Origin of the sequence: Tellurirhabdus bombi, assembly GCF_021484805.1 — a bacterium.
GTDB classification, from domain to species: Bacteria; Bacteroidota; Bacteroidia; order Cytophagales; family Spirosomataceae; genus Tellurirhabdus; species Tellurirhabdus bombi.
This window is the reverse complement of the sequence record NZ_CP090557.1, coordinates 2,768,215-2,824,975: the sequence shown is the minus strand read 5'-3', so window position 1 is coordinate 2,824,975 and position 56,761 is coordinate 2,768,215. Positions and strand designations below refer to the sequence as shown.

Here is a 56,761-nt window from a genome sequence, read left to right as displayed (position 1 = left end):
CTCCCATTTTCCAATACGGACGCACGGAAGGTGTTTCGATCACGGGGGGCACGGTTTACTGGGGCCGCCGTCAGGCTACTTCGCTGAAAGGAAAATACATTTACGGCGATTTCGGCTCTGGAAAAATCTGGGCCTTGACTTTTAGTGGAAACAAGGTAATCAGTAACGAGGTGATTGTCGATGATGCCGGTTCGATTTCTGCCTTCGGCGAAGATGCCAACCGGGAATTATATATTCTTGATTTCGGAACAGGCACGATTAAACGCATGGCTGTTCAGTAAAACGCATCTTTGCTGTCTGTTCTAAAAAAGGAGTAAGACCTAAGGGTTTTGCTCCTTTTTTAACTAGTAACCTTTGTTTCACGAAATTGCGCTTGGAATTTTGTATTTTGAAGGGCTTTTTCGCCTTCTTATTTCAGCCATAAGCACAGACATGACCCGAATTTGTCGGTCCTGTACGCGCTTACTTGATTTATGCCGCTTCAAACTGCTTATTTCACTAGCCCACTCGGGTCCGTCCGAATTGTGGGTGATGAATCTGGGATTCACGCCATTTCTTGTCTGGACGAGCCAACGCCAATTTCCTCCGATCCGGATTTAGCCGCCCCGATTCAGGCTTGCCTACAGCAATTGACGGACTATTTTGCCGGAACGCGTCGCAGCTTTGACTTACCACTTACTCCCGCGGGAACTGCTTTTCAACAGACTGTATGGCAGGCGCTGCTGGAAGTACCCTATGGCAAAACACTTTCTTACCTGACGCTGGCCCGCCGTCTGGGTGACGAAAAAGCCATTCGGGCAGTGGCGGCGGCCAACGGACGTAATCCGCTGTGGATCGTGGTTCCCTGCCACCGCATAATTGGTTCCAACGGCAGCCTGACGGGTTATGCCGGTGGACTGTGGCGTAAAAAATGGTTACTGGAACATGAACGCGGGGAACAACAACTTAGCCTCAATCTGGGTTTTTAAGTATTGACGTACTATTTGAGCCGATTTTTGGTTATTCTAATAAAATAAATTGTTGATCCGCTGGATGTACAGCACAGTCAGAAGCGCATGAAATACCTTCTGTTTTTACTTCTTCCGATTCTTTTTTCGAGTTGTTTCCGGCGTTGGAGCATGAACGAACGGCAGATTCGGGCGCATTATACCGACCGCGCCGTTAAACCCACGTTCTATACCATCGACAACGACAGCATTCATCTTCATTGCGCCAGCATTGGTTACGACACTCTTCCTCCACTATTGCTTGTTCACGGAGCGCCGGGAGCCTGGTACGGTTACCTGCGCATGCTTGATGATACGCTGCTGCAACGCAACTTTCACATTATCTCGGTAGATCGACCGGGTTACGCCAAATCCCGCAAAGGCCGGAAGGCCATCACGTCTATTGACCAGCAGGCCAACGCCATCGTGAAAGCGCTGCGGCTGAACCATTCGGGTCAGCCAGCCCTGGTGCTGGGGCGTTCTTTCGGTGCCCCCATTGCCGCCCGAATCGCAATGCTCTACCCGGAAAAAGTGCAGCATTTATTCATGGTGGCCGCGCCGATCGATCCTGAAAAAGAAAAATTCTGGTGGTTCTCCAAATGGGGGCGCTTTCCGCTGGTTAAGTTGTTTTTGCCCCGCTCCCTTAACACAGCTACCGCCGAAAAGTATTCACACGTGTCTGAATTAAAGCGCCTTGTTCCTTTCTGGCAGTCGTTACAGGTGCCCGTGACGTTCATGCAAGGCGGTAAAGACTGGATTGTTGATCCTTCTAACCTGGATTTTGCGCGACGAAGCCTGGCGGGTAAAGACGCGGAGTTTTTGTTTCTGCCGGATGCGGGTCATTTGATCACCAATTCCCACGCGGCTCTGGTTCGGGAATTGATCATGCGTTGCACATCCTGCTACGCTCCGGCTCCTTCCGACACAACTCGGCCCCCGGCTTTGCAGCTACCCAGTAAAACCTTTCACTGACCCATTGGCTGCTTCCTAAGTCTTGTGTACTTTGCATTTTCTCCGTGAATTTGCGGCAAAAATCATCATGGTAAATTTTAATGACATTCGCGACGCCCACGAGCGCATCCAAAATTACATTCATCGGACCCCGGTTATGACCAACCAGACCATTAATGATCTGGCCGGAGCCCATATTTATTTTAAGTGCGAAAATTTCCAGAAAATTGGTGCGTTCAAAGCGCGTGGCGGCCTGAATGCCGTGCTTCAACTGACGGAGGAGCAATTAGCCAAAGGAGTTACAACGCATTCATCCGGTAACCACGCGCAGGCCATTGCCTACGCGGCCCGGCAAGTAGGCACAAAGGCGTACATTGTGATGCCACGCACAGCCCCGCAGGTCAAAAAAGATGCCGTTCGGGGTTATGGGGCGGAAGTCATCGAGTGCGAACCAACGCTGGAAGCACGCGAAGAAGGCGTGCGGGAAATCATGGAACGTATTGGCGCCGAGCTGGTTCACCCGTTCGACGATAACCGGGTAATTGCGGGCCAGGCGACCGCCGCCAAAGAGTTGATGGAAGAAATGAGCCAACCCTTACAGACCATCATGGCCCCCGTGGGCGGTGGCGGCCTCCTCAGCGGAACGGCTTTGAGTACGCATTTTTTGAGTCCGGAAACCGAAGTGATTGCCGGTGAACCCGAAGGAGCTGCGGATGCCATCTTGTCGTTTCAAAGCGGGCAGATCGAGAAAGCACCTTACATCAACACCATTGCCGACGGCCTGCTGACCAACCTCAGCGAGCGAACCCTGAGCATTATTCAGCGGCATGTGACGGCTATTCTAACCGTTTCGGACCCGGAAATTATTGCCGCCATGCGACTCGTTTGGGAACGCATGAAAATTGTTATTGAACCTTCGGCGGCCGTACCACTCGCTGCTTTGCTGAAAAACAAAGAGCAATTTGCCGGGCAGCGTGTTGGCATCATCATAACCGGTGGCAACGTCGATTTGGGGAAATTACCTTTTTAAGCCAGCCCCGCCTCTTTCAGCATTTTTCGCAAGGTTTCCAGGTCAGTCCGCATGGCCTGGTAAACCTGCTCACGCGGAATGGTCAGCGTGCGGTTACCCTGATCAGCCCCGCCGAGTGGGTACTCAAAATGCAGGGAAATAGGCACCTGGATACCGCCCTGTTTCAATGCCGCGAAAAAGGCTGGGAAGTTAACCATCCCTTGTCCCAACGGCACGTTTACGACCTTCCAACGCCCGTCTTTTTTCTCCCAGACAAAATCTTTAATGGCCAGAAAGCGAACGTGCGGCGCAATGGCCCGCAATCCATTCGCCCAGCTCATCCCACCTTCAATCGTCGCGTGACGAATGTCGTACTGACAACCCATGAACGGACTTTTAACGGCGTGCAATACCTGTGCTAAATCCCAGACAGCCGCCCCAAAGTTCGTTCCCGCGTGGTTTTGGTACCCACCCGCAATGCCATACGATTCGTTGAGCCGGGCAAGTTCAGTCAGTTGCTGCTGGTATTGCCAGAGCGCCACTGGAATGGACTGGTCAGCCGGGTAGGGAAACCAGCCGGTGCGGTAATACCGAATGCCTACTTTGGCAGCTGTTTCTAAAATTGGCTTGGTCGTCGGATGATCGGCCCGACTGATGGCCGTGGTCATCATCAGAGCAGCCACGTTTTTTTTCTGGAGGGCTTCCACCGCGCGTGGTAGTGTTTCTTTAGCCAGCTCCGGTTCCACGTGTCCTCCCGGTCGAACGCTCAAATCCACCCCGTCGAAACCCATGTCAGCCACGGCCGCCGCCATTTCCGGAAAATTCAGGAAATGCAGGTGTTTGGAGAAAACATGAATACTAAATGGCTTATCGTTCGGATTGGGCTGCGCCAACAACGCACCCGGCAGGGCCGCCGTTGCGCCAACGGCTAATAAACCTTTCAATGCATCACGACGAGGAATAGGTATGTCCATAGGGGTTGCTTTTTTGAGAAACGAACAGAGTGGGTTTACTGATAAAGAAATTTCCCTAAAAAGCACGGAGAAAACGGAGTATACTGATTTTCTGCTATTCGGCTTCGCTCTCCCGCTGTATGAACCGGATAATTTCTTACGTTTGTTTCAGAACAGTAAGCCTCTATGAAACTCTTCCGCTACTTCCTTTATACGTTCTTGAGCTTGTTTATTCTGCTGAATATCCTGCTTGCTTTTCATGCCTATCGGTTCACTTATTTCTACGACAATCCAGAGCGCCAGCGCCCCAAAAAACCCGAAGAATACACATCTGCCGAACGACTACAAGGGGCGTTGTTTGGCCTGAAATTCAAGAAGGCCGTGGTCGACTCCTTCCCTACTGTTCCTTTCCAGACGGTTCAACTCAAAACCACCGATGGCGAAACGCTGGAAGGCTGGTATGTGCCCGCCCAGGCGGCTTTAGGAACGGTTATTTTAAGTCATGGTCACGCCAATAGCAAAGCAAGGGTGTTGGCCGAAGCGCAGTATTTTCACGAACTAGGGTTTAACACACTCGCTTACGATTTCCGGGCGCACGGCAACAGCTCAGGCAACATTTGCACCATTGGCTACAACGAAGTACAGGACGTAAAAGCAGCCTACGATTTTGTAGCTCGTAAAGGCGAGAAAAATATTGTTCTCTGGGGCATATCGATGGGCGCTGCCGCCATCACCAAAGCCCTGGTTGACTACAGCGACCTGAAACCCACGCGGGTTATTCTGGAATGTCCCTTTGCCTCACTTTACGAAGCGGTGCAGGGCCGCCTTCGGACGATGCACCTGCCAACTAGTCCGGCCTCAGAGCTTTTGCTTACCTGGGGCAGTTTAGAGCGGGGCATGTGGTCGTTTGGGTATAGCCCCGCCGACTATGCCCACCAGCTTCACATGCCCGTATTGCTTAACTGGGGTGCAAATGACAAGCGGGTAACCCGCCACGAAACCGACGAGATTTTTGCCAACATTGGCTCTACCCGCAAACAGCTGATTGTATTTGAGCAATCGGGCCATCAATCATTCTGCAAAAGCGAAGGACCAAAATGGAAAGCCGCCATCAATCGCTTTCTGGATGCCGAGCCGCGTCCCATTGCCCATTTGGCCCAGTCCAAAGCTCTTACGCCCTGAGTAATACCGCTGGAATGCACGGTTGATCCGGGTCGTTCATCCGTTTACAAACTGGCTTGATTTTTACCGGCATTTGGAAGCTTTCTAAAGATCTACTTGGTTTAAACAAAGGCGCGCATGGGTGGTTATTACACTAAAGTTACTGCATCACCCATTCAAACATTCTTTGTATCATGCAACTCAATATTGGTCTAGAAAAAGATACCCTCAAGCAAGTCTGCGATCTCCTCAATAGTTTTCTCGCTGATCAGCATGTGCTTTATATCAAGACCCGGAAATACCACTGGAATGTCAGCGGACCCAGCTTCCTGGAATACCACGAATTTTTTGAAAAACAGTATAAAGCCATTGAGGCAGCCATTGACGAAGTAGCCGAGCGCATTCGTACGCTAGGTGGCCGTCCACTGGCGACTCTGGAAGATTTTCTGGCTAACACCAGCCTTCAGGAAGACAAGAGCGCTGAAGTTAAAACGGCGGATATGTTCAAGCGGCTGTTGGACGATCACGAACAGTCCATCCGGGAACTCCGGGTTGACATTGCCAAGTGTGAAGAACTCGAAGATGCCGGCACCGCCGACTTCCTGACTCAACTCATGGAGGCACACGAAAAAATGGCCTGGATGCTGCGGAAATACCTTTCGTAGGCATTAATCGATTATCACTAGTAAAACAGCTCATCTTGTTGAAAGATGGGCTGTTTTTGTATTAACAAAGTAGCTGTTAAGCAGTTATTAGTAAAGAGAAAAGTTCAACAACCAACCATGATTAAATCAACGTTAATAAAGTTTGTTACGATGGGGGTTGCGGCGGGAATGATCGCCTGCGGCCAGTCTAACAAATCAGAGAAAGAGGCTGAATCAGCGGATACGTTAGCCAGTCAGGACCCGTCAGGGACCGTAGATCTGCCCGCTCCTTCTGAGTCAAAAAATCATTACAGCAATGTCGTTGGCTGGGAAGCCGGCCAGAAACCAACCGCGCCCGAAGGCTTCGAAGTAACCGAATTTGCCCGCGATCTAAAAAATCCACGCTGGATTTATATTGCACCCAACGGCGATATTCTGGTTGCTGAATCCCAGACGGAACGGAAAGGCGTCAAAAAAGTAACTGCTGAAGTAACAGGACGGGCCAATTCGGAAGCAGACGGCAAGAGCGCCAACCGCATTACGCTATTTCGGGATACCAACAAGGACGGTAAATTCGACGTCCGCGAAACGTTTCTGCAAGGCCTGAACCAGCCTTTTGGGATGTTGATCCTCGACAATTCATTTTACGTAGCCAACACCGATGGGCTGCTAAAATATCCTTACAAAGAGGGACAAACGAAGATCACCGCGCCGGGAACCAAAGTCATGGAACTTCCCGCCGGGGGATATAACAACCACTGGACCCGTAACCTGCTTGCTAACGCGGATGGATCTAAAATTTATGTATCGGTCGGCTCGGGAAGTAACGTGGGCGAAAACGGCATGGAGCACGAGGTAAAACGCGCCAATATTCTGGAAATCAATCCTGATGGCACTGGGGAGCGTGTTTTCGCCAGCGGCTTGCGCAATCCGGTGGGTATGGATTGGAACCCTAAAACAAACGCACTCTGGACCGCTGTGAATGAGCGCGATGAGTTGGGTGATGATCTGGTTCCCGATTATATCACCAGCGTTAAGGAAGGTGCTTTCTACGGATGGCCTTATTCTTATTATGGCCAAACTGAAGATCCACGCCGCAAAGGAGAACAACCCGAAATGGTAAAAAAAGCCATTGCGCCGGATGTTCCTGTAGGTTCGCACACTGCTTCACTGGGGCTAGCCTTTTACGACCAGACTGCCTTTCCGGAAAAATACCGCAATGGTGCTTTCGTTGGTCAACGTGGCTCCTGGAATCGCTCGGCTTTGTCGGGTTACAAAGTTATTTTTGTTCCTTTCCAGGACGGCAAGCCCAGCGGTAAACCCGAAGACTTCCTGACAGGATTCATTATTAATGACAAAGACGTACACGGTCGGCCAGTTGGCGTGATGGTTCATCCGGACGGATCACTGCTAGTTGCCGACGACGCGGGCAACCGAATCTGGCGGGTAAGTGCGAAGCGCTAATCCTGCTCTTTTACTTCTTGAGATATAGCTCATTTTATCTGAACGTATGAAAAATATGCAGATAAAATGAGCTATACTTTTGTTAATCAGGCATCTATTTTTTATATTTACCTGAATCCTAATTCCAATTAATGATCAATTCGCTCCTCATCAGGCTATTTGGCTTGCTCCTTACTACTTCTCTATTCACTCTTTCAGTGGACAAAAGGGAAGCGTATGGGCATGACAATGAGGCACTCTTGGAGCAGATACAGTCGCAGCTGGATGTCCAAACCGACTCGCTGACATCGGGATTTAAAAAGATCAATACTGCGCAGGCAGTTACAACGCATACCTGCCATTTTCAATTTTTCCAGCCGGGCTGGTTTCCAGACCACAGCTTTCGGCTGGTTTTCAGATTGCCTAAATTATTGCGGCTTTCGGAAACTCCTTATTTCTTCTTTTCGTATTTCCGACGGATTTTTGGCCACCACATTGCCATCAATGCTCCGTGAGGCTTGCTCATCTCCTGCTTAATTAACTTCTTTCTTGCCGTAATTCCCGCAGAATTACGCATCCTCTTATTTTACTAGTTTCCTGTCCTACAGTTAACTCAACATTTTATTTTCTCATGCAAGCATCAATCATCGATACTCAACCAACAAAAAGTCAAACACTTATTCGCCAGATTAAAGATGCGGCCTTTCTTATTGCCGGCGTCCTGAGCGCCGGTATGGGTCTGAAAGGATTCTTACTACCCAATGATTTTCTGGACGGAGGCGCCATCGGTATTTCACTACTTCTCCAGATTCAAACGGGTGTTGATCTAGCCATTTTGGTTATTTTAGTCAATATTCCATTTATCTGGCTGGGCTACCGCCAGATTTCAGCGGGTTTTGCCCTTAAAACGCTCATTGCCATTGGGCTGCTCGCCCTGTGTCTGGTAGCGGTACCTTATCCCGTTGTCACAACGGATAAATTACTCATCGCCGTTTTCGGCGGTTTTTTCCTCGGGGCCGGTATTGGGCTAGCCATGCGGGGTGGTGGCGTTCTGGACGGAACGGAGGTGTTAGCCATCTACATCAGCCGTAAGTCGGCCCTGACTGTTGGTGACGTTATCATGGTTATCAATATTCTCATTTTTGGTTCGGCAGCTTGGTTAATCAACATTGAAACAGCGCTTTATGCCATGCTCACCTACCTGGCAGCTTCCAAGACGATTGACTTTATCATTCACGGTATTGAGGAATATACCGCCCTGCTTATTGTTTCCGACCAGCACGAAAAAATCCGGGTTATGCTTACGGAAGAGCTAAAACGTGGGGTTACAATTATGAAGGGCGAAAAAGGCTACGGTAAACGAGGCTTGCGGGATAACGATGTCAACGTTCTGTATATCGTAGTAACCCGTCTGGAAACTACCCGCGTGAAAGACCGAATCGAGCAAATTGACGAAAAAGCCTTTATCATTCAACATGCCATCGATGATGCCAAAGGAGGCATGGTCAAGGGGCGTCCGCTGCATTAATTCGTCTCTTTTACTTCATAAAAAAGCCCGGTGTTACCGGGCTTTTTTTATGATTAATTCACAGATTCCTCGTAAGGCAGTATTTTTTCTTTTGGTTGTGGCTTGGGTTCGTCCTCGTACATGGATGTGTCAACGTCTTTGTACCGCGACATAAACGAATACATAGCCGGAATGACAAACAGCGTCAACACCAACGAGAACATAATTCCACCGACAATAACAATACCCAAGGGAATACGGCTTTTTGCGGCGGCCCCAAGACCCAGAGCGATGGGCAATGCTCCAAAAGCTGTCACCAAACTTGTCATTAGAATCGGACGCAGACGCAGCGCCGACGCTTCAATCGCTGCTTCGATCTTATTCAGACCTTCTTTGCGTTTTTCATTGGCAAATTCTACGATCAAGATACCGTTCTTCGTTACCAGACCGACCAGCATAATCACACCAATCTGGGAAAAAATGTTCAGGGTCTGGTTAAATGCCCAGAGCGACAGCACTGCTCCCGCCACGGCTAGTGGCACGGTAATCATGATGATAAACGGATCCGTAAAGCTCTCAAACTGAGCCGCTAGAATCAGGTAAATCAACACCAGAGCCAGGAAAAACGCGAATAGTGTGTTGGATGAGCTTTCTGCAAAGTCGCGGGAAGAGCCGGAAAGAGCCGTTTGGAACGTATCATCCAGCGTCCGGGCGGCAATGGCTTGCATGGCTTCGACTCCATCCCCAATTGTTTTACCGGGGGCCAGACCTGCCGAAACAGTCGCTGACTTAAAGCGGTTGTAGTGGTACACCTGCGGCGGACTTGACACCTCGGCAAACCTCACCAAATTATCCAACTGAATTAGTTCTCCCAGGTTATTGCGCACGTAGAATGAGGCTAAGTCAACAGGCTCGTCCCGGTTTTCACGCTCTACCTGACCAATCACCTGATACTGTTTCCCGTTCATCAGAAAGTACGCCAGACGCCGGTTACTTAAAGCCAATTGAAGCGTTTGGGCAACATCCTGCACCGAAACGCCCAGACTTGTTGCTTTTTCCCGATCAATGGTAATGTTAAGTTCCGGTTTGTTGAACTTCAAGTCCACATCGAAACCTTGGAAAGTTGGATCTTTCTGGACTTCATCCATGAACTTAGGCAACCGCTCCTGTAACTTCTGGAAGTTCAGGTTCTGAATAACAAACTGAACGGGTAGTCCACCACCGCCCCGGCCAACCTGAATGGTTTGCTCCTGCGTGGCGTTCATCCGAGCGTCGGAAAAGCCTTTTAGTTTCCGGCTAAGGTAGTCGGCAATTTCCTGCTGCGACCGCTCGCGATCTTTGGTTTCAGTTAAGTTTAAGGACACAAAACCTGAATTGACGGCCCCGCCTGAGCTTCCGCCCGCAATGACGCTAAACGTAAAATTGATTTCTGGAATTGAATCCAGTACGAACTGGTTCACGCGGTCCGTAATCCGGCTCATGGCCTCGAAACTGGTTCCTTCCGGTGCCGTAATCGGAATCCGTACCCGTCCCCGGTCTTCCAGCGGTGCCAGCTCTGATTTCAGCGTCGAACCTAATCCAAAGATTAGGGCCAGACAGCCAGCGATCAGCGCAAAAGCCCAATAACGATTCCGCATAAACGATGTCAGGCCCGAGCGGTATGATCGATCAAGCCATTGGTAAAACGGCTCTGTTTTCTGGTAGAACCAGGATCCTTTCCCGTGATCTTTGCTAACCAGCATCACACTTAGAACAGGCGTCAAGGTCAGCGATACAAAGGCCGAAATAAGAACCGACCCAGCAACAACGACCCCAAACTCCCGGAATAACCGACCCGTAAAACCTTCCAGGAAAATAACCGGAAGAAATACGATAGCTAACGTAAGCGAGGTAGCGACAACGGCAAAGAAAATCTCTTCGGAACCCTCCTTAGCAGCCCGCTTCGGGTCCATTCCTTCTTCAATCTTCTTGAAAATATTCTCCGTGACCACAATCCCGTCATCCACCACCAGACCAGTTGCCAGAACAATCCCCAACAAGGTCAAGACGTTGATACTGAAATCAGCCACGTACATAATAAAGAACGCCCCGATCAGCGAAACCGGAATATCAATCAGCGGTCGGATGGAAATTAGCCAGTCGCGGAAGAAAAGGTAAATAACGATGACAACCAGAATAAAGGCGATAAAGATTGTTTCCGTTACTTCCTCGATGGAATTTCGAATGAAAATGGTACGGTCAATCCCTTTTCTGATCTGAATATCCGGCGGTAAGTCGCGCTTGACTTCTTCAAGCCGTTTGTTAAACTCGTTGGCAATATCCACATAATTGGCCCCTGGTTGTGGCACCAATACCAGAATTGCGCCGGCTGCCCCGTTCTGTTTAGCCGCCGTTTCTTCGTTTTCCGGACCTAGAATTGCGTAGCCTATGTCTTTAAAACGGATAATCTGATTGGAGGTCTGCCTCAGGATCAGGTTGTTGAAATCCTCTTCGCTAACCAGACGCCCCGCTGCTTTAACGGTCAACTCGGTATTGTTTCCGTAGATTTTACCACTAGGCAACTCTACGTTTTGCCGATTAAGCGCATCCTGAATATCCTGCGTAGTAAGGCGATAGGCCGATAATTTCAGCGGGTCAATCCAGAGCCGCATGGCATACCGCTTCAAGCCAAAGATCATAACCTGGCTAACGCCCGGAATGGTTTGCAACCGCTCCTGCAACACGTTTTCCGCGTAATCAGACAACTGCATCGGATTACGCGTCGTGCTTTGAATCGGCATGAAAATGATTGGGTCTGCGTTGGCATCCGCCTTGGTCACCACCGGGGGCGCATCAATATCCTGCGGAAGCTGCCGCTGGGCCTGCGCCACTTTATCCCGCACGTCGTTCGCCGCGCGTTCCAAATCGGCACCTAGTTCAAATTCAATGGTGATGTTGCTGCTTCCCAGGGCACTGTTGGACGAGATCGTCCGAATCCCTTCAATGCTGTTCAGCGATTTTTCAATGGGTTCTGTAATCTGTGATTCGATGATATCCGGGTTCGCACCAGTATAGCTGGTCCTGACCGAAATAATCGGCGGATCAATAGCCGGAAACTCCCGAACCCCCAGAAACGTGTAGCCAATCACCCCGAACAAGACGATGACGATTGACATCACGATGGCGAATACAGGTCGCCGGAGACTTAAGGATGGTAAGCTCATAGGATTTATCTCATGGTCACATTTGTCGTATCAGAAGCAGCCTTAACGGGTTGGCTCTTCCCTGATAACTTGTCAATCTTAGCGACTTTCACGGGCGCATCTGGCCGCAAGAAAATCAACCCTGTTGTTGCAACGGTATCGCCCTGCTGCAATCCTGCAGTGATTTGGACAATACTTGCATTCCGAATTCCGATTTTTACGTCCTGGAATGCTGCCTTGCCATTTTTGATCACAACCACCTGACTCCCACGCGTCTGCGGAATAACCGATTGCGTTGGAACCACCAAAGCGCGGTCGTTTCTGATAACCAGATTAACTTTAGCAAAGGCACCGGGTCGGAGCGCCGACGTACTGTTATTTACCCTTGCCCGAATCCGTAAGTTGCGCGTTGCTTCTTCTACCCCCGGTTCAATGGCATAAACAGCACCCTGAAACGTTTTATCAGATCCACCAACCTGAAAATCAACCTTACTACCAACATTAACCGCTAAGCCGTATTTTTCCGGAATCGAAAAGTCCAGCTTCATGGACGAAGTCTGTTGCAAACGGGCAATGAGCGTATTCGGCGTAACAACCGCCCCCATACTCACGTTGCGCAATCCGATTGTCCCTGAAAATGGAGCCCGGATTTCAGTTCGCCGGATGGCTGCTCTGGTTATTTCAATGTCTGCCAGCGCCCCTTTCAGGTTCGTAACAATAATATCGTATTCCTGTTGACTAATTCCGCCCCGTTCGAGCAACCGTTTGTTTCGTTCTTCGATCCGCCGGTTATTCTCTTCTACCACCTGCAACTTTTGCAACTGCGCTTGTAAGTCACCATCGTAGAGCTTGAGCAACAGCGTCCCCTTTGAAACAGGTTGTCCTTCCCGAATGTTTAGCTGTACGATTCGCCCGGAAACTTCCGGATAAATATCAACCTGCTCGGCGGCTACCAGCGAACCGCTGGCGACTACTTCGTCTTTCAGATTTTGGAAAACGACCACAAAAGCATTCACGGCTGTCGGACCACCAGGACCACGTCCACCCGCTGCCGGACCGGCTGCTCCGCCTCGTCCACCTACTCCGCCGGGTTCGCCCGGTTTTGATTTAAAAAATTTATTATAGGCAATGACGCCGCCTAATACAAGAACTATCAGGCTGATAGAAACCCACCTTTTCACAATAATTGACTAATTTTTACCAGCTAACTTACCACCCAAAACGCTCGCTTCCAAAAGTTGGATCCATCGCAGTAGCTACTAATCGACAAACACCCTAAAATCTCCGTCTGTTGTGCCAATTACACCGATCAAACCGACCCTACCGCCCACAGATGCGCCGGTAGTCACACCACTCGCATACTTTCTTGTCTTCTGTTCGCGTAAAGGCTTTGGTCTGATCAAAAATCTCCGCAATGCGCTGCTTCAGGTGCTGTTCCGTTATGGCGACATAATCGGCGGCGTGGCCTAGCTTCAGGGAGTTTTCAATAAAATCTTCTTTCAGGTTTCGGAAGGAATAAAAGCCCGCCACCACTTCCGTATCGATTCCGGTTGCCCAGCCATTGCTAAACTGCAAGCCGTTTTCCTCAAGCATTTTTTTATAAACCAGGTATTGATAGAGCCACAACTGCCGGACTTTCTCGTATTTGGTTTCGGTCAGCCATTCCTCGCCGTTGATTCGGGTTTCGGTCTTTTCTACCTTCCCGGTTTTATAGTCTGCTACGCGCAGTTTTACGCTTCCGTCGGGGCTGGTCAGTTTTTCAACCCGGTCAATTTTCCCGGCAATTCGAACCGGAATGGTGCCAATTGACGTTGGCACTTCCAGCACCGTGCTCCACTCCTCTTCGGTTTGCAACACTTCCAGGCTCCCGCTGTATTTTTCCTGCTGCTGGTTGTTGAATTTAACCATCAAATCTTCGGCAATTCGGTACAGCAAAAAATTCATTCCTGAATCCACGACCCGGTTCCCAAACTGCGTCTGGTACTGTTCCCGCAATACTTCTTTTACCGTCTGCTCTTCCACAACCCGATTCTTCATGCGGTATTCCTGATCGAGACGTTCCAGCGTGTTGTGCACCCACTCGCCGAATTCATCCGCGCCCAGTTGCTCCTCCACTTCATCGTCCTCTTTGATACGAATAACCCGGCTGAAATAATATCGTAATGAACAACTTAGGTAATGGTTCAGGTGCGTTGGATACAGCCCGCCGATCACTTTTCCACCCGGATTGAGCTGGGGAGCAAGCTGCGCCCGAAGGGTATCCAAAATGTTGGCCGTTTTCGGGATAGTCAGTTCTTCCAGGGCAACCGCCTTTTCGACTGTTGAGTTGCCAAAGCGTACAACTGGGTATTCCAACGTGAGGTTATCGCCCGCCGCTTTCTTAAGTTCGTGCTCAATTTGCAGGATGAATCGGCTTTTCTCGCCCTTACTGGTTCCGTAGGCGTCCGGTGAGGTAACGTGCAGCAGCACCACTTCTTTCGCCCGTTGCAACAGGCGGTAAAAGTGATACGCCATGACCGACTCCTGGTCCTGATAGGTGGGCAAACCCACTTCGCGGCAGGCATCGAACGGAATTAAGGAATTTAAACGCCGTGACTGCGGCAACACGCCCTCATTCACAGACAGAATAATCAGCTTATCGAAGTCCAAGGCGCGGGTTTCCAACATACCCATGACCTGCAAAGCGCTTGTGCCTTCGCTCTCGAATGGAATGCTGGTCTGGCGAATCAACTCATACAGAAATTGCTTCAGGCTCCGTAAATCGACTAGTTCTTTCCGCTCCTCGCGCTCAAGCGTAGTTTCGAGCTGGCGCAACAGGTTGTGAAATAAATAAAGGTATTCCGTTTCGATGGCGTCTTGCTTATAGGCATAGACATCCCGCAGCAAATCAATTAGTTCGTAAAAATGCTGAATGACGGCCAGTGGCTTTTCGACGGGCCAGCGCCGGAATAGCACCTTGAACAAACTCGACGATTCGCCCAGTTCGATCAGTTGGTTCTCGCCTAGATAAACCAGATTTTCGGTCGTGATTTTATTGATTACGCGACGCAGCAAAGGCGGCGTTTCGGGCGGTGGCGGCGGCAAACAAACCTGTTCATATTGCCGGATAAACGGGTGACTCAGCACTTTCACCACGTGCCGGTGGTTGAATTTCGGAATGCGCACCGTGCTGCCATCTTTGATTCGAAACTCCGCCATGGTTCGCTGCATTTCGAACAGTCCGTCGATGAGCGTAAACAACAGCGAATTTCGGAGCGAAAGCCCCATGGTTACGTTCAGATCGCTAACGGATTCGCCCAGCGAATACAGCACTGGCAAAAGCAAGGTTTCATCCCCTAACACAAGCGCTGTTCGCTCGTCCTTATTTTCTGTGGTTTCGCCGACCTGCTCACTGGCCCCGTTCTGCGCATAAAGGTGTCCAGCTACTTTGGCCTGCATGCTGGCATTGGGCACACCAATGATTTGTATTTTTTTGGGTGTTCCGGTCAGGTAGTCTTCTTCCCATTTCCACGCGCCACTCCAACCTTCCTGTTTATAACCCCGCAGTAATTTCCCCGCTTCCTGACGCGGCGAATCCATGTAATACGCATCCGTGTCCCAAAGCACCTCTGCTTTTTGCGCCTTCACCAGGATTTTGATGACGGTTTCTTCGGAGCGGCTAAGGGCATTGAAACCAACAAAATACAGCTTCCCGTAAGTCGGGTTATCGCGTACCAATGCTTTTGTTTCTTCGGCCAGAAGTCGGTAAGCCATTCCCCGGTAGGCCAGTCCTTTGGCCCGCAGCCGTTCCCGAAGCGCTTCGTAAGCCGCCTGGAGGTTGTCAAAGAGTTTGAAGTAACGCTGCGTTCCGGCGGTTTCCAGGGTAGCGGCCTTTCCAGTGGGTAGTTCTAGTTGCCAACGCTCAATGGATTTAGCCGCCGTCAGGTAGCTAAACAGTTCGGAAGGATTGATGAGGTATTGGTCAATCCGGTCAAGGTCACTGAGAAGTACGGTGGCCCAGTTGAGAAATTTACCAAATTCCAGCTTCTCGTCCAGTCCCTTGAATACTTCGTATAGTTCAAAAAGAAGGCTTACCGAGTCAATCAACTGCACCCCGGCGGCTTGCGTAATGAAGTCATCAACGGCCAGCACGTGCGGCGAAAGAAACGGCTTATCGGACTGCTTGGCCAGCTCTTGCTGGAAAAAAGACACGGCCCGTCGCGTTGGCAGCACCACCCACACATCGTCCATGTGCGTGCCGTGTTGCCCGAAAATATGCGCTGCCGATCGATTGAGGAAACTTTGCATTGTTTTTAAAACGCTTCATTCCAAGATAAAGGCATCGTGCCCGAAATCAGCGTTGTCTTTCTGCTAAGTTCCCGCTTATATCTGCGTTTTCAAAACATATTAATGAAACCAATCCCCCCACCCGCATGATTTATGCCTTGATCTCGGGCAATTCTTTCCGGTGCTGTTCCAGCCAAGCCTGGTAAGCAACCTGCTTCGATTTACAAATGGATTAATTTCTGCTGTTCGTTATCCCAGCGGTACGGCGAATTGCTGGTTTGTTCGTATCCACCCAGCCAACGGTGCACCGTATGATACTGCTGCCGTCCGGTAGCAATGTCGGTGCCTTCCGGTGTCAGTTCGACCTTGTTATCGATGCGGTGAAGCAGGTTCGGCTGTAGGTCAATGATGTATTGTTCGACGCCCCATTCTGTCAGTCCGTAGACCTGATCCTGGTGCAGAAAGCGCCGGATAAATTCCTCTTCCCGCATCGGGCCTTCTACCAGAATAGTCAGCAGTTGAAGTTCAATCAGATTCAGGTGATTGCCGACAAAGGGGAAACGCTGCAAATGAGCCTGTAACGCATCTTTCAAAAAAGTCAGCCCTCCAAACGGCTCGTTCAACAGCTCCTGAATAGCCATTGGATCAGGCCCGGCGTAAGCCTTCCACACTGCTGCCGCTTTCGCCACGTCATCTGCCGTTATCGGCTGCCGTTGCAAAAACAAGGTGGCCAGTTGCGCACTGCTTAGCTGTCCTAAACCCTTGAAATCTGGCAAATCCGGGTGATGATCGATGGATATTAAGCTCACCGTTTGATTCTGAGCCTTCCCGGCCAGTTGCGCCAGTAGAAATACCAGATTGATCTGACAAAATAAGTCGTGCTCAAACCAGAATACGACCTCATCGTACGCCTGGGTATTTATCGCCAAAGCGAATTTTTCGTATTCCTGAACGACCATTTCCCGGTAACCACCAGGTCCTTTCTGCTTAATATCCTGATCAATCCACGTGCAACGTAAATCCCACAGTTCCGACAGGTTATCCGTATCTTTTACCGGACCTTCCGAGAGCATCTCCCGCCAAACGATGATATCGGCGTTTTCAGCCAGATTAGCCGCAGAAAATGGGTGCAACGTAGCGTCGCCATTCAGAATGTGGAGCGTTTTCATAAGTCTTAATCAAACAGTAACCAGTGTACCCCAAAGGAAAGGGCCCGACGCATACCCAGGTAATAAGGAGCCGTGTAGTAACCATCGTTCGGCCATCCCTGATTGGCGTGCGAAAGCTTGACGAACAAACGCACCCGGTTTAGTCGAGCATTGGCAAATACGTCGGCAACTAGCGCCTCTGGTACTTCAAAACGGTTTTGGAGGAAAAACTGTTGCGTCAGCGGCATGTAACTATCGGCAAAATAAGCAGATTTGTAGTGCAGGTCGATCCCGATTTGTGTATACAACTTCTTGGCATACAGGAACTCATATTCAATCCGAAGGTTGGCAAATAACTTTGGAATTCGCATCACGTCTGAACGGGATACCAACGTCGAATAACCCTGCCCCAGGGCCGTGAACTTACCCGCTTTGAATTGAAAACCAACTCCCGTTCGCAGCACACTAAAGGCGCTACTCAGCTGTTGGGGTCGCGCCAGCGTATCAAAATAGATGTAATTGTTCAGCAGGAAATAATCCATGCTAGGCTGCAACGTAAACCCTTTTAGAGGCAGGTTGATGCGTCCGTAAATGTGCTGGGTTCCCCGAAGGCTAAAATCGTTGTTCCACTTCATGACGTTGCTTTCGAAGCGGTCCTGCACAAAGGTTGGCGATGCAAAAACGCTTTCGTATCCCGCCGTGATGAGCTTGGTTTCAAACTGGCCCTTAAGTCGCACATCCCGCCCAAGAGAATAATCGGCCTCTACCGTCACCCGGCTTAAACTATCCGGAAAGTAATAACCCAGCCAGCCGCTGAGCATGTTCTCTGCCCGGGTCTGGGTGTAGTCCTGCGTTTGGAGGCGGTTCAGGTTGTATTCGCCCGCAAAACGGGAAAGGCGTTGGCGAAACCAGGTGAGGCGATAACTAAAAGCCGATTCCTTGTTCCGGTTCAGCAGGTTGGTATAAAAGATACCTTTCACCCCAATCCGGTTCTCAATCAGTCGGTAGCTCATTCTCTGCTCAATGAACGAACTGTCGGAAATAGCCTGTCCCGGTGCGATGCGGTAAAAGTTGAACTCCCGGTCGCGGAGTGTCTGCCGGAGCGTATCGTCGGTAAACCGGTACCGCATGGTCTTTAGGTCGGCGACATGATACAGCTGAAAGCCTTTACCCAGGGCGTATTCGTGGTACAGGTGAACGTCGTTGCGCTTTTCGCTGGAGTTAACGTCCGGCGGCAAAATTGAAAGTCCATCATAAATATACCGTAGGGTATCCGCCTGTCCGCCCTGTTCCACCACGCGGTGGTTCAGGTTATTGTAATGCCCCAGCAGGGTATAGCGGTCATTTTTGGAGCGATAATTCGTGTGGAAAACAAAACCCCAGTTTTCGGTCAGGCGCTGGTTGCTGCTGCTCCGGGTGGTTGCCCCCCCGAATTGAACATCGGACGTAAACCGCTGAATGTTAAAACCGGCATTCCAACGCGGCGTAATGTTTTGGGTAAAATCGAAACGCAATATGTTCTGTCCTCGCCCCCCTGCCACGTAATACATGCTGGTGTACGGCGATTTAGTATCGTAATAACGAATGTCCTGGGTCTGGTAGCCATAAGGCGTGTAGGCATTCAAACCGGTCTGGGCCCCAATTTCGGGCGTCTGGTAGAAAATCGACCGCAAAGCCGTCCCCTGATTTCCCAAATCAATTAACAGGTTGTCGGTACGTTGCACAAAGCTGAACCGATGGACGCCTTCAATCAAGGTATCGATCAGGTACAGGTTTTTGCGGTTGTTTAAAACGTCGCTTTCCAGAAAATAGCGACTTGTTTTGGGGCCGTAAATCTGCTTCGTTGAATCATCAATAACAGGGCCACCTTTGGCTCCCCCGCCCCCCGTGCGTCCCCCGCCGCCTTGCGGTAGTCGGGGCAATCCTGCCGGAAGCTGTGCCTGTGCGTGTTCGCCAATAAAAACTAGTATCAGTAAAATCCAGACTATTCGATTCATTACGCCAAAAATAACCGAAAAACACGGGATCACCTTACCCAATTAATCGGCGCTTCACGCTTTAAGTTTTGTTAACACATTTCCTTGTCTAACAAGGCTAAAAATTCCGGCTCGCCCGTTAAAAAGGCTACGTCGATGGGCAGGTAATAAAAACGAGAAACATCACCGCCTATTTTGGCCAGTAAGGGCTGGAGCTTGACAAAATCCTTTTCAGTGGTTAGCACCACGCCATCCGGTGGCAATGCCGCCTGAATGGTTTCTAGGTCTTTTGCTACATAGCGATGATGATCCGCGAAACGCAGATGCCTAACCCTGTTGAAATGCTGTTGGACGTAGTGTTCAAGCGGTTCGGGCCGGGCAATTCCAGACACGAGTACCAGCTCATTCGGCAATGCGTCAATGCTTATTCCGGCAAAAGATACGGGCTTTCCGTAGCGCAGCCCCGTGAAAAATACCGGAATGTTACCCCGAACAAAGGGTTTCAGCGACTCACTGATACGGACCATTTCGCTAGTGCTCAAGTTATCTGGACATTTGGTAACAATCAGGGCATCAGCTCGTTTTGCTCCATTCCGCCGCTCCCGAAGCCGCCCCGCCGGAAAGGGATGATCTTTGTAAAAAAGACGGTTGTAATCGGTCAGTAAAATATTCAGGTGCGGCTGAACGGGGCGGTGCTGAAAAGCATCATCCAGAATGATCGTGTGAATTTTCGCGCTCGGTGGGTTAGCCAAAGCCAATAGCTGCGGAATGGCTTCGGCCCGCTTTTCGCCAACAGCTACCACCACCCCAGGCCCATGCTTGCGATACAACAAAAGCGGCTCGTCGCCAATGGTATCCGCCGTGTCGCTGGGCGTTGCGACCCGAAAACCTTTTGTTTGCCGACCGTACCCCCGGCTTAGTGTAGCAACCGGATAGCTCCTTTTTAGACGGCGTAGAAGGTAATCAACGTGGGGTGTTTTTCCGGTTCCGCCAACGGTAAGATTTCCAACACTTATTGTTCGTACCGGAGGAATATAAACCTGCTTAACTCCTTTGTCATACAGTCGGTTACGCACATCCGTAATCCCACCATACAGCCAGCTAAAAGGTCGAAGCAGCCAATTCAACACAAGGGTATTGGTTAATAATTTTAGTAACAAATAATTAATAAACAGGCAAATTTACTATTTTTAGTTCTTTGTTAGACCCCGTGACCGTTTCTGAATCGTATGGGCCTGAAGGCAGATTTTCTTAAACATACCTTGCAATTCAACTTCGAAGCCGGTACATCGCGGGGTGTTCTGACCGAAAAAGATACCTATATAATTCGTATTCGCAATCACGAAAGTCCGCTCGTATACGGCCTCGGCGAGTGCGGACCGCTCAAAGGGCTCAGCATTGACGACCGGCCTGATTTTGAAGATTACCTCCGCAATATCTGCGAAACCTTCAACGAGCTTGACCTGCAACTTTTCAAATGGAACATTCCCATTGTTTTGTCGCAGCTCATCAGCAACCAGTTTCCATCCATTCAGTTCGGCTTTGAAACGGCCATGCTCGACTACATTAACGGGGGCCGCCGCGTTGTTGTCGAGAATGATTTTTCAAAAGGCACACGCAGTATTCCCATTAATGGCCTGGTCTGGATGGGCAATCGTGACTTCATGCTCCGGCAAATCAACGAAAAGCTAAATGCCGGTTATAACACCATCAAACTCAAAATCGGCGCGATTGATTTTGCGCAGGAATGCGAACTTCTGGCTTACCTCCGCACCAACGCACCCGAGCAGTTGGTCATTCGTGTGGATGCCAACGGCGCTTTTCAGCCCGACGAGGCACTGGATAAGCTAACGCAACTGGCGAAATACGGAATTCATTCCATCGAGCAACCCATCCGACAAGGCCAGCACGAGTTGATGGCAGAACTTTGCCGCCAAACGCCCATCCCCATTGCGCTGGATGAAGAACTCATCGGCCATATGGAATACGTGGATAAATTCCGGCTTCTCAAAAAGCTCCAACCGCAGTTTATTATCCTTAAACCCAGCCTGTTGGGTGGCATGCACCACTGCGACGAATGGATTGAAACGGCCAACCGCCTGGGTATTGGCTGGTGGATAACCTCGGCTCTGGAATCGAACATTGGCCTTAACGCCATCGCCCAGTATACTGCCCGCTTTCCGAATCCGCTTCCACAAGGTCTGGGAACAGGCCAGCTTTATCAAAACAACATCAGCAGCCCACTCACCATTGAGCACGGTTTTTTGCGGTATAACACCAGCAGCGACTGGGATTTACAGGTTTTATTAGACGCCAAAGAAACCGTTAAAAATGTCATTCCTTCTCCGGATAAAGCCGGCGGATAACCCGTTCCATGGTTAGTCCCTGGCCAATTACGGAGAATAGCACAACGGCGTAGGTGATGGCTACTATAATGTCTTTGTGCACGACGGAATCATCAATCGACAGAGCCATAGCCACGGAAATACCGCCGCGTAGGCCGCCCCAGGTGAGCATAATCGGCGCTTTGTTGTCAAGACCCAGCCAATTACCGGCTAGCAGATAGGGAATATAAATAGCCAGAAAACGCGACGCCAGCACGATTACAATAGCCGCCAAACACATCAGCCAGTAAGAGTGCTCGAAGTGCACGATCAGCAATTCAATACCGATTAGGACAAAAAGCAGAGCGTTCAGGATAACATCGACCAATTCCCAGAATTTGTCCAGATAGTCTTCCGTAACCGGGCTCATCACTTCCTTCCGCGCCCGATTTCCCACTAATAAACCGGCAATAACCATCGCCAAGGGCCCTGACACGTGCACCCAGCGAGCAATTAGATAGCCCCCCATTACGCCCGCAATGGTCAATAATACTTCGGTCTGATAATGATTTACTTTCATTAGCAGTCGGTACATGGTATAGCCAATGGCCGCACCCAGCAAAATACCACCGCCTGCTTCTTTCAGAAAGAAAACAAAAGTTGGTCCAGGCTCCAGCGTCGAGTGGCCGTCTCCGACCAACTGGTAAATGGTTGCAAAAACGACTACGGCCATCCCATCGTTAAAAAGTGACTCGCCTACAATGTTGGTTTTAATCTGTTCGGGCAGGTCAAAACGCGCCAAAATTCCTAGTACTGCAATTGGGTCCGTTGGAGATATAAGTCCACCAAAAAGCAGACAAACGGTGTAGGGCAGCTTAAATCCGAGCCAATCCGCCACAAGATAAAGCATCGTACCAACCAGCATCGTACACAACACGACCCCAATAAAGGCAAACACAATAATGGGTCGCCGCTCAACCTTTAGTTTGGAAGCATCCGTATGAAAAGCCGCCGCAAACAAGAGGAAGCTAAGCATAAAATTGAACAGAACCTTGTAGAAATCAATCTGAGCCACAGCCGCCCGAACCTGATCGAACCAAACCGGCTGGATGTAGTTCATGGCGATGATCAAGATCGAAAAAATAACCGCTATGATCATAATCCCGATTGCTTCGGGCATTTTCAAAAAGCGGGTATTCAGATAAGCACAGCTGGCAGAAATAACAATCAGGATGGTAAACAGGTCAAATAGATCCATATTGAAGGGCGCGTTTTAACAGGATACTACCCGCAGGCAAAACCCTGTTAAAAACTAACCCGTAGAAATCAGAAAAGTTTGGGAGACTCCCAGGCAGGAGCTACGGACCAAAAGCTGGATTCACTATACCCAACTAATGCTTTTTTGTAAGCTTTGCAGGGTCTTTTCTTCCCGGCTACCGGGTTCAGGTTGAAAATCGTAAACCCAGTTGGCCTGCGGCGGCATACTCATCAGAATTGACTCCGTCCGGCCATTGGACTCCAGACCGAATTTCGTACCCCGGTCCCAAACCAGGTTAAATTCTACGTAGCGTCCCCGGCGCAGCATCTGCCACTTTTTCTCCTGCTCCCCGTAAGCCAAATCGCGGTTTTTGGCCATAAAATGGGTATAAATGGGCGCAAAAGAGTTGCCAACTTCCTGCACGTAGGCGAAAATAGCCTCTTTCGAAAAGGCATCGGATGGCTTTTGGTAATCGAAGAAAATACCTCCGACCCCACGCGTTTCGTGGCGGTGTTTAAGGAAAAAGTAGTCATCCGCCCAGGCTTTATACTTGGGATAAAAATCGGGATGGTGCCGGTCGCAGGCGTTTTTTAGCTGCTGGTGAAACCAACGCGCATCGGCTTCGTCGACGTAGTGCGGCGTCAGGTCAATGCCGCCGCCAAACCAGTTAATGCCGTTGCTTAGCTCAAAATACCGAACGTTCATGTGAATAATCGGCATCATCGGGCTATGCGGGTGCAGGACGATGGAGACGCCGGTTGCGTAGAAATCAACGGGTTCGGTTTGGTTCATTTGCCGGAGGGTAGCTTCCGAAGCCGGACCGTGAACCGCCGAAAACAACACGCCGCCTTTTTCAATCACGGCCCCGTTTTCGATAATTCGCGTGCGACCGCCACCGCCCTCGCTTCGTTCCCAACGGTCTTCCCGAAAGCGGGCTCCGCCATCAGCGTCTTCAAGCGCCGCGCAAATACGGTCTTGTAAATCAGTAAAATAAGTTGTTATAAGTTGTTTATCAGGAGTCATAAGACAAATTCGCGTAATGTCCAAATACAAGCGTAGCAGGTCGGCGTTGGCGCAAAGATACGCGAAACTTTACTCCGATACTTTCAGGGAAAATTGCACGGGCCGCTGACGATCCAGCAGAATTAATAACCCTTGTTGCGCAAGTTGTTGCAGAAGCTTTGAGGCTCTGTACTCCGAAATATTAATTAGCTGCGCGTATTTTTTCACTGTAATAGCCTCATTTTTCCGAAGATACTGCACCAAATTACGAACGTTAGGCGATTGAAGTAACTGACTATCCAGCTTGTCGGCTCCCAGAATCAGCTTATTGGTGGGCACTGATTTATCCTTTGAACGAACATAAATGGTCCGGTGGCCCTGCTCGTCAATGGCGTGATGCGGTTTGTCTTCACTTTCTTCGACGACAATAAAGAGGACCTTTTTTCCCTCAACGATCTGGGTTTCGTAACTAACGGCGATAACAGGATCTACGAAAAAATCAGTGGCTCGTTCCAATTTCTGAATTTCGCGGTATTCCGATTCAACGCCAACAATGCGGCCATCATCCGAAATCCCGACGACCAGCAAGCCTCCCCCGGTATTCGAGAAAGCTGTTAGTGTCCGGGCAATTCGGTTTGGCGAGTGGATTGTTGCTTTGAACTCTAGCTGGACTCCCTCGCCTTGTTTGATTAAGGCCGCTACATCATGTATCATACTCCTTAAACGACCATTTTATTGGGATGTTTTTCTTTTTTAGCTGGAAATAAACAGGCACTCCACGAAAACTCAGGCTACTTTTAGACAATCCAACATACAGCGAGATGTAACTTAAGGCAGACTTTACTAGACTATCCTAAGAATCAATTTACAGACAGGTAAGTTATTGTAATTTTTTGCTTTAGATTCTTGTATCGGATTAAATAAGGGGGTTTTAATTGCAATTAACCGACAAAAATTTCATTCTATTTTGATTCATTTTATTTGTTTTTTTTAATAGCTAAATTTAATTTTACCAAAATTGAAAAATGGTAACATAAGAACTTACCATCCGATACTTACCGTACTCAACGTTATAAAATTGGCTCTCTGAGTCTGACCGCGTAGATTCCGACGCGGTCTTTTTTTGTCTGGCAACTTGGCAGCCAGCCGTTTTAGTTCTCGTTATTTTCGCAGGGCAAGCTGCCGACTTAAGGACAGAAAACCACCTACCGAGTTAGGATACAGTTTCCCCTGATCGACAGCCACCGCCGCTTTGACGCGCACACCACCTAACCAGGCTAAATCTGTATAACCCATTAGCAATAAAGAAACCTGGTTAATGGCCGAAACCGGTGCTTCAAAAGTTCCGAAATGGCGTTGCTGCGTAAAACGGGCTGTCCAGCCGACGGCCCCCGCCACGCCGTTCAGAGCAACCGACACCCCTTGCAGGCGGTTACTGGGGAAAAACTCCCAATTCTGGCGCAAACCGCCGCTCCCGGCTAGTTCAAGCTGCGAAGGAATCAGGGGCGTTCCGATACCACGGCCAAAATAAGCCCAGCCTTCGCGGTATTGCCGGTGATTGAAATAATTGTCTGCTCCTTTAAAACGCGTTCCATCCACATCGAATGACGCGCCGCTTTGGTTCATCGTGCTGATGTATTCCACCACGGCAGCCTGAAGCTGAAACCCCCGGTTTGCCATTGGTGCCTGATTGCGCCAGCTTAGCCCCGACAGTCCGTCTGGCACATTCGCCAGCACCAGACCAGAGGCATCTTCATACGGATGTTGGTGGTAAAGCATAAATTGCTGGCGCGCGCCCTTCCAGGTTAAGGCCAAATCCATGCTGCCGAGGTGATTACCAATTCGGTTATAGCCGTCAAAATTGGTATAGCGATCATTTTCCAGGTCTTTTGGTATCACGCCAACAACCGCGTCTACATAATCTTTAAAAGATGAGGGCAACTTTCCATTAACTGCAAAAGGCGTTCCAACCAGGTAATCGGCATAACCGCCCCATTGAATCTGGTGATTTAGTCCCAAATACAGATTAAAATGACTCGCTGGCTTCCCAAATCGGGCGTACAGGTATTTTTGGTGCAGATAAGCCTTCTCGATGTATGGCGCGTTGAACCAGGCGTGTACATACCCAAAATTAAACGCCAGCCAACCTTTCAGAAAGCCAACAGGCAGGTAGTCGGGCGTTGAAATCTGGACCCGGGGCAAAGGCAGCGCATTTCCCGACCAGATATAAAAACCCGACGAGAGGGTTGTATCACCTAAGCCGATTACTTCCCGCCGCCGACCGGCCAACAGCTCAAGCCCCCAAATTTTACCCTTAAGGTATGCTTCCGGCAAAAGAACCTGATTGACTTTACCTACGTTGCCCACCACGCCGATGCCATAGCCCCAATCAAACCGGTTCCGGCGCAGGCTTGAGTCAGCCGAGGCAGGGCGGTAGTCGGCTCGAATGCCTGCCCGTATGGTCGCCACGGGCACCGACAAAGGCACCGTTCCCTGTTGGTTGGCCCGCAGCCAAAAGGGCGTTCGCGCCGAGTCGGCAGCGATAGCACCCACTTCAAGGCTTAACGACATAGGCTTGCTTACCGATTGCGCTTTCACCAGCGAGACACTAAACAGAGCCAGTGCTACAAACAGGTGCAAAAAAACAGCGTTTCTATGATTAAGGGTAAAGGAATTAGTCATCGATCAGGGTAATAGAAGTAGTCCTGTTGGAACGGAAGTACATAGTTGCAAAAAAAGCCCTTCCGCTTGGTTAAACAGAAGGGCTTTTTTACAAAAAATTAATCGAATTAGCCAATAACGAAAAGCGTTAGGCTTTTCATTTGTCTGACTAGAACCCTAATCCCACAGCAAAGCCACGTACGGCCAGCGGGAATGGAGACATTAAGGTTGCAGCACCGGTGCTTAGGTTGATGCGGTAAATGCCGGTCGAACCATTAGCCGATAGAATGGCATAAGCCGTTCCTGACGTGCCACCAATATCAAAGCCATTGGCTCCGCTTACATCAATTCCGAGCGAACCTACAACGGTCAAAACACCGTCATTTGGTGGCGCCTGGATCAGTAACTGGTCTGTGTTGCTATCAATATCGTACAGCGTTGTCGTTGTTGCCGCCGCAAAGTTATTGGTGTAAGCTGCACCCGAAACCGTTGGCGTTCCTGGTTTTAATGTGCCATCTATGTTTCCTACAGCGCCCGTTTCTGGATTCAAACGCAGGTTTTGGCCCATGCTGCTTACTAAACGGATACGGTCAACTGTTGGGTTAAAGTCGAAGCCATAATCACCGCCGGATAATGCCGGTGTAAAGGGCCCTGAACCAACCTGAGTTGCTGCTCCTGACGACGTGTTGATGGTGTAAAGTCGGCTCGTGCTACCCAAAGCATACAGCTGGCCATTGGCTGGCCGGAAGTCAAGACCAACAATGATTTCACCGGTTTGTAACCCCGTCAGTGTTTTCGCAACTGGCGCCGGATTCATTGGGTTGAAGATGTGCAGGCTATTGCCACCATCAACCGCGTAAGCTACCGGCTCTGTTGGAATGGCTAATCCAATGAGGTTCATTGGCAAATCGCCCAGTTTCTGCAAACGGCCCGTGTTTAAATCGATGGTCTGTAATTCAGACTTACCACCAAACACCACCGAAACCAGTGCGCGGCCATCGGGGGCAATGTCAAAGCCAGCAGAGCCCGTAATATCGAGTCCCAGTGGTCCAACTTCAACCAGTTTTCCGTCGTTTGGCGGGTCCTGGCGATACAATTTGTCCGTTGCGGGATCAATGTCATACAGCGTTGTTGTTGTCGTCCCCGCCCGGTTGTTGGTGTAAGCCGCTCCCGATAAAGCGACGCCTGCCGCCCCGTTAATTGATCCATCTACCATCTGCACCGCACCCGTTTCCGGATTCAGGCGCAGATTCTGGCCTGTATTGGTAACAATACGGATGCGGTCAACTGCCGGGTTGAAATCAAATCCGACAATCGTTCCGTTGATCGCCGGCGTAAAGGGGTTGGTTCCCACTCGGCGCGAAATACCCGTTTTTAAATCAATGACGTAAATGCGACTTGCGCTACTAACCCCATACAACTGCCCGGTAGCAGGCCGGAAGTCAATTCCTAACAGGCGCTCACCAGGCTCCATATCGCGAACGATCAGGGAAGCGTCAACTGTACCGGATGACCGCACATTGAAGCGAACCAGCTGATTAGGCGTCTCGCCGGAAATCCCGTAGACAGTTACATCGGGCAGCGCCTCGGGCGCGGGAGCCTGGCGGTGATCCTGGCAGGAATTTAAGGTTGTCAATAAGCCCAGCGCCGCTGCAAGTACGCCCAGTCTCTGTGTCCTCTTGTTGAAGTTGAACATAGTTTGAAAGTTATAATGTAGGATGAGTAAACACCCGGACCTACGTAACTACGCTCTGTTTGGATTCAATAAAACTGAGAAACTTACAGAGTGGGCTTAAATAGCGCAAATAACATGCATTCATTAAGTTAGCCAACGGCACCTGGGTTAGCCTTCTTTTTCTTCGTTTGTTATGACTACCTCAACGCTCTCCTGCCGTCCGGTCAGCTCGGCCAGCAAGTCTTTCAGATTAACCGTAGCAAAGCTGCTGGCATAATCGGACATCGCGTATGGAATAATCAGATCGTTGTTGTTGATAAGCCCGCCGCAACTATAAACCACGTTTGGCACGTATCCTTCGCGTTCGTTCTCGTCGGGGCTAAGCAATGGTTCTTTCAGGCGGCCAATTACCTTGGACGGATCATTCAAATCGAGCAGGAAAACCCCAATGGCGTACTTCCGCATGGGACCGACGCCGTGGCTTAAAACCAGCCAGCCTGCTTCGGTTTCGAGTGGTGATCCACAGTTCCCCAACTGAACGTATTCCCAATGATAAGTTGGCTTAACGATCAACTCTTTGGTATGCCAGAAGTATAAATCATCCGAATACATGAGGTAAATATTCTCCCCATCCTGCCGGGAAAGCATGGCGTATTTACCGTTAATTTTACGCGGAAACAGCCCCATGCCTTTGTTTTGCACTTCTGCTCCATTCAGGGTGCTGACGCTAAAATGCGTAAAATCTTTGGTTTCCAGCAGCTGTGGGAAGGTCACCCGACCGTTGTAGGCGGTGTAGGTAGCGTAGTAGATGGCTTCGCCGTTATCGTCTGTAAACTGCACAAAACGAGCATCTTCAATGCCGTTGGTCTCGTTGGGTGAGGTTGGGAAAATGCAGCGTTCGTCGAGGCTCTGGTCGTCGTCGAAATCCAGCTCGTAGTTAGACCGGGCCAGGGCCAGAATTCCGCCCGCGATGGTTTCGTATTCGGCGTGGTGACGATATTGCGATAGCATCCGTTTGATCCGTTCTTCGAGTTCCTGCAAGTAAAACTCGTCGCCAATACCAGACAGCAGTTGATCAGCAATCTGATTGGATAGACGAAGTTCGTACAACTTGCGTTCGAACTGCTGCCGGTTAAAAAGGTGCGTTGTAACCACTTCGGGGGAGGTTACGTACCGGGACGGTTTCCGCAGGATGATTTTGCTTTCTTCATCAATATACCCCATTCGGAAGGTTATGGATGAAATATGGCCTTCGCCTGTTGCCCGCAGACTCAAAATAAAGCGTTTGAAACCGGGTGGAACGTTGCTTTGATCGGGGTGCCAAACCATAGAAGGATTGAACAAAGCCGCCGATTCCAGCGAATATTCCATTGTAAAATAAGCACCCAGTAAAAGCTGCCGTTCTTGCGTTATGGGTTCATCCGTAAGCAGATGGGGCTTGATTTGTTCAAACCGTTTGAGCAGGAAGCGCTCCAGTTTATAGTGACGGCTTCCAAACTCCCGAATAACTTCATTCAATTTACGCTCCGCCTCTTCGTCCGTCATGGAACTGACACGGGCGATTATTTTAAGAAGTCGGGACGAATTGCCCATGTCAAAGGGGCGGAATAAAACACGGGTCGGATCAGGTCGCAGGACAATGCCAGTACGGGTGGCTTTGATACTCATAAGTGAAAAGAGTGAAAGAGTAAATGAGTGAAAGAGTGGCGAGGAAATAGATTCCTGATTCGCCCTTTCACTCTTTCGCTCTTTTTAATATTATACCATCATAGAAAACGCCGAATTTGCAGGTTCTGTTTCAGAAATATGTTTTTGCATGAGGTGCAGTTCTGTCAAAGCCAGCAGATAAGACAGCGTCGATTCAGCACCCTGATTTTTGTTGACCCGGTCGATTTGCAATCCATCGCGGCAACCACCCGTCTGTTGATCGTAGATGGAAAGTCCAAAATCATTGTATCCCGTAAACCATTTGAACACCTGCAAGGCTTCGCTGATCCACCGCGTTTCTTTCGTGACGCGGTAGGCGGTCATACAGGCGGCAATGGTGCTTTGTGCTTCCAGCGGTTGCTGGTCGTAATAAGCGCGCTCGGCACCTTTGGTATAAAAACCGTTCGAGCCGATGGGCTGAAAATGTCCGCCTTCGGCAGTCTGTTCTTTCATCAGCCAGTTTAGGGAACGCAGTCCAATCTCAATCAACTCCTCACAGCCCAGAACCTCTCCGCAACGCAGCAAGGCCTGCGGCAATACGGCATTGTCATAAACCAGATAATGTTCAAACCAAGGCCAGTCCTCCGTTGCTGAATCTGCGAAACGCATTTTCATTTTCTCAATCAGTTGCTGCTGAAGGGCTTTTGCTTTGCGGTCATTGCTGAAGCGCTTCTGGTATTCGCAGATGCCCAACAAGGCAAATGCCCAGGAACGCGGCGACTGCATCTCAACCACGGATTGCAAGGTTCTGTGCAGGATGGGAATTGCCCACATCACCAGATTTTTGTTCGACGAGCGGCCAATGCAGGTCCCTAAGGCCCAGATAGCCCGACCCGTGCTGTCGTCGGAGCCAACTTCTTCCAACCACCGGCGGTCGTAGCTCATGAAGTTACGGAACTGCCTCTGGTTATCGGAGCAGGCATAGTTCAGAAAGGCTGCGTAAGTATCTTCCAGCTCACCGATGCGGCGCTCAGTAACTCCTAACTCCGCCAGCATAATCGTCAGAATCAAGGCCCGGGCGTTGTCATCGGTGCAGTACCCTTCTTCGTAATGCGGCAAATGGTAACGTGCGTGCTGAATAATGCCGGTTGAATCCGAAAGGCGGTATAAATGATCCAAACGGATAGGCGGCAACTGGTAGCTGCTTCCTCCATTGCTGTCGGGAGCGGTTCCGTCTAAGTAAGGCACCAAGCTCTCCAATCCAGCGATGGGCTGATAGCGAGCCGCCGTAAATGACTGTCCATATAATTCCATAACCCGCTCCCAGATCATCTCCCGACCCATCATGTAGCCGCGCTTCCGCATGGCATGACGCAGCGGTTCATCGCTGAGCAGATTGATAATTTCGTTCGCAATGGCTTCAGAATCACCAAAAGGCACCAGAACACCCCGTCCGTCGGCCAGCAGTTCTTCGGCGTGCCAGTAAGGCGTTGACACTACCGCTTTGCCGACCCCGAATGCATACGACAGCGTACCCGAGGTGATTTGCGCCGGATTCAGGTAGGGCGTGATGTAAATATCGGCTGCTCCGAGAAACTCCAGCAGACTTTCGTGATCGACAAACTGATTGTAAAACAGCACATTATTACTCACGCCGCATTCAGAGGCCAGTTGCTTCAGGCTATCCCGGTATACTTCCCCATGCTCCCGAACTAGATTGGGGTGGGTAGCCCCGAGAACAATGTAGACGACATTCGAGAACTGATTGACAATTTTCGGCAATGCCTTGATCACGTTTTCAATGCCTTTATTGGGCGATAACAACCCAAATGTCAGGAGAACCTGCTTGCCTTCGATGCCAAACCGATCTTTATGAAAGTGCGGATCAACAAAGGGCATGTCTGGAATGCCGTGCGGAATCAGGTCAATTTTATCTTCTGGAATTTCGTAAATGTCACGCAGAAACTGCTTTCCTTTTTCCGACATAACCACTACCCTTGCCGACACATCCGCGATGCTTTTCAGGGTCATTAGTTGGTCTTTGTCCGGATTTTTAAGCACCGTATGGAAAGTGGTAATAACGGGCATGTTCAGGCTTCTTAGTAGCGTCAGGATGTAGTTGCCTGCCGTACCACCATAAATGCCATATTCGTGCTGAAGACACACCACTTCTACATTCATGGCGTTCAGAAATTCAGCAGCTTTTCGGTAAGAGCTTAGGTCATGCTGATAAAATTCGTAACGTACTTCTTCCGGATAGTCGTAGCCTTCTTCCAGATCATTCACCGCCACTACCATCGCACTGGAGTTAGGATTGAAAGTCGTAAATGACTTGTATAGGTCGGCAGTAAACGTGGCAATACCGCACCGACGGGGTAGGTAATCGCCGATAAATGCTACATTGCTGGGGCCTACAGCAGTCAGAGCATGCGACTGGGAATTAGTCATGACATTATTCATCAGAAATGGAAGCTAGAATAAAGCGGATTCAGTAATTATTTACCAAGAATAATCCGTTTTGAGTGGATCTTTAATATATTATATCTATTTAACTATAGATGGAGTGAATTGTTTATGGAAACGTCAACAAGGGATTCTGGAGCCTTTTGCCGCATTCCGGGCGTGTAGCGACGAATTAAACAACCGCCTGGAGAACTCAAACTTTGGTGGGAGGAAGTTGATAATGGCTATGAATAGCCACAAAAAGATAATTCCGTATAAAATAAATCATATTTTATACGGAATTATCAAAAAAATTGCTAAAGTACGCTGTTGCTTATACTTCTTCCAGTAACGTTCTGAACGCTAACAGTTTGTCACTGTATCGCGCATGTAGCTTGGCATTCAGGGCGGGGGCATGCAGTTTTTCGTAGGTAATAAAATCCTCCATAGCATTGAAGAAATATTGGGCCGTATAGGTCACGCCACCGTTGCCTACTTCTGTCAGCAGCCGTAAGATTTTAGTTTCGGCAGGTAGCCCCGTAGCCATAACTTCCGGTACGTATTCCTGCTTCATCCAGCGGAGCCAGTCTTGCGCAAGCGACGGCTCAATATTGATGGTAACATTGTATAGAATCATAATTTTGGAACAATGATTTTTAGGCAAAAGTTGGGGCTGTCTTATATTTATGTTGTTTCTTTGTCGCCTGGAAAGTGTACTTAATTATTTATAACCTATGCTATATTCTATACTACTTCGTGCCCATTCTGGAGTGCGCTGGCTTGTTCTCGTTCTTCTCGTTGCCGCCGCCGTATCGGCCTTTTTGAAATGGCAACGACGCGACGAATATTCTACCGGCGACAATAAGCTCTATGTCTGGGCGCTGATTGCAACGCACATCCAAGTCACTATTGGCTTAATTCTTTATTTTGTTAGCCCTAAAGTTCCTCTGTTTGGCGATGGTGCATTGCCTTTCGGAGAAATCATGAAAAATCCTTTGTACCGCTTCTACGCCGTGGAGCATATTGCCCTCATGCTGATTGCCGCCGTGCTGATTACCATTGGTCGGTCGCGCTTACGCCGGGCTCCGGGTCCTATCAACAAACACCGGGCTGTATTTATTTTCTATACCCTCGGCCTGATTGCCATTCTGGCGGCAATTCCTTGGCCATTCCGGATTCCGGGTGCGGGCTGGTTCTAAGCAAAGCCAATAAACAAATAACTAAAAAGTCCCTCAACGAGTTGGTTGAGGGACTTTTCATGAAAGCCGGTTATGTTTGACGGGCGCTTATTAGATTTTATCCGGCTGATAGACTTTTACCGTTCCATCGCCTTCACTGCTAACCACCAGCATACTCCGACCGTTCGGACTGTCTTTGGCCGCGACGAATAAAACGCCCTCTGGTGCATCGCCCGTTTTAAACAGTTGCAGGAATTGAGGGGCCGCCGGATTGCTCACATCGTAGATAGCAATGGCATCTGCCCGTTCCATACCGACAAACGCAATGGGCTTGTTATTCATCATGCCTACCGTGACTCCTTCCGGTTCAATGCCTTTGTCATCCGACCGATCATCGTCGTACAGATTGGCCGCAATGACCCGCTCTTCCAGACTCTTCCCGGATTCATAAACCCGCTGCCCGGTTGCGGCATTGTAAATACTGAATCCACGGCCACCGAAGCCATACAATTCTTTATAAACGCCACCGGTATTCCCGGCTGTTCTGGTTACGCGCAGACGCCCCAGGTTGGCCGGTAGTTTTAGTTCCGTTGCGTTCGGAAAAACGGTAGCGTCCAGGTTAAGGCTACTCACACGCACCTGCTCATCGAAGGCCGAATACTCCCGCGCATCACCTTCATCCGCCGTGATGAGGTAGCCCCCACCGTTGGCTGAGAAATACGAAATGGCATCCGGCAGATAGAACGATTTCAGCGGCCAGGTCGCTAAGCTAATTTTGCTATCCCGGTCGCTGGGGTCGATGGCGTTACTGGCCAGGCTGATGTCTTTTGTTCCCAACGGATGAATCCGCAGAATGGCCCCATTGACCAGATCTACTTCGGCAATTCCGTTGTTTTCCTGAAGCGTTACCCAGGCTTTCTTTGAATCGGAGGCAATAGCTACGTATTCAGGCTCAACGTCTTGCGCAAAGCTTGCATTGGGGCCAAAGAGGCGAAAACCGCCCGCCGTTAATTGAGCCTGTGTAGCGGCAAACGCCTCAAAGGTCAATGTCTTGACGCTGTAATTATTGGCAATATTGATGATTGAAATAGAGCCCACCGGATCGTTGGTATAGGCTGCGTTGGGCTCGCCTTCGTTGGCTGTAACGATGTAGTTTCCATCGGGACTAAACGTTACCATATCTGGCAAAGCACCAACTTCCACTTGTCGAATCTGAGCTAGTGTACTGGTATTTAACACAATAACGCTGCCGTTTGCCTGCTTGTTGGTAGCCTCCAGCGCGATGGCCAGCTTGCCGCCACTGACGGCCACGCTATTGGCAACGCCACCCAAGGCCGACACATCAATCGGCTGTAATTTCGTGGTCGTTGGGTAAGCCGACAAGTCCAGTACCTCCACTTTAGCAGCTGACTCGTTATTGACCACAAACAGGCGTTTGCTAGCGGGGTCATAAGCGGAAATTTCCGATGCGGCTTCGCCCCCTAAATCAACGGAAGTCACTTCTTTAAAGGCAGCCGGATTTTCCTGTAGCTGAGTGGGGTCATCGCGGTGATCGGTAATGCAGGCGTTGGAGACAACCGCTAACAGCGCCCATCCTACCAGCCAATTTTTCTGAATCATGTTTTTAGAGAGATTGAACGGAGTAAAAATAGCCGCTAACCTCAACCTAAAATCCTCTGGCTGAAAGCGTAATAATTATTTAACAAGTCCCGGTATAAACAGCGCCTTTGCTTATTTTAGTATTAATTATTGGCCCTTTTCTTTACATTTTCTTAACAAGACAGTTCCTTTTTTCCTATTCCTACCCTTTAAGTTTGTAGCATTTATTTCCCTTACAAACATGCGCCTCCCTAACTTATTACATCCATTTTTATTGAGTTTATTGTTTCCTCTCGCTACGCCCGTTTTGGCTCAGAATCAGGCACAAGGCGTTGTTTTCGAAGATAAAAACAGCAACGGCAAAAAAGATCGGCAGGAAGCCGGACTGGCCCAGGTAGCTGTTTCCAACGGAAAGGACGTCGTATTAACGGACCAGAAAGGCTATTACCAACTCCCGGTTGGGCAGGATAATATCATTTTTGTGATTAAACCCACCGGCTATCGGCTCCCCGTCAATGCGCAGAACCTCCCGCAATTTTTCTACCGCCACAAACCCCAGGGGTCGCCCAAGCAGAAATTTGCGGGTGTAGCTCCGACGGGCCCTTTGCCAAAATCCATCGACTTCGGACTTACCAAACAAACCGAACCCGACGCTTACCAGGTTCTTGTCTTCGGTGACCCTCAAGTATACAACACGGATCAGGTTGGTTACTTCGAGCGGGGTGTTATTGCCGAATTACAAGGTAAAACAAAGGGGTTTAGTTTTGGTATGAGTCTGGGTGATCTCGTTGGCGATAACCCTCCCCTATTTGAGGCTTACAACAGCGCTATTCGCAAGCTGGATTTGCCCTGGTTTCAGGTTATGGGCAACCACGACATGAACCACGATGCCAAGCAAGACAGCCTCTCGGACGAAAGTTTTGAAGCCATGTACGGACCCAATACCTATGCCTTTAATCAGGGTAAAGTCCATTTTATTGTGCTGGATGACATTCTTTCACCCGATCCGCGCGATGGGGCGGGCTACCAGGGCGGCCTGCGTCCCGACCAACTTGCGTTCGTGGAAGCTGATTTAAAGACAGTTCCAAAAGACTATCTGGTGGTTCTTTGTCACCACATTCCGCTCTTTAGTGAAGGTGATAGCGAATCATTCCGCAAGGCCGACCGGCAACGGCTGCTTTCTTTCCTGAAAGATTTTCCTCATACGCTTTCGCTTTCCGCGCACACGCACATTCAGCAGCATTATTTTCACGGCCAGGTCGATGGGCTGGAACGCGCCACGCCGCACCACGAGTATAACGTAGGAACGACTTCGGGCGACTGGTATTCCGGGGAAGACAATGAACAGGGCGTTCCTGCATCGACCATGCGCGACGGCACGCCCAAAGGATACCTGTTTTTGTCGTTCAATGGTAATCAGTATTCGTTTGATTACCGGATTGCCGGACAGCCGGAAACCTATAAAATTGGCTTGTATGCCCCAAAATCGATCAAGCAGGGCCAGGTAGGCCGGAACGATGTTTACGCTAATTTCTTTCAGGGCAGCCACCGCGATTCGGTTAGTTACCGCGTTGACGGCGGCAATTGGAAAAAGATGATTCTAGCTGAGGAAGCCGACCCAACAATGCTGGGTGTTCGCTATCGCTGGGATGCTGCCGACCAGCCTTTGAAAGGCATTAAGCCTTCTGCTCCGATCGTTTCTACCCATTTATGGAAAGCGCGTCTGGGTGGCAATCTGCCGGTTGGCGAGCATAACGTGGAGGTGCAGGTGAAAGATGCATATGGGCGTACGTTCACCAACAAAACCAGCTTCCGGGTGGTAGCTCCTTAGTGGCGCATATCGTTCTCAAGTGTATTTTGTCTTGCCTCACCCTTCCGAAATAACTGACTTTTCGGAAGGGTGAAGCGGTTCATGCGTTTTTCTGAAACCGGTTTTGTACCAGCGCGTCCAAAATTGAGGTAAATTTGGGCGTAGTAGCTATCCTATCTGTTGCATAAACGCATGAATATCCTCATTACTGGCGGTGCTGGCTTTATTGGATCTCACCTTTCCGAACGTTTGCTAGCGCAGGGGCACACCGTGTGTTCGGTTGACAATTTTAATGATAGTTACGACCCACTGCTCAAACGGCGCCACATTGAGGCTTGTCGTCTTCATCCGAACTACTATCTTCTGGAAGCTGATATTCGCAATCAATCTGTTTTAGAAACGCTATTCAAAACCCATGCTTTCGATGCCGTTATTCACCTGGCAGCCTTAGCTGGCGTTCGGGCTTCTCTGGCGAATCCGCAGGCTTATGTAGACACCAATGTCAGCGGCACCCTTACTCTGCTCGAATGCATGCGCCGGGCCGGGGTTCGGAAACTCCTTTTTGCCTCTTCATCTTCCGTCTACGGCAATAGTATGCAGCTTCCTTTCCGTGAAGACGACCCCGTTCGGCAGCCAATTTCCCCTTACGCCATCACGAAACGAACCTGCGAACTTCTTTGCGGAAATTATGCCAGTCTCTACGGCATTGACACGTTTTGTTTGCGCTTTTTCACGGTATATGGCCCCCGGCAGCGGCCCGAAATGGCGATTTCTTCGTTCATGCGGCGAATGCTGGACGGAGACCTAATTGAGGTGTTTGGCGATGGCAGCACATCGCGTGATTATACCTACGTCGGCGATATCGTCGAGGGCATTCTTCAGGCTTTACAGGCAATAAAAGGCTTCGAAATCTTCAATTTGGGCAGTTCCCAACCAATTACGTTGCGGGATTTAATTCACACAATAGAGCAGGTAGTCGGTAAAAAAGCCCTGCTTACCTATTGCCCTGAACAGCCCGGCGATGTGGAACGAACCTACGCAGATAGTAACAAAGCGGCTCAATGGTTTGGCTATAAGCCCAAAACCTCCCTTCTGGAAGGTTTGCAGCAGATGCTCCCTGAAATCAGGTCTAGCCTGCGTTATCGGTAGAGTTGAACTAATAAAAATGCCCCAAAACGAGCTGTTTTGAGGCATTTACCACTGTTTCGTGGCCCCGACGGAATTTCGACGTGCATTGAATTAGAGGTATTTATGCTTTGATTCGGAAAAGTTTGGCGATTACCCTTATAATAAATACTCATCCCAATATCCTTACTTTGGGTTATACTAATGTACCTTGTCTGTGTAGCATGGCGGTTGAATGATTACTTTCTATTTAATGTTGTATAGCCTGACACAACTTTTACGACGATGAAGCATACTCAAGAAAATAAAATGCCTGGAATTCGCTTAACTGTTGCGCGCGATCATGAAATTGCAAACCCAGATGTAGTTACAGATGGACTTGAAACTTATCAAGCCCCTTTAAGGCAATTTAAAGTATCGCTCAAAATCAAAGATCTTGTCGTATCTAACGACAATTCCAAGATTATTAGGAATCCCAGTAATCACACGTAAGTCTACTTGATTGATTGGCACTTGAATAATCTTACCTTGCGCGTTGTGCAAAAAGACTGCAAAGGCAACACCTATTAGCAATAGTCGACTATCCATCATAAAATTACCCTTTGAAGCGTAGCCCATCGGATCGGCTATACAAACAGGAGACCCACTTGAACCTGGAAATACGGCTGTATCAATTAGGAAATACGGGTCATCACAATAGTTGATTTTAGGATTTGTTGCAGTAACACCCCTTCTTAATATAGGCTTGTTGTTTGTTGTATCTGAAAAGCCATTAGGATAACCGACCATTACTATGTTCTCCATAGTATCAAAATCAGCCAATTGCTCTGCTGTGGGTGTAATGTCTTTTGTTAGGGCTCGGTAGTATATATGTACTCCACTTGCCACTGCTTCATTAATTATTGGTGCAAAAGGCATAGCACATAAATCTATTTTTGGCTCAGGGTGCGGAGTCCAATTTTTCTCAAAATCGAGGATAGTTGCTGTATAGTGTTTTTTTGGAATATATTCCCCACTTCCATCATGCGTTGAAAATACCATGGTGCCAACATCAGCATCTTTGACAACATGCTTATTAGTAATGATTAAGGGGATAGAATGTTCGCCTTTATAGTCTATTATGAAAATGAACCCTGTTCCAGAGCTTGTATTTCCATTTTTCAATTGACAAGTGATTTTGACAGTAGTAAACGTAAGCATGTCGAACATGGGTACGTAATTTTGTCCTTCCATATTGATTAAGGGATATAAGTAGTTAGTTTAAAACAAGATTTAGATAATTGACTTTTACGGCCTTAAATGTGCTCTTACCTGTACCGCAAAGACGGCTCTGCCTCGATTTTTCTTTGTTAACTTCATCAGCAGGTCTGCCCTAAGGATATCATAACCCGTGATTACTTGTGATATGTAATAACTGAGCGTCGCGTCTGCTATCTCTCTTTCTTCTTCAGAAGCAAATGTGTTCCCCTTGAACTTGTCAAATAGCTCTTCTACTTGCTCAGTTTCAGGAGTAAGCTCAATACCAAATTGCTTTTGCCTGCCTCCTAGATTTAGCTCGGTTATAATTTTGCCTGGCATATTATTTACTGAGCTGTTAGTTTGAACTTAGGACCAATTTGATCTTCATTGATTAGCTCTATTACTTTCCCCTGAGCAATGAGCGCCTTTACCTTCTCGACCTTACTCCATCCTGGGTCTTTGCCAATAATCATTACATCTAGTTTGCTGGTAACGCTGCTCACTATTCGAGCGCCTTTGTTTTCCAGTAACTTCAAAAGATCGTCCCGATCTGGGAAATTGTCGAATGTTCCGGTAACGATAACCGTTTTGCCCTCAAAGGAATATTCGTTCTGGAGCAGTTCAACAGCAAACGAAATTCCATACATATCGGCTTCACGAGTTGACCGGAATGGGTAGCCACCACGTCCTGAACTTTCTTTGACTGGGGGAAATAGATCAGATGGGAAGAATACGTTAATGGATTTGGTCTGCTCAAACTGGCGAATAGCCACTTTAGCGCAGGCCACGGCATCCGACAGAGCATTGTGGTGTTTGAGCTTGATCTGGAAATCAACGCATAACTCTTTTAACTTGCCTGGCATCTTCAACTCTCTAGCCGCCTGCATCGTGCAGCCATACCTTAGATTTGGTACGGTAACGCCAAACGCTTCCAGCGTCGAACGCAGGACGTTCATATCGAAAGAAGCGGCATTGTGCGCAATGATCAATTTGCCCTCAAAACGTGCCTGCAATTCTTCTCTCCAGAGAACATCAAACGTTCTTTCATTCTTTACCATGTCAAGCGTTATGCCGTGCTTTTTGACGGCCATATAATCAAACTCAAGCTCAAAAGGCTTAATGAGGTGGTAACCCTTGTCATATACGCGACCACTCCGCACATCTACCCATCCCAAAGAACAGGCGCTATTGCGCTTGCTGTTGGCGGTTTCAAAATCGATAGCAATAAAATCTAGTCCTGGCACTTCTAGTAGAACCGGCTCAGCAGCTTCAGCTTCAAGCTGTGCCAGGTATTCAGAAAAGTAAACGAATGGCTTGTGGTGACGAATCAGGGTCAGGAAGTGGCTTTTGTATTCGTACTTTTTAGCAATTCGCTTTTCCTGTTTTTTCATTGCCCTCAATACGACCTCCAACTCATCCCCTTCAATCATTGTGTGGGATGAAGGATATTCGGGCAGTGTTGTCTCGCCAGTTAAACCTAGTCTGAAATTCTTCCGGAGATTTTCAACGCGGTAGGCTTCTAATTCTGCCCAGGTGCGCCCTGTTGGGGTTCGTGGATTCACAGGATCATAATCACACCGTGGCCCTAGAAACAATAATTCAAGGTCGGTATACTGCTTATCGGCCTTCTTTTTAGAAGGCTCCAGTAGTTCAAATTCTTCAGGATTCATAAAGGTTTAGTCAAATAGATCGGAGGTCTTTTCAATTGATATTCGCGAAAAACTTTATATAGGCCCGAATCAGGGCTTCAGGATTTTTGCTCTCTAATGATATCTGCTTGTTTTTTCAGCAATTGACGCTGCATCTCGATTACTTCTTGAGCCGGCATTAGTACATATCCAGCTGGTGGTTCATTTCCGATATTCGGTTGAGCCTCTACCCCATCTACTAAGTAACCAGCGGTAGTCTTAAGTATCTCACAAAGTTTCATCAAGTCAGCCAATGACGGACCAGATGCGCCTCTTTCCCAAGATGATACAACCGATTTCCCGCTTTTCCCCATTAACGAAGCTAATTGGTCTTGGGATAGCCCATTCTGCTCTCTTAGTGCTTTTAACCTCCTACCGAAATCCTGCATTAGTACATTTAAAAAATACTTGTGCTATTTATTGACACAGGTACTTTTTAATTGTACCTTCGTGTTATTAAATAATACTTTGAAAATCTTACTAAGTAAAAGTATGACTAAAGACGACCAATCTCAAGTAGGTTTTGAGCAAACGGTAGACCTAGAAGAAAAAATGTTAACGGTCGAATATTGGCGTGACCGATTTGGCAAGGCAGCAAAACACTTCAGGAACATGTCTGAAGTAGCCGAACTATTGGCGGAAAAGGATATCGATTTCGCTGGGCCGAAAGGCTACATAAGGCTCCAGAGTGTAAGGCAAAATCGGGCGAGTTTGATTGTTACTGCAAAGGCAACTAGGCTTTTGGAGCAAATAATAAGGGATGCCAGCGAGGCAAGCTAGATTCTGCGCAACAAGCAACTATTCAAACCCAACATAAGGATGAATCACCATTTCGTTAATTCCCCGTGCTTTAACGGGCGGAATTGCTACGCCCTTTTTACACTATTTTTTGTAACTATCTACTTACCAGCATGGTCACAAACTGCTGGCAACCTCTTAGACCTCTCCGGTGAAAGTCAAGCGACAAAAGCGTATATAGATTACCGTACCAAGCGAATCACTGTAATGGTAACGGAAAACGCCTATGTCGGTGAGCCCTATTTAGCTGGTAACCGGGCAAAGGCTTATGTAATCCGTCTCTATGTCGATGCCAAACTAACCCGCACAGTCCTGGCGCTACCAGCCTCATTTAAGTCTATCCTATCCAGCTGTCTGGGTGATGCCAAAAAGCAGATTGATGTAGACCTTCAGCACGTGCAAATCAGTGATGTATTCACCAGTCTGGGCCTCAAACCCTACGGCCCAGGCATAAACTCCTATCCGGGCAAATGAAACCAACACCAATAGAACGCAACAAAGCCGCTGGATTTATCCGCGTTGTGACCCGGAAAGGCTCCATGAAAATCTATTTCGACATCATTTTATGGATTGAGGGGGTGGATAATTACACCAAGTTTCACCTGGTAGGTGGCAAGCATATCCTGACCGGGATAACTATTTCCCGCATTATGGATCGGCTGGATGAGCGGTTTTTCCGCATTCACAAAGGCCATGCCGTGAATCTTAACCATGTCAAAGCTGTCTACAAGTTGCACCGGCCACTGGGGGTTGAATTGAAAAACAACACGCGATTGCCCGTCAGCCGCCGCACTACCCCTGAGTTTCGACGTATCTGGAACCAGAAAAACGCACACGGCCATGCCTAACATGAACAGCATTGAGGATGTGCTGAACGCCTTTTACGACTTGCGTTTGCACGACTATCCGCTTCCTGAGCTAGAAGCGGCCCACACAACAGTTGCCCAGCAGTACCAGTTTTTGCACGACAATTTCGCCCTGAAAACGGACGAAATCACTAATATGATGTCGTCACTCCTTACGTGCCTGGAACACCTGAACCGCCTGATTGCTTTACACAAGCCTGACCCGGCCTGATTACTCACCGTAAATTCTCTGACCTATGGCTTACGTAAAAGCCCAGGATATTTTTGACGCAACACAGGGCGGACTTGACGTTATTCAGGCATGGTGCCCGGATGCGATAGACGTTCACACCAGGAATAGGACGCACTTTCGATTCGATCAGGCCGACACCAAACCAGCCTGCACGCTCCGGGAACACGGGGGCGTGTGGTGGGTAAAAAACCACGGGGAAGACTGGCCATCGATGCACGCCATTGGCGTAGTGATGCGGCTAGAAAACGTCGAGTTTGGAGAAGCTTGCAAGCTCATTGCCGACCGCTTCAACCTGACTCCTGAAGACGAAAAAAAGGCTAAGCCCGGCTTTGAATACCGCGCTGAAGAACCCGAAGCCGACCAGCCCGAAGGCTGGCATTACATCGAATATCGTGACCCAACACTGGCGGAACTGAAGACTATTTTTTCGTTAAACGTCTGGCATACGTTGTGCCGGGTGGGCAGCCTCCAAGATGAAGAAAAAGGCATCAAGCGAGCCATTGAGCTGTGTAAGCAGTATAACCTCTATGCTGTCGATTGGTATGCCTGGGTAAGCCGCTCCCGCAAAGAAGATAACAAGCTCGTTAAGCACGTTATCCGCTCCACGGAGAGTTACCCCATTTTCTGTTATGACGAAAAGGAATTTCAGAAAATCTACCAGCCCAAAGCCCGCGACGAAAAAGACCGTTTTCGGTATTTTGGAGACAAGCCCGCTACGTACCTACACGGCCTGGCCTTTCACCGGAAGTTTGTCGAGCAGAATCAGAAGATCAAAGACAACGCCGTGCAGGAAGATTCGGAGGATAAAGCCGAATCGGGTGGGGAAGACTTCCGAATCCCGGAACTCATTCTTTGCTCCGGTGGATCGGATGCCCTGAACGTAGCGGCAATGGGCTTCAAGGTGATCTGGAAAAATTCGGAGACTGATAATTTTTCCGATAAGCAGTATAAAGACCTGCGGTTGATTTGTCGGCATGTCTACATCCTGTACGACAACGACAGCAAGGGCCGGGAGCAAACCCACAAGCTGGCCATGCGCTTTCTGAACATGCGGGCCATCTACCTGCCTGAATTTAAGGAGGATATGGACCGCGATTGGCGGGGCAAAAAGTACAAAGACGTTCGTGATTATTTCCAGAAGTTCAAAGGGGACGATTTCCGCCAATTGATTCGGAATGCCTACCCGCTCCAGTTCTGGGATGAGCAGGTGAAGAAAGATCGTAAGGATGAGCCGGTCATTATCGATGGCGAAGTAATTAAAAAATACACCCCGCTGCCGACGCTGATCCGCAATTTTCTGTACCGAAACGGCTTTGCCAGGCTTGTCATGGGAACCGACGAATCAGGGACGAAACAATGGGAATACGTGCGTGTAACGGGCAATATTGTCCGTCGGATATCGACCGAAGAAATCCGGCAGTTCCTGCACCACTTCCTGGAAGAACGCTGTTTTGAATGGCGGCTCCGGGATGCCTTCAGCCGCTCGACGGATCTCAATGATCAGCAGTTGGCTCTGCTCCCGGAGCTGGAGCTACAGTTTGATGATTTCGATGCCCATACGCAGTACATTTTCTTTACCAACAAGGTTTGGAAGATCACCAAAGACGGCATTGAGGAACAGGACGCCAAGACCGCCACGCGTTACGTTTGGGCCAATGAGGTGATTCCGCACAAGGTCAAAAAGCTGGACGCTCCGTTTGCGATCACAAAAGACGAGTTTAGTTTAAATCGAGTAGCAGTATACCGGAAGGATTGTTTATTCTTCCGGTATCTTATCAACGCCTCCAGAGTCCACTGGCGGAAAGAGCTGGAGGCCGAAATGGACAAGTTCAGCCCATCCGAGCGGGAGTTTTATCTGGAGCAGCACCCCTACGCCATTGATGGGCCGCACCTGGAAGACGAAGAGATTCAGGCGCAGATGCAGCACCTGGCCAACAAGATCACCGCGTTTGGGTATTGCCTGCACCGCTACAAGAATAAAGCCGATGCCTACGCCATTTGGTCAATGGATTACGTCATGGACGATCCTGATGCCTCCAGTGGTGGAACCGGAAAGTCCATGTCCGCCGGTGCGCTGGAGCACTTGATGCCGGTACACAAGCTGAACGGGCGGAATGCCGAAGAAATCAGCGACCGATTCAAGTTTGAGGGAGTTAGTCAGCACACTGACCTGGTGTGGATTGATGATGCCCACAAGCAAACGCCGTTTGATGAGTTCTTTTCGATGATCACCAACTTTATGACGATCAACCGCAAGGGCGTCAAAACCATGCGGCTGGATTTCCGGGACTCGCCAAAGCTTTACATCGCGTCCAACTTTACTCCGACGAAAATCGACTCCAGTACTTGGCGTCGCTTGTGGTTCACAGCCTATTCGGACTATTACCATTACAATCCGAAAAACCAGTACCGGGAAACCAGACGGCCCATCGACGATTTTGGGAAGCAGCTATTCGAGGATTTTACGGAGAATGAGTGGAATGAGTTTTACAACTTCATGGCTCATTGTGTCCAGGCGTGGATGCAGCATGGTCGAATTGATCCGCCAATGGATAACCTGCTCATTAACACCTATCGTCAGAAAGTGGGTAAGGAGTTCATGGACTGGGCCGATATGTACTTCAGCGAGGATTCAGGTCGGCTCAATACCTACTGGCCCCGCTACAAAGCGTTCACGACGTACACCGGCGATATCAAAAACGCGTGCAGTCCAAAGAGCTTCAAAGAAAAGCTGGAGCTGTGGTCATTGTACAACGGCTATACGCTGAACCCAGAAGGTGCCTCTGGCTACCGCAAGGACGACAAACGCCTCACCATCAAAGCCATCAAAGAGGTTTGGAACCGGGGCGCTGGAAGGTGGGAAAAGCCACAACCGGCAGCGAGTGAATCAATAGAATTTCTATACATCCAAACGCCCGGCGTGGAGCTATTGGCCTATGATGATGCCAAAGAGCAGCGTACCGAAAGCCCCAACGGCGATGGTTTAACCTTCTAACGCGATGAAGATCAACTACGACAACGCCGCTTATGTGCTCATCGCTTACGCCCTGGGCTACCTGGTGTACTACGTCAAAATTCGGCCCTGGCTGAACCGCTCCCGTAAGCGAACTCCCGATGATTTTTAACCCTCTAAATACTACTTCAAATGAAAGCCTTTTTTACCCTGGTCCTGTTTGTTGGCCTGCTCTACTGCTTTACTGATTACATCCACTCCCGTCCATTCTGGAGTGGCACTAATGGCCACATTGTAGACATCGTTTCGGTTTGCTTAGCCATTGGTGTGGCTGCGTTAGCCTCGCTGGGCTTCCTTCAGTTGATCGACGTAAAAGAAGAATAATGTTTTGTGCCGGCACGTTGGCCACGGCCTATTTGGATCCAAATCGGCCCCACTGCGTGCCCTATTCCCAAAGGATGTTTTGAATCTCCACTTTATAAATTCTTTCCAAAATGAACCAACAATCAATTGACGAACAAATCAAAGAAGCTCAAAAATTAGCTGACTTCGCCGACTTTATGATGGAAATCTGCCCTCAGAATCCGAAGCATAAAGAGGTGTATAACCGTCAGAAGATTCGGCTCATGGTCTTGAATGTACAGCCTATAAAGTCTAACCAGGGATAGCCGATGTGCCAGGTAAAATGTAACTCCGCTGGCTGTAATGTACTCTGCTCCGGGTGTGGGGGCAGAGTGCCACATTCTGACTACAGTTGTGAGCCGTGTCCAATCAATCCCAACGCGTTTTGTGTCCCGGTTGAGCCTCCCACGTTTTCCAAAGAGGAAGCCCTGGTTTACCTGCACTTGTGCCAAACGTATGAGGACTTTCTGGAACTCCTTACCCTGGTGACTGATCAGCACCACAGGTACGCACTCCAGGAGCTTAGAGACTTAACGTATGCCATCAACCGTTCACGTTGGCTATATATCAGTTTTGGAGTTCAGATAAAGCGCGAACCAACCATTTACATTGATCCAAACGTGATTCCCTGATAAGCTTATGAAACGATGGAAAGGAGATACTGTCTGGTGTTTTTTCCGGCAGCCGATGGGCCTTGTTCTTGTGTCCGTGTACCGCTACCATGAGCCAGATTATGATCAGCCTGGTTATGCCCCCTGGCAGCTGAATTTTATCATTTCATTCAACTAAGCATAAGCCTACCAATGTCGTTCCTCGTTGATAAACCACCCGTACCACCGGGGTTACTTGCCTACTGGTACAAATCGACGCCTGGCTGCTGGTTGATGGGCAAAACCGTACGTAAAAGGCTGATTCACAAAATGCGCATCATTAAGATTTTCAATAACTAAAATTCACTGAAGACTTCACTTTAAATGAAAGCTAAGCTGCAACAAATCCATGATCTGCTATTAGAAGCAGAAGAGATTTGGGACGAAATATCTGAGGAAGTTTTTATTGCTTCTGAGGGCAATGGCGATCTAATACAACAAGTACAATACGTCAACGTCAGTTTGCCTAACACACGTCTGAATTTTGAATCGATTGCGGAAACAATCAATTAAACCTCGGTATGGAAACCAGTTTAGATAATTACTCGCTGAAACAGCTGCACAATGAAAAGCGATTGCTGGATATACAATTGCGGGTCGTAGCCCCATTTAAAGAGGATTGGGCGAAGCTGACGGAAGCCATTAAAAGACTGGCCGCCGCCATTGCCAAGTCAAATAATGCTATTAATCACTTCCGCCAATTTGAGCGTAAACCCGGCGTAAGGGCTAGACCTACAAAGCTGCCCAGGAAGGCCAAAAAGAAGTTCATCCAGCAGCATGGCCGAGAGGCTTACCACCAACGATTTGTAAGCATGTTCGCACCTAAAAACAATCCAGCATGAAAACGTTGTTTTTCCTTATTTTCCTGATCATCCTGAGCGTGATCGCTGCCCTGTTTACCGGAAAGACCACCATTACCGATAACGTACTGGAGGTGAAGCGACCACTTGTTTTTGTTGGCACCCTTTTACTGCTCATGGGCCTGTCCTTTTTAGTGGCTGCTTTTAAACACGAAATTCTAGTGAAATAATAATCAAGCCGATGGAAACGAACCCAAACAAGGCACCCAATGATGCGCCCGGCGTACCCCGTGGCGGGATGCATGTACCGCTCTGGTCGTGGTGGAAGTCTCCCAAAAGCGGACGATTGTTTTGCATTGTCGGTATAAGCTTTACGTCCCGATCCGTTCTGGAGAGTGGAAAAACGGAGCCTGTCGAGCGGCCCCTGGCTGAGCTGAAGAAATCGGTAGAAGACGGCTTACTCATTCCGGTCTGCGAACGCGATACCCGTATACGGGGTAGTAAATCAGAATCAACCAGCGAACGCGATGCCAGTTGATTACAGCCGCTATCATCCGAAATGGCGCCTCATTAGCCGGTTGATTCGTTTCCATCGTGCTAAGGGGCGTTGTGAACATTGTGGTGCGGTTCACCTGGAGCCGCACCCGATCACCAGCAGCAAGGTGGTGCTAACAACGGCCCATCTCGATCAGGACGTAACGAATAACCGCTTTTGGAATTTAAAAGCCCTGTGCCAGCGTTGCCACTTCGCCCACGACCGCCAGGACAACGCCCGGCGGCGGAAATATGGAAAGTATTACCTCGATAACCAGATAACACTATGCTAATCGGCTATGCCCGCGTATCGACCACTGATCAGAACCCCGAACTCCAGCTCGATGCATTGAAGGCGGCAGGCTGTGAAAGGATTTTCATTGATAAGTCCAGCGGCACCAAAGCCGAACGCCCGGAGCTAAGCAAGCTAAAGGAGCAATTACGCCGGGGCGATGTAATGGTGGTTTGGCGGCTCGACCGGCTGGGCCGTTCACTCCAGCACCTAATCAGCTGGATTGATTTTCTGCAAATAGAGGGCGTTGAGTTTCGGAGCCTGACGGAAATGCTCGACACGTCCACGCCGACGGGCAAACTGGTCTTCCACGTCACCGGCGCGTTTGCCGAGTTCGAGCGAAACATTATCGTCGAACGCACCAACGCCGGACTAAAGGCAGCGCGGGCCAGAGGCCGTAAAGGGGGGCGCAGGTACAAGGTCGATGAGAAGAAGCGGGCGATGGCGGTGCAGCTCTACCACGAGGGCAAGTCCGTCAAAGAAATTTGCGATCTGTTGGGCATCCTGAAGCAGACCCTTTACACCTACGTCAACAAGGCTAAGGCCGAAAAGTCAAACAACCCGTTAAGGGCTTCCGAAAATTGACGTAGAATAATTGACGTGATTAATTGACCCGAATCCGGCCCGAAACGCCGGATTTTTTCTTTGTTGAAAAAGGGGTAAATAAACACCCGTTTAATTGATATCCACAATTTCAAAATCATCTACACGTACCCTAATCTTACTAGACTGCCAACTATTTTTTGGTAAGCAATACAAAAGTGCAGACTTTCCAGATTCGCTGGGTTCAACAAGAATTGCAGTCGGCAAAAGAAGGCAGGCATTTATCGATTTTGATGTTATTTTAACAAGATCTCCCGGTTTCATAAGTTTTAACTATTTGCTTGCTTTACAACAGATAAACAAATGAAGGAAGTTCCCACACTCATTCCACGTTTGAGTGACGATTAAGAAAGATCAGGAAAATCAATTTTTATTTTATTTCCTAATGGTCTTTCTTCTATAAACTCGACACAAAATGCTTTGTCAGTAATTTTGTCTACGTGAGTTTTGATCGCCCAATTAAACCCTTTATTATGAAACAGCTTTTCAAAAAGTAAATCGTATAAATATGCCGAAAACTCTTTTCTTTTAGCATCACTGGTAGACTCTATCGCTTTCACAATCCATCGATTTAGTGGCTCTTTCGCTTGTTGATCGCCATTAGTCACAGTAACTATTATTCCACGCTTTGCTAGATCTTCTTTTACAGATACCTCCCAAATTGATCTCTGTAAATCAGTTGCTAGAAAATCTATTACTGATTGCATCTCTATTCAATATTTTAATTATAACAATCCTTATTTATATCAACATAATATCTTACAAATGAGTTGCTTTATACCTATGCTTGTTAAGTAAAGCTGTTTATTGAATACGCGTTCTCTTTAAGTCAAAAGTGCTGTCTTCTATTTGCATTTGCCAACACTCAACATCACCGTAATTATATTGCTTTAAAAGAGCGAGAATACTTTCAATCTCTGTTTGCTTTACCCTGCATCCAAAGTAGATCTCCTTCAGACATCTCTTGTCAAAACCGATTAGTTTGTTCTGATCTTTGCTAAATGCCCTAATTTCTTCTTCATAAGCCCAAACAGATGACTTTGTAAATACCCAGTGGTATAAAGCTTCTGCTCTGCCTTCGACATAGCTTTTAGATTCTATCTTACTTAAATAGGTAATGGGTTGAATCAAAAATAAAGGATCATTGTTAACCGGATCAATATTAAATCCTAAGCAAATTCCCTTGTGGCAATCTGCGTAATGACTCCACATCAGAGTGACATTTGGGTTTCTCGTAAAGCAGCCTATTCCTGCATTTTCCCTATCCTCTCCAAATATCTTTCTTGAATACTCCTCAGTCTCTTTGGACTTTTGAACAATACTTTCCATATAGATCAAGAATCCTTCCCTATCGTTACCATCATAAAACCTTGAGGCTAGTATCTCAGCTCTTTTCGGATTGATTGAATGATCGATTAGTCCAGTGTGTAAATCAAAGGGATCGTTGAAATCCTCGGGTCTAGAAAAGTACAGTTCTTGATTTTCTATCGCTTGCTGTGCCCTAGAAAAACGCATATAACGGTATATTACCCTTGGAACTGGCTGCATTAAATCTGTAGAGTGCTTTGAGTAGTCGCCTTTTGGCCAAGGGTTAAGAAAAAGGGGTTTACTAGCCATTGTGGTAATAAGCTTTTTCTGCAAGTTAACTTAACTATTCAAAAACCTGTGAAGCTATATACTACTACAATACAATTTTTGCCCCGCTATTGGCGGGGCTTTTTTTGTCCCAGCCCGACCGCCCCCCTCCTTTGCATTCCCTTTATATAGGAGACTTAAAAAAATGAGTATTTCTGTAACTCTGTAACTGAGGAAATAGATATTGGCTAAATGCGCTGTGTATCAGCTATATATTAGTTACACTATTTTCTTTTGAGAAATTTTCTTTTGTAACCAAGTTACAGAACTCTGTAACTGTAAATAGATATACCGCTCTATAACAATTGGCGGTTACACAGATACAGATCATTGATAAAGCAGATACAAAATTGTAAATTTCAAATTGCGCTGTTAATCAGCGTCTTATAAACAGTTACAGAGATACAGAAGTTTTCAGTTTTTCGTCAGTTGAAAAACGACCGTAGCAGTGAGCAAAACGAGCGATTGAAACTAATGCCACCCGTAACCGTAACCGAATAGTACAACAATCGCTTAACGTTCATCAATGAAGACAGGCCAGTACCTGACCGTAGAGATACCGGTATACCCGGTTGTGAAGAAGTACTTGTCCAAATATTACCAGACGGAGCCGTACTTCGTTGTTTCAGTAGATGCCAATCCTTTCGCCTGTTTCCTTCATGCCCACCTGGAGCGGCGCACAACAACCCGAGACGAACCCAAAGATTTCGACGACCTGACCGACAGGCTGACACTGGGCATTTCCCATTGGACGGTTCGCCATGGCTTTGGCCAGCACATTGCCCCCGTCAAAATCCGCGCCTTTAATGTCTTCGTAAAAAAAGTGTTCCTCACTGAATTAGTACGGGAAGTTGATATTCGCTCAGCCAGGGGAGAAAAAACAACTGCTATTATTCGGGACATTCTGGAGCGGTTCAGGCTAGAAGAAGATGATTTCCCCTTTCGTACTGCTGAACGATACTACCAGCGAGCCAAAAATGAACCGCATTCGGTCGGTTGATGTCGTTTTTTTGAGCTTTTGAAAGGGGGAGTTTTGCGCTATGAGTTTAGACCGTAGCGGAAAATGGAATCCCGGAGGGGGCAATTATATCGAAGTCGTACCAGCTGCTGGTGTGGCTTCGTATCTGCGTCCTTCCAGTTCATCCACGCCGGTCATCACGCTCCGGGAGGGCTTTGCCTGGACACGCATCTACTGCACCCAGGGCACTCTCCAGTACCGCGAAGTCTACAAAGATGACGATCAGGGCGATCTCCATGAACTGGATATCAAAGGGTTTTCACCCGATGACTCGCCCGCTAAATCCCTGTCCATCCAAAACCTGAAGCAGTACAAACGCGTTTTGGTGCGTTTCCGCGACAACGCCCGGCTGACTCGCTTAGCCGGTACACCCATCGAAAGTCTTCTTTTCACGTATGAGCTGGGCACCGACGCCGAAGTGGGTGGTAGTCGCGGGTACAACCTTTCTTTCTCTGGCCCTCTAACTGAACCCGCCGCTTATGCACAATAAATTCTCCATCGCTGCCTCCGAACTCGCGTCGGGAGCCTGGTTCATTGACAGCCAGGCGGGGCTGATGAACTTCCGCCAACTCCTAGAACACGGCGCTCCAGTTGATAGCGTAGCCCGTCCACCGGAGCGGCAGATGCATTTTGTTTCTCTGGATCGTCAGCACCGGAGCCTGTTGCTTTCCGATGTGCCCGACGATGCGGGCCTGTTGGTCATTCGTCAGCAGGGGATTCTCTACAGCTGGGAAGCAACCTGGATCGAGATGGAATTGCGCTGGGGAGCCAAACGGCCCGAAGTGTTGGGCGCGGTTCTGGCGGTGGATTGTGCCGGTGGGCTGGAACACGCCGCTTACCGCATTTACGATGCGATGCTGGAGTTCGGCAAGCCCATTACGGTCTATTGTGATCACGGCCTGTTGGGATCAGGTGCTTACCTGTTTTCATTGCCAGCCAGCAAGATCATCGCCAGCCGGGAAACCGACGAAATCGGCTCCATTGGCGCGTATACGACCTTTCAAGACCAGACTAAATCCCTCGAAAAGATGGGAATAGTCGTTCAGGAAATCTACGCGGAGCAATCGACCGAAAAGAATTTTGAATACCGCCAGGCCAAAGAAGGCAACTTCAAACCCCTGACTGCTCAGATGACCGCGAAAGCGGCCCGTTTTGTCCAGTTGGTAGAACAGCACCGGCCTGGTGTGAAAGCCGCTCAGGGACACGATCCCAAAAAAGGCGGATTATTTACCGCCGACGTAGCCAAAGAGATGGGCCTGATTGATGAAATCGGCAACCTCGATTTGGCTATTGAGACAACCCTGGCCCTTGTGACCTCGGATTCTTCAGTTTCTTCACCACTCAATAATACCATGTTCGGACACATCAAACTGCCAGCCATGCTGGCCATCAAAGGCGTGACTGCGGAGCAAATCACGTCAGAACAGATTGCCGCTTGTAATGCAGAGCTTACTGCTCAGGGCATTACCGGCGTTGCTGTTGTCAGCCAGGCAGAATTTACCCAAGCTCTGGAATCGGCCAACGGTGCGCAGGCTCTACAGACTCAGCTAACGGGCCTTAACTCGCAATTGACCACCAAAGACACGGAAATCACCAACCTGAAAACGCAGTTGACGGCGGCTCAGGAACTTGCCGCGCAGTACGGCTCGCAACCGGGCGAAAAGCCAACAGCTCCCGTATCAACGGGTGATGCCCAGCCATCGGAAGCGCAGCTCACCGCTAAGCAGGTAATTGATAACCTACCGCACAACAAAGCCCTGGATAGCAACCCGCTATTCAATTACTAATTGATTTACAACATTGTACGCACTTTAACCTGTACATAAAATGAATGTATCAGACATTATTACCGAGTTTGGTAACTACTACCGCCAGCAAGGCCAGGGCGTAGCTAGCCTGTTTCAAGTGGTTAACCAGCCGTTTGAATCCGAAAATGCCTTAACGCCAATGTTTACCGATCAAACAATCTGGCAGGCATCAAAAGCAAGCTTTAATAAGGTGCTCCAGCCGTTTCAGCGGGCTTTTACGCCAACGCAAACATCCAAGTTTACGCCGTTGGAAATTCGCATGTTCCATATGAAAGGGGACGTGCTGGAGTACCCTGATGACCTGGAAAGTAGCTGGTTGGGATTTTTATCATCGGCAAAGCTAAAACGGTCGGAATGGCCCATCATCCGCTGGATGCTGGAAAACCAGTTTTATCCGCAGTTGAAAGAAGACCTGGAACTGGATGCGGTTGGCCGGGGCGTGTTTGTCTCTCCAACCATTAACGTGGCCAGCGAACCGATCAAGGCGATGAACGGGTTGCAAAAAATCATTAATGACCAGATTACGGCGGGTCGGATGACTCCAATTGGTATGGGGGCTATCCCATCATCCGATCAGGATTTTGTGGATTATATCGAAGAGTTTGCCGATATGATGGACAAAAAATACTGGTCACAGCCGATGGATGTGAACTTGTCGCAAACGCTGGCCCGTAAGTACGCCCGTGGGTACCGTGATAAATACGACAAGTCGATTGATTTTGACGTGAACAAGTCGATCAATGTGCAGCTGACCAACCTCACGCTGAAGCCATTGCCGTCAATGAACCTGAAAAACGACGGTGAACCATGCAACCGGATTTTCTGCACACCGAAGAAAAACAAGGTGATTCTGAAAAAGAAAACCCAGAACATGGACATGGTAGACATTCAGGACTTCAACCGGGATGTCAAAATCATGACCGATTTCTGGCTGGGCGTCGGGTTTATCTTACCGGAAATCGTCTTCTGTAACGACCAAGCTTAACACGCTTCTCATTCAACGTTCCACCCATGCCCTGGCCGCTTCGTGTGCCAGGGCATACCTAGTAAGCAATCATGTCAGAAACAAATAGTAACACCCCTGAAGTGACGGTAGAATCCCTACAGGCAGCCCTGGACACGAAAGACCAGGCTTTTCAAACGCTCCAGTCAACGGTAGGCGACAAAGACGCCGAAATTACTGATTTAAAGCAGCAGCTGGCTCAAAAAGCCTCTGTCATCGAAGAGTCCACCGCCCACCTAACCATCGCTAAAGAGATGATTGATGAGCAGGCCGAAACGATTAAGGTTTTGGAGCAAACCCTAGCCAATAAAGAGGCTAATCCATCGCTGTACCCAACCATTACGGTTGACAAAAAAACCTACGAGGTGCGGGCATCGTCCTTTAAGTTCAAGTACGAGGGTATCGTTCGGGACTTTACCATTGATCAGCTGAGAGGCGATAAGGGCTTGCAAAAGGCAGTGGTCAAAAAAGGCTTGGGCTTCCTGGTGGAAGTAAAAGCGTAAGCCAGGCTATTTTTTTATTCACCGTTTCAACGCACTTGACCAATGGGATCAGGCTCTTATAATTCCATCAAAACCCCGGCGCAGGAAACGCGCATGGGTGGGCTTCAGCAAAAGATTTTTGCGATGTCCTACGAAGATTTTCAAACGTTGCAAAAGCCGAATCCGGCAGCAACAACTCCAGAAGGTCGCTATGTGATTGATACCGCTCACGTTCCCAAAACCGGGAAGGGCTTTATTGAGCTGTATTGTACGAAGGACATGAGTGAGGTTAACCTGGAAACGATTGGCGGGGCTGATCGTAACTCCTTCCGGGGTACCGGCAAGTTCTACCATCCGGGCGAAGCCCTGGATGTAAACGCCTTTGCCAACCAGGCTAAAAACGACCGTTTTGTACTGCTGGCTCCACTGCCTGGCAAAACGCAGTTAATCCAGTTGGGTAACGATGAGTTCCAGGTACAGCTCAAACCTTCCTACGCAACAACGACCAACAGTGGTGACGGTCGCGGATGGACGTTTGAGATTGACGTTTTCTGCGCGGATATGATTATGTACACCGCTTCAACGATTCCGATGAAGCCCAGCGCGTAAGCCATGCCAAAAGAAAAAGAAATTTCGGAGCTACCGGCCCAGGAGCCGGTGGCCCCGATCACCGAACGAAAGATCGGTGCCTATACGCTGATCGGCTTGCGGGACGATCAGAAAGAAGTGTACGTCACGCTCACCAACCGCACCTATGTGCTGGACGAAATGACGGAAGACCAGGCCGCGCAATTGCATCAGTTCGGCTGGGAACACATCAAGAAATAATTGTAGAAAGGGTTTATTGAAGCCTTAAAAATAGCGGCCTGGTTCAGTGTCCGCTATTTTTTTTAATCAAATCAGCCATGTTACCACAACGCATACAAGCCTGGCTCGATGATCCCGAGGATTACGAGGCTGGGCTATTACTCCTGAAGGAAACGGGGCCATCGTCGTTTCTAATGGGCATTCTAGCCCGTGGAGCCGATACGTTTACCCGTGCTAAACTACAGGATGCCTTGCAAAAGGCGCTCGACAGCATTCCCGCTCCAGCTTCCGATCCGACTCCCCAGGGAGAAACGAAACCGGTCAATACCCAGGCCGTGACTGATCTGGAGCTGGCCGCTTTCCGGCTCATGGATGAACGCGGTGAGCTGAAGGCGCGGATTCGGGCCAGGCAAGACGACGACACCGCGCAGGAGCTTCGGCGGGACTGGGCGTTCCGCATTCTGGCCATTGGGACCGAGATCGACGACATCTACAGCCGCATCGCTTTTTTCAGGCAGTACGGCTATTTCCCACCGGATAAGACAGCAGGCGTAGAACGGGATGCCCAGGCTACCCTGCGTAATGTGACGACCTACGTCAGTCGGTACAAGGGCAAGCTGGGAAAGCTCAAACCCAATGATCCGCAATACCAGCCCACCCTGGCTCTGCTCCAGCGCTACCAAGATGAAAAACGATTACTGGAACTTCAACTCTCGAATGCTTCATGAGTAAGGAAAACGAACGTTTTGAGGTGGTTTTCGATAAAATTCACCGGGCCTGGGATCGAGGCGAAGACCTGCCCCTGGCCATTGCGGATCGGCTAAAACGCTGGAAAGCCGCCCGCGAATATTTTCTGAGTAAAACGTACATGACCGACTCCCAGATCGTCGAGCGGCTGGCGGACGATTTCAGGATCAGTGAGGGCTTAGCCTGGCGGGACGTGCGCGATGCCAAGCGTTTTTTTGCGTCCACCGAGCAGGTCAATAAGGAATTTGACATCATCA

Annotated in this window: 60 protein-coding genes (2 of these 60 running past the window's edge); 38 read left to right on the top strand and 22 right to left on the bottom strand. The window is 48.9% G+C overall.

All coding sequences use genetic code 11. From position 1 onward, the window contains the following. The 4 genes from L0Y31_RS11940 to L0Y31_RS11925 form a co-directional block, all read left to right on the top strand. Positions 1–281 carry the 3' portion of a PQQ-dependent sugar dehydrogenase gene (locus tag L0Y31_RS11940; protein WP_234733296.1) on the top strand. 940 nt of this gene lie to the left of the window's left edge, so the window shows 281 of its 1,221 coding nt (coding positions 941–1,221); its start codon lies off the left edge, out of view; it ends in the stop codon at positions 279–281. 192 nt (positions 282–473) lie between these two features. Further along, positions 474–968, top strand: coding sequence for a methylated-DNA--[protein]-cysteine S-methyltransferase (locus tag L0Y31_RS11935; protein WP_234733295.1), 495 nt, complete (start codon positions 474–476; stop codon positions 966–968). Positions 969–1,055: 87 nt separating this feature from the next. Beyond that, a complete protein-coding gene (locus L0Y31_RS11930) occupies positions 1,056–1,958 on the top strand; it encodes an alpha/beta fold hydrolase (protein WP_234733294.1) in 903 nt (300 codons plus the stop codon). A gap of 67 nt (positions 1,959–2,025) precedes the next feature. Then, positions 2,026–2,967, top strand: coding sequence for a threonine ammonia-lyase (locus L0Y31_RS11925; protein ID WP_234733293.1), 942 nt, complete (start codon positions 2,026–2,028; stop codon positions 2,965–2,967). Here the strand turns inward: L0Y31_RS11925 and L0Y31_RS11920 are convergent. Beyond that, a complete protein-coding gene (locus L0Y31_RS11920) occupies positions 2,964–3,920 on the bottom strand; it encodes a TIM barrel protein (RefSeq protein ID WP_234733292.1) in 957 nt (318 codons plus the stop codon). The genes L0Y31_RS11925 and L0Y31_RS11920 overlap by 4 nt on opposite strands. A 165-nt stretch (positions 3,921–4,085) precedes the next feature. Here L0Y31_RS11920 and L0Y31_RS11915 point away from each other — a divergent pair, with 165 nt between their 5' ends. The 5 genes from L0Y31_RS11915 to L0Y31_RS11895 all read left to right on the top strand — a co-directional run bounded on the left by L0Y31_RS11915 (position 4,086) and on the right by L0Y31_RS11895 (position 8,675). Next, a complete protein-coding gene (locus tag L0Y31_RS11915) occupies positions 4,086–5,081 on the top strand; it encodes an alpha/beta hydrolase (protein ID WP_234733291.1) in 996 nt (331 codons plus the stop codon). 173 nt (positions 5,082–5,254) lie between these two features. Further along, positions 5,255–5,725: a Dps family protein gene (locus L0Y31_RS11910; protein ID WP_234733290.1), complete on the top strand. Its 471-nt coding sequence runs from the start codon at positions 5,255–5,257 to the stop codon at positions 5,723–5,725. 117 nt (positions 5,726–5,842) lie between these two features. Beyond that, positions 5,843–7,168, top strand: a complete 1,326-nt coding sequence (locus L0Y31_RS11905; protein ID WP_234733289.1) for a PQQ-dependent sugar dehydrogenase — start codon at positions 5,843–5,845, stop codon at positions 7,166–7,168. A 197-nt stretch (positions 7,169–7,365) separates the two neighbouring features. Further along, positions 7,366–7,662, top strand: a complete 297-nt coding sequence (locus tag L0Y31_RS11900; RefSeq protein ID WP_234733288.1) for a hypothetical protein — start codon at positions 7,366–7,368, stop codon at positions 7,660–7,662. A gap of 116 nt (positions 7,663–7,778) precedes the next feature. Next, positions 7,779–8,675 carry a YitT family protein gene (locus L0Y31_RS11895; protein WP_234733287.1) on the top strand — a complete coding sequence of 299 codons (897 nt, stop codon included), beginning with the start codon at positions 7,779–7,781 and terminating at the stop codon, positions 8,673–8,675. A 53-nt stretch (positions 8,676–8,728) separates the two neighbouring features. Here L0Y31_RS11895 and L0Y31_RS11890 read toward each other — a convergent pair whose 3' ends face one another. The 6 genes from L0Y31_RS11890 to lpxK all read right to left on the bottom strand — a co-directional run bounded on the left by L0Y31_RS11890 (position 8,729) and on the right by lpxK (position 20,356). Further along, complete coding sequence (locus L0Y31_RS11890; RefSeq protein WP_234733286.1) at positions 8,729–11,857, bottom strand: efflux RND transporter permease subunit; 3,129 nt, start codon at positions 11,855–11,857, stop codon at positions 8,729–8,731. Between the two features lie 5 nt (positions 11,858–11,862). Further along, positions 11,863–13,017, bottom strand: a complete 1,155-nt coding sequence (locus L0Y31_RS11885) for an efflux RND transporter periplasmic adaptor subunit (RefSeq protein WP_234733285.1) — start codon at positions 13,015–13,017, stop codon at positions 11,863–11,865. 139 nt (positions 13,018–13,156) lie between these two features. Next, on the bottom strand, positions 13,157–16,123 hold the full coding sequence (locus L0Y31_RS11880; protein WP_234733284.1) for a PD-(D/E)XK nuclease family protein: 2,967 nt from the start codon (positions 16,121–16,123) through the stop codon (positions 13,157–13,159). A gap of 200 nt (positions 16,124–16,323) precedes the next feature. Further along, entirely contained in the window at positions 16,324–17,271 is a 948-nt protein-coding gene (locus L0Y31_RS11875) for a DUF1835 domain-containing protein (RefSeq protein WP_234733283.1), read from the bottom strand. A 5-nt stretch (positions 17,272–17,276) separates the two neighbouring features. Beyond that, positions 17,277–19,247, bottom strand: a complete 1,971-nt coding sequence (locus L0Y31_RS11870; protein WP_234733282.1) for a putative porin — start codon at positions 19,245–19,247, stop codon at positions 17,277–17,279. Positions 19,248–19,318: 71 nt separating this feature from the next. Then, positions 19,319–20,356 (bottom strand): tetraacyldisaccharide 4'-kinase, encoded by a 1,038-nt coding sequence (gene lpxK / locus L0Y31_RS11865; protein ID WP_310587085.1) that lies wholly within the window; start codon positions 20,354–20,356, stop codon positions 19,319–19,321. 99 nt (positions 20,357–20,455) lie between these two features. Here lpxK and menC point away from each other — a divergent pair, with 99 nt between their 5' ends. Then, complete coding sequence (menC, locus tag L0Y31_RS11860) at positions 20,456–21,592, top strand: o-succinylbenzoate synthase (protein WP_234733281.1); 1,137 nt, start codon at positions 20,456–20,458, stop codon at positions 21,590–21,592. Here the strand turns inward: menC and L0Y31_RS11855 are convergent. From L0Y31_RS11855 to L0Y31_RS11820, 8 genes are all read right to left on the bottom strand, one after another. Next, positions 21,561–22,808 (bottom strand): cation:proton antiporter, encoded by a 1,248-nt coding sequence (locus L0Y31_RS11855; protein WP_234733280.1) that lies wholly within the window; start codon positions 22,806–22,808, stop codon positions 21,561–21,563. The two genes, menC and L0Y31_RS11855, sit on opposite strands and share 32 nt — an antisense overlap. A 123-nt stretch (positions 22,809–22,931) precedes the next feature. Next, on the bottom strand, positions 22,932–23,831 hold the full coding sequence (hemF, locus tag L0Y31_RS11850) for an oxygen-dependent coproporphyrinogen oxidase (protein WP_234733279.1): 900 nt from the start codon (positions 23,829–23,831) through the stop codon (positions 22,932–22,934). Positions 23,832–23,900: 69 nt separating this feature from the next. After that, positions 23,901–24,524: an AlbA family DNA-binding domain-containing protein gene (locus tag L0Y31_RS11845; protein ID WP_234733278.1), complete on the bottom strand. Its 624-nt coding sequence runs from the start codon at positions 24,522–24,524 to the stop codon at positions 23,901–23,903. Between the two features lie 447 nt (positions 24,525–24,971). Further along, positions 24,972–26,492, bottom strand: a complete 1,521-nt coding sequence (locus tag L0Y31_RS11840) for a capsule assembly Wzi family protein (RefSeq protein ID WP_234733277.1) — start codon at positions 26,490–26,492, stop codon at positions 24,972–24,974. A gap of 148 nt (positions 26,493–26,640) precedes the next feature. Continuing rightward, on the bottom strand, positions 26,641–28,167 hold the full coding sequence (locus L0Y31_RS11835; protein WP_234733276.1) for a DUF4394 domain-containing protein: 1,527 nt from the start codon (positions 28,165–28,167) through the stop codon (positions 26,641–26,643). A gap of 147 nt (positions 28,168–28,314) precedes the next feature. Next, complete coding sequence (locus tag L0Y31_RS11830; RefSeq protein WP_234733275.1) at positions 28,315–29,814, bottom strand: glycoside hydrolase family 130 protein; 1,500 nt, start codon at positions 29,812–29,814, stop codon at positions 28,315–28,317. Positions 29,815–29,904: 90 nt separating this feature from the next. Next, positions 29,905–32,241: a glycosyltransferase family 4 protein gene (locus L0Y31_RS11825; RefSeq protein ID WP_234733274.1), complete on the bottom strand. Its 2,337-nt coding sequence runs from the start codon at positions 32,239–32,241 to the stop codon at positions 29,905–29,907. A gap of 328 nt (positions 32,242–32,569) precedes the next feature. Then, positions 32,570–32,872, bottom strand: coding sequence for a DUF4286 family protein (locus L0Y31_RS11820; RefSeq protein WP_234733273.1), 303 nt, complete (start codon positions 32,870–32,872; stop codon positions 32,570–32,572). Between the two features lie 97 nt (positions 32,873–32,969). On the opposite strand from L0Y31_RS11820, the gene L0Y31_RS11815 reads away from it, so the two are divergent. After that, positions 32,970–33,434: a cytochrome B gene (locus tag L0Y31_RS11815; RefSeq protein ID WP_234733272.1), complete on the top strand. Its 465-nt coding sequence runs from the start codon at positions 32,970–32,972 to the stop codon at positions 33,432–33,434. Between the two features lie 90 nt (positions 33,435–33,524). Here L0Y31_RS11815 and L0Y31_RS11810 read toward each other — a convergent pair whose 3' ends face one another. Further along, positions 33,525–35,033 carry a choice-of-anchor I family protein gene (locus tag L0Y31_RS11810; RefSeq protein WP_234733271.1) on the bottom strand — a complete coding sequence of 503 codons (1,509 nt, stop codon included), beginning with the start codon at positions 35,031–35,033 and terminating at the stop codon, positions 33,525–33,527. Positions 35,034–35,253: 220 nt separating this feature from the next. On the opposite strand from L0Y31_RS11810, the gene L0Y31_RS11805 reads away from it, so the two are divergent. Continuing rightward, positions 35,254–36,843 carry a calcineurin-like phosphoesterase C-terminal domain-containing protein gene (locus L0Y31_RS11805; protein ID WP_234733270.1) on the top strand — a complete coding sequence of 530 codons (1,590 nt, stop codon included), beginning with the start codon at positions 35,254–35,256 and terminating at the stop codon, positions 36,841–36,843. Positions 36,844–37,014: 171 nt separating this feature from the next. Beyond that, positions 37,015–37,971: an NAD-dependent epimerase/dehydratase family protein gene (locus tag L0Y31_RS11800; RefSeq protein ID WP_234733269.1), complete on the top strand. Its 957-nt coding sequence runs from the start codon at positions 37,015–37,017 to the stop codon at positions 37,969–37,971. 375 nt (positions 37,972–38,346) lie between these two features. Here the strand turns inward: L0Y31_RS11800 and L0Y31_RS11795 are convergent, their stop codons facing one another. The 4 genes from L0Y31_RS11795 to L0Y31_RS11780 all read right to left on the bottom strand — a co-directional run bounded on the left by L0Y31_RS11795 (position 38,347) and on the right by L0Y31_RS11780 (position 41,263). Continuing rightward, complete coding sequence (locus L0Y31_RS11795) at positions 38,347–39,180, bottom strand: S1 family peptidase (protein WP_234733268.1); 834 nt, start codon at positions 39,178–39,180, stop codon at positions 38,347–38,349. 54 nt (positions 39,181–39,234) lie between these two features. Continuing rightward, positions 39,235–39,525 (bottom strand): hypothetical protein, encoded by a 291-nt coding sequence (locus tag L0Y31_RS11790; RefSeq protein WP_234733267.1) that lies wholly within the window; start codon positions 39,523–39,525, stop codon positions 39,235–39,237. Between the two features lie 5 nt (positions 39,526–39,530). Then, positions 39,531–40,856 (bottom strand): exonuclease domain-containing protein, encoded by a 1,326-nt coding sequence (locus L0Y31_RS11785; protein ID WP_234733266.1) that lies wholly within the window; start codon positions 40,854–40,856, stop codon positions 39,531–39,533. Positions 40,857–40,933: 77 nt separating this feature from the next. After that, complete coding sequence (locus L0Y31_RS11780; protein ID WP_234733265.1) at positions 40,934–41,263, bottom strand: helix-turn-helix domain-containing protein; 330 nt, start codon at positions 41,261–41,263, stop codon at positions 40,934–40,936. 103 nt (positions 41,264–41,366) lie between these two features. Here L0Y31_RS11780 and L0Y31_RS11775 point away from each other — a divergent pair, with 103 nt between their 5' ends. From L0Y31_RS11775 to L0Y31_RS11705, 16 genes are all read left to right on the top strand, one after another. Then, a complete protein-coding gene (locus L0Y31_RS11775; RefSeq protein WP_234733264.1) occupies positions 41,367–41,654 on the top strand; it encodes a hypothetical protein in 288 nt (95 codons plus the stop codon). Positions 41,655–41,879: 225 nt separating this feature from the next. Continuing rightward, complete coding sequence (locus L0Y31_RS11770; protein ID WP_234733263.1) at positions 41,880–42,146, top strand: hypothetical protein; 267 nt, start codon at positions 41,880–41,882, stop codon at positions 42,144–42,146. Beyond that, entirely contained in the window at positions 42,143–42,520 is a 378-nt protein-coding gene (locus L0Y31_RS11765; protein WP_234733262.1) for a LytR/AlgR family response regulator transcription factor, read from the top strand. The genes L0Y31_RS11770 and L0Y31_RS11765 overlap by 4 nt, the downstream gene beginning before the upstream one ends. Beyond that, the gene (locus L0Y31_RS11760; RefSeq protein ID WP_234733261.1) at positions 42,513–42,749 is read left to right on the top strand and encodes a hypothetical protein; all 237 of its coding nucleotides are present in this window, start codon (positions 42,513–42,515) and stop codon (positions 42,747–42,749) included. Before L0Y31_RS11765 ends, L0Y31_RS11760 begins: the two co-directional genes overlap by 8 nt. Positions 42,750–42,774: 25 nt before the next feature. Beyond that, positions 42,775–45,765: a toprim domain-containing protein gene (locus tag L0Y31_RS11755; protein ID WP_234733260.1), complete on the top strand. Its 2,991-nt coding sequence runs from the start codon at positions 42,775–42,777 to the stop codon at positions 45,763–45,765. Between the two features lie 4 nt (positions 45,766–45,769). Beyond that, positions 45,770–45,895 (top strand): hypothetical protein, encoded by a 126-nt coding sequence (locus L0Y31_RS21005; protein WP_255772812.1) that lies wholly within the window; start codon positions 45,770–45,772, stop codon positions 45,893–45,895. A 20-nt stretch (positions 45,896–45,915) separates the two neighbouring features. Further along, a complete protein-coding gene (locus L0Y31_RS11750; protein WP_234733259.1) occupies positions 45,916–46,107 on the top strand; it encodes a hypothetical protein in 192 nt (63 codons plus the stop codon). Between the two features lie 110 nt (positions 46,108–46,217). After that, a complete protein-coding gene (locus L0Y31_RS11745; protein ID WP_234733258.1) occupies positions 46,218–46,391 on the top strand; it encodes a hypothetical protein in 174 nt (57 codons plus the stop codon). Positions 46,392–46,457: 66 nt separating this feature from the next. Continuing rightward, positions 46,458–46,757, top strand: a complete 300-nt coding sequence (locus L0Y31_RS11740; RefSeq protein WP_234733257.1) for a hypothetical protein — start codon at positions 46,458–46,460, stop codon at positions 46,755–46,757. A gap of 7 nt (positions 46,758–46,764) precedes the next feature. Then, positions 46,765–46,914, top strand: coding sequence for a hypothetical protein (locus tag L0Y31_RS11735; protein ID WP_234733256.1), 150 nt, complete (start codon positions 46,765–46,767; stop codon positions 46,912–46,914). 185 nt (positions 46,915–47,099) lie between these two features. Continuing rightward, entirely contained in the window at positions 47,100–47,288 is a 189-nt protein-coding gene (locus L0Y31_RS11730; RefSeq protein WP_234733255.1) for a hypothetical protein, read from the top strand. 8 nt (positions 47,289–47,296) lie between these two features. Then, positions 47,297–47,617, top strand: a complete 321-nt coding sequence (locus L0Y31_RS11725) for a hypothetical protein (protein WP_234733254.1) — start codon at positions 47,297–47,299, stop codon at positions 47,615–47,617. Beyond that, a complete protein-coding gene (locus L0Y31_RS11720) occupies positions 47,614–47,805 on the top strand; it encodes a hypothetical protein (RefSeq protein WP_234733253.1) in 192 nt (63 codons plus the stop codon). Before L0Y31_RS11725 ends, L0Y31_RS11720 begins: the two co-directional genes overlap by 4 nt. Positions 47,806–47,816: 11 nt before the next feature. Beyond that, entirely contained in the window at positions 47,817–48,113 is a 297-nt protein-coding gene (locus tag L0Y31_RS11715; protein WP_234733252.1) for a hypothetical protein, read from the top strand. Further along, on the top strand, positions 48,103–48,402 hold the full coding sequence (locus L0Y31_RS11710) for a hypothetical protein (protein WP_234733251.1): 300 nt from the start codon (positions 48,103–48,105) through the stop codon (positions 48,400–48,402). The genes L0Y31_RS11715 and L0Y31_RS11710 overlap by 11 nt, the downstream gene beginning before the upstream one ends. Beyond that, complete coding sequence (locus L0Y31_RS11705) at positions 48,396–48,986, top strand: recombinase family protein (protein ID WP_234733250.1); 591 nt, start codon at positions 48,396–48,398, stop codon at positions 48,984–48,986. Before L0Y31_RS11710 ends, L0Y31_RS11705 begins: the two co-directional genes overlap by 7 nt. Positions 48,987–49,348: 362 nt before the next feature. Here the strand turns inward: L0Y31_RS11705 and L0Y31_RS11700 are convergent, their stop codons facing one another. Further along, positions 49,349–49,711 (bottom strand): hypothetical protein, encoded by a 363-nt coding sequence (locus tag L0Y31_RS11700; protein WP_234733249.1) that lies wholly within the window; start codon positions 49,709–49,711, stop codon positions 49,349–49,351. A gap of 97 nt (positions 49,712–49,808) precedes the next feature. Next, positions 49,809–50,621 (bottom strand): DUF2971 domain-containing protein, encoded by an 813-nt coding sequence (locus L0Y31_RS11695; protein ID WP_234733248.1) that lies wholly within the window; start codon positions 50,619–50,621, stop codon positions 49,809–49,811. Positions 50,622–51,165: 544 nt separating this feature from the next. Between L0Y31_RS11695 and L0Y31_RS11690 the strand changes: the two genes are divergently transcribed. The 9 genes from L0Y31_RS11690 to L0Y31_RS11650 form a co-directional block, all read left to right on the top strand. Then, positions 51,166–51,639 carry a hypothetical protein gene (locus tag L0Y31_RS11690; RefSeq protein WP_234733247.1) on the top strand — a complete coding sequence of 158 codons (474 nt, stop codon included), beginning with the start codon at positions 51,166–51,168 and terminating at the stop codon, positions 51,637–51,639. 40 nt (positions 51,640–51,679) lie between these two features. After that, complete coding sequence (locus tag L0Y31_RS11685) at positions 51,680–52,147, top strand: hypothetical protein (protein ID WP_234733246.1); 468 nt, start codon at positions 51,680–51,682, stop codon at positions 52,145–52,147. Then, positions 52,137–53,444 carry a S49 family peptidase gene (locus L0Y31_RS11680; protein ID WP_234733245.1) on the top strand — a complete coding sequence of 436 codons (1,308 nt, stop codon included), beginning with the start codon at positions 52,137–52,139 and terminating at the stop codon, positions 53,442–53,444. The genes L0Y31_RS11685 and L0Y31_RS11680 overlap by 11 nt, the downstream gene beginning before the upstream one ends. 40 nt (positions 53,445–53,484) lie before the next feature. Then, entirely contained in the window at positions 53,485–54,450 is a 966-nt protein-coding gene (locus L0Y31_RS11675; protein ID WP_234733244.1) for a hypothetical protein, read from the top strand. A 71-nt stretch (positions 54,451–54,521) separates the two neighbouring features. After that, positions 54,522–54,971, top strand: a complete 450-nt coding sequence (locus L0Y31_RS11670; RefSeq protein WP_234733243.1) for a hypothetical protein — start codon at positions 54,522–54,524, stop codon at positions 54,969–54,971. Positions 54,972–55,013: 42 nt separating this feature from the next. After that, a complete protein-coding gene (locus L0Y31_RS11665) occupies positions 55,014–55,559 on the top strand; it encodes a hypothetical protein (protein WP_234733242.1) in 546 nt (181 codons plus the stop codon). A 3-nt stretch (positions 55,560–55,562) separates the two neighbouring features. Next, positions 55,563–55,778, top strand: a complete 216-nt coding sequence (locus L0Y31_RS11660; protein WP_234733241.1) for a hypothetical protein — start codon at positions 55,563–55,565, stop codon at positions 55,776–55,778. 77 nt (positions 55,779–55,855) lie between these two features. Next, positions 55,856–56,485 (top strand): hypothetical protein, encoded by a 630-nt coding sequence (locus L0Y31_RS11655; RefSeq protein WP_234733240.1) that lies wholly within the window; start codon positions 55,856–55,858, stop codon positions 56,483–56,485. Further along, a protein-coding gene (locus L0Y31_RS11650; RefSeq protein WP_234733239.1) for a hypothetical protein crosses the window boundary here: on the top strand, positions 56,482–56,761 show its 5' end (the start). It continues 305 nt past the right edge of the window; 280 of the gene's 585 nt are visible here — the first part of the coding sequence; its start codon is at positions 56,482–56,484; the stop codon falls past the right edge of the window. The genes L0Y31_RS11655 and L0Y31_RS11650 overlap by 4 nt, the downstream gene beginning before the upstream one ends.

What these genes read in the sequence shown, in the direction of transcription:
- L0Y31_RS11935 (WP_234733295.1), top strand. Translation starts at nt 474, where the DNA reads ATGCCGCTTCAAACTGCTTATTTCACTAGCCCACTCGGGTCCGTCCGA.
- L0Y31_RS11930 (WP_234733294.1), top strand. Translation starts at nt 1,056, where the DNA reads ATGAAATACCTTCTGTTTTTACTTCTTCCGATTCTTTTTTCGAGTTGT.
- L0Y31_RS11925 (WP_234733293.1), top strand. Translation starts at nt 2,026, where the DNA reads ATGGTAAATTTTAATGACATTCGCGACGCCCACGAGCGCATCCAAAAT.
- L0Y31_RS11920 (WP_234733292.1), bottom strand. Translation starts at nt 3,920, where the DNA reads ATGGACATACCTATTCCTCGTCGTGATGCATTGAAAGGTTTATTAGCC.
- L0Y31_RS11915 (WP_234733291.1), top strand. Translation starts at nt 4,086, where the DNA reads ATGAAACTCTTCCGCTACTTCCTTTATACGTTCTTGAGCTTGTTTATT.
- L0Y31_RS11910 (WP_234733290.1), top strand. Translation starts at nt 5,255, where the DNA reads ATGCAACTCAATATTGGTCTAGAAAAAGATACCCTCAAGCAAGTCTGC.
- L0Y31_RS11905 (WP_234733289.1), top strand. Translation starts at nt 5,843, where the DNA reads ATGATTAAATCAACGTTAATAAAGTTTGTTACGATGGGGGTTGCGGCG.
- L0Y31_RS11895 (WP_234733287.1), top strand. Translation starts at nt 7,779, where the DNA reads ATGCAAGCATCAATCATCGATACTCAACCAACAAAAAGTCAAACACTT.
- L0Y31_RS11890 (WP_234733286.1), bottom strand. Translation starts at nt 11,857, where the DNA reads ATGAGCTTACCATCCTTAAGTCTCCGGCGACCTGTATTCGCCATCGTG.
- L0Y31_RS11880 (WP_234733284.1), bottom strand. Translation starts at nt 16,123, where the DNA reads ATGCAAAGTTTCCTCAATCGATCGGCAGCGCATATTTTCGGGCAACAC.
- L0Y31_RS11875 (WP_234733283.1), bottom strand. Translation starts at nt 17,271, where the DNA reads ATGAAAACGCTCCACATTCTGAATGGCGACGCTACGTTGCACCCATTT.
- L0Y31_RS11870 (WP_234733282.1), bottom strand. Translation starts at nt 19,247, where the DNA reads ATGAATCGAATAGTCTGGATTTTACTGATACTAGTTTTTATTGGCGAA.
- menC (WP_234733281.1), top strand. Translation starts at nt 20,456, where the DNA reads ATGGGCCTGAAGGCAGATTTTCTTAAACATACCTTGCAATTCAACTTC.
- L0Y31_RS11855 (WP_234733280.1), bottom strand. Translation starts at nt 22,808, where the DNA reads ATGGATCTATTTGACCTGTTTACCATCCTGATTGTTATTTCTGCCAGC.
- hemF (WP_234733279.1), bottom strand. Translation starts at nt 23,831, where the DNA reads ATGACTCCTGATAAACAACTTATAACAACTTATTTTACTGATTTACAA.
- L0Y31_RS11845 (WP_234733278.1), bottom strand. Translation starts at nt 24,524, where the DNA reads ATGATACATGATGTAGCGGCCTTAATCAAACAAGGCGAGGGAGTCCAG.
- L0Y31_RS11840 (WP_234733277.1), bottom strand. Translation starts at nt 26,492, where the DNA reads ATGACTAATTCCTTTACCCTTAATCATAGAAACGCTGTTTTTTTGCAC.
- L0Y31_RS11835 (WP_234733276.1), bottom strand. Translation starts at nt 28,167, where the DNA reads ATGTTCAACTTCAACAAGAGGACACAGAGACTGGGCGTACTTGCAGCG.
- L0Y31_RS11830 (WP_234733275.1), bottom strand. Translation starts at nt 29,814, where the DNA reads ATGAGTATCAAAGCCACCCGTACTGGCATTGTCCTGCGACCTGATCCG.
- L0Y31_RS11825 (WP_234733274.1), bottom strand. Translation starts at nt 32,241, where the DNA reads ATGACTAATTCCCAGTCGCATGCTCTGACTGCTGTAGGCCCCAGCAAT.
- L0Y31_RS11820 (WP_234733273.1), bottom strand. Translation starts at nt 32,872, where the DNA reads ATGATTCTATACAATGTTACCATCAATATTGAGCCGTCGCTTGCGCAA.
- L0Y31_RS11815 (WP_234733272.1), top strand. Translation starts at nt 32,970, where the DNA reads ATGCTATATTCTATACTACTTCGTGCCCATTCTGGAGTGCGCTGGCTT.
- L0Y31_RS11810 (WP_234733271.1), bottom strand. Translation starts at nt 35,033, where the DNA reads ATGATTCAGAAAAATTGGCTGGTAGGATGGGCGCTGTTAGCGGTTGTC.
- L0Y31_RS11805 (WP_234733270.1), top strand. Translation starts at nt 35,254, where the DNA reads ATGCGCCTCCCTAACTTATTACATCCATTTTTATTGAGTTTATTGTTT.
- L0Y31_RS11800 (WP_234733269.1), top strand. Translation starts at nt 37,015, where the DNA reads ATGAATATCCTCATTACTGGCGGTGCTGGCTTTATTGGATCTCACCTT.
- L0Y31_RS11795 (WP_234733268.1), bottom strand. Translation starts at nt 39,180, where the DNA reads ATGGAAGGACAAAATTACGTACCCATGTTCGACATGCTTACGTTTACT.
- L0Y31_RS11790 (WP_234733267.1), bottom strand. Translation starts at nt 39,525, where the DNA reads ATGCCAGGCAAAATTATAACCGAGCTAAATCTAGGAGGCAGGCAAAAG.
- L0Y31_RS11785 (WP_234733266.1), bottom strand. Translation starts at nt 40,856, where the DNA reads ATGAATCCTGAAGAATTTGAACTACTGGAGCCTTCTAAAAAGAAGGCC.
- L0Y31_RS11780 (WP_234733265.1), bottom strand. Translation starts at nt 41,263, where the DNA reads ATGCAGGATTTCGGTAGGAGGTTAAAAGCACTAAGAGAGCAGAATGGG.
- L0Y31_RS11775 (WP_234733264.1), top strand. Translation starts at nt 41,367, where the DNA reads ATGACTAAAGACGACCAATCTCAAGTAGGTTTTGAGCAAACGGTAGAC.
- L0Y31_RS11770 (WP_234733263.1), top strand. Translation starts at nt 41,880, where the DNA reads ATGGTAACGGAAAACGCCTATGTCGGTGAGCCCTATTTAGCTGGTAAC.
- L0Y31_RS11765 (WP_234733262.1), top strand. Translation starts at nt 42,143, where the DNA reads ATGAAACCAACACCAATAGAACGCAACAAAGCCGCTGGATTTATCCGC.
- L0Y31_RS11760 (WP_234733261.1), top strand. Translation starts at nt 42,513, where the DNA reads ATGCCTAACATGAACAGCATTGAGGATGTGCTGAACGCCTTTTACGAC.
- L0Y31_RS11755 (WP_234733260.1), top strand. Translation starts at nt 42,775, where the DNA reads ATGGCTTACGTAAAAGCCCAGGATATTTTTGACGCAACACAGGGCGGA.
- L0Y31_RS21005 (WP_255772812.1), top strand. Translation starts at nt 45,770, where the DNA reads ATGAAGATCAACTACGACAACGCCGCTTATGTGCTCATCGCTTACGCC.
- L0Y31_RS11750 (WP_234733259.1), top strand. Translation starts at nt 45,916, where the DNA reads ATGAAAGCCTTTTTTACCCTGGTCCTGTTTGTTGGCCTGCTCTACTGC.
- L0Y31_RS11745 (WP_234733258.1), top strand. Translation starts at nt 46,218, where the DNA reads ATGAACCAACAATCAATTGACGAACAAATCAAAGAAGCTCAAAAATTA.
- L0Y31_RS11735 (WP_234733256.1), top strand. Translation starts at nt 46,765, where the DNA reads ATGAAACGATGGAAAGGAGATACTGTCTGGTGTTTTTTCCGGCAGCCG.
- L0Y31_RS11730 (WP_234733255.1), top strand. Translation starts at nt 47,100, where the DNA reads ATGAAAGCTAAGCTGCAACAAATCCATGATCTGCTATTAGAAGCAGAA.
- L0Y31_RS11725 (WP_234733254.1), top strand. Translation starts at nt 47,297, where the DNA reads ATGGAAACCAGTTTAGATAATTACTCGCTGAAACAGCTGCACAATGAA.
- L0Y31_RS11720 (WP_234733253.1), top strand. Translation starts at nt 47,614, where the DNA reads ATGAAAACGTTGTTTTTCCTTATTTTCCTGATCATCCTGAGCGTGATC.
- L0Y31_RS11715 (WP_234733252.1), top strand. Translation starts at nt 47,817, where the DNA reads ATGGAAACGAACCCAAACAAGGCACCCAATGATGCGCCCGGCGTACCC.
- L0Y31_RS11710 (WP_234733251.1), top strand. Translation starts at nt 48,103, where the DNA reads ATGCCAGTTGATTACAGCCGCTATCATCCGAAATGGCGCCTCATTAGC.
- L0Y31_RS11705 (WP_234733250.1), top strand. Translation starts at nt 48,396, where the DNA reads ATGCTAATCGGCTATGCCCGCGTATCGACCACTGATCAGAACCCCGAA.
- L0Y31_RS11700 (WP_234733249.1), bottom strand. Translation starts at nt 49,711, where the DNA reads ATGCAATCAGTAATAGATTTTCTAGCAACTGATTTACAGAGATCAATT.
- L0Y31_RS11695 (WP_234733248.1), bottom strand. Translation starts at nt 50,621, where the DNA reads ATGGCTAGTAAACCCCTTTTTCTTAACCCTTGGCCAAAAGGCGACTAC.
- L0Y31_RS11690 (WP_234733247.1), top strand. Translation starts at nt 51,166, where the DNA reads ATGAAGACAGGCCAGTACCTGACCGTAGAGATACCGGTATACCCGGTT.
- L0Y31_RS11685 (WP_234733246.1), top strand. Translation starts at nt 51,680, where the DNA reads ATGAGTTTAGACCGTAGCGGAAAATGGAATCCCGGAGGGGGCAATTAT.
- L0Y31_RS11680 (WP_234733245.1), top strand. Translation starts at nt 52,137, where the DNA reads ATGCACAATAAATTCTCCATCGCTGCCTCCGAACTCGCGTCGGGAGCC.
- L0Y31_RS11675 (WP_234733244.1), top strand. Translation starts at nt 53,485, where the DNA reads ATGAATGTATCAGACATTATTACCGAGTTTGGTAACTACTACCGCCAG.
- L0Y31_RS11670 (WP_234733243.1), top strand. Translation starts at nt 54,522, where the DNA reads ATGTCAGAAACAAATAGTAACACCCCTGAAGTGACGGTAGAATCCCTA.
- L0Y31_RS11665 (WP_234733242.1), top strand. Translation starts at nt 55,014, where the DNA reads ATGGGATCAGGCTCTTATAATTCCATCAAAACCCCGGCGCAGGAAACG.
- L0Y31_RS11660 (WP_234733241.1), top strand. Translation starts at nt 55,563, where the DNA reads ATGCCAAAAGAAAAAGAAATTTCGGAGCTACCGGCCCAGGAGCCGGTG.
- L0Y31_RS11655 (WP_234733240.1), top strand. Translation starts at nt 55,856, where the DNA reads ATGTTACCACAACGCATACAAGCCTGGCTCGATGATCCCGAGGATTAC.